Annotated in this window: 49 protein-coding genes (2 of these 49 running past the window's edge); 19 read left to right on the forward strand and 30 right to left on the reverse strand. The window is 54.5% G+C overall.

All coding sequences use genetic code 11. The features are described 5' to 3' along the window. Positions 1 to 1174 carry the 5' portion of a hypothetical protein gene (locus tag AC6I8V_RS23940; RefSeq protein ID WP_497846886.1) on the reverse strand. It extends 146 nt beyond the left edge of the window, so 1174 of the gene's 1320 nt are visible here — the first part of the coding sequence; it begins with the start codon at positions 1172 to 1174; its stop codon lies beyond the left edge, outside the window. Between the two features lie 362 nt (positions 1175 to 1536). Between AC6I8V_RS23940 and AC6I8V_RS23945 the strand changes: the two genes are divergently transcribed. Next, a complete protein-coding gene (locus AC6I8V_RS23945) occupies positions 1537 to 1950 on the forward strand; it encodes a DoxX family protein (RefSeq protein ID WP_497846887.1) in 414 nt (137 codons plus the stop codon). Between the two features lie 205 nt (positions 1951 to 2155). Next, positions 2156 to 3598: a hypothetical protein gene (locus AC6I8V_RS23950; protein WP_497846888.1), complete on the forward strand. Its 1443-nt coding sequence runs from the start codon at positions 2156 to 2158 to the stop codon at positions 3596 to 3598. Positions 3599 to 3614: 16 nt separating this feature from the next. On the opposite strand, the gene pckA is transcribed toward AC6I8V_RS23950, so the two are convergent. Then, positions 3615 to 5234, reverse strand: a complete 1620-nt coding sequence (gene pckA, locus AC6I8V_RS23955; RefSeq protein ID WP_497846889.1) for a phosphoenolpyruvate carboxykinase (ATP) — start codon at positions 5232 to 5234, stop codon at positions 3615 to 3617. Positions 5235 to 5456: 222 nt separating this feature from the next. Here pckA and AC6I8V_RS23960 point away from each other — a divergent pair, with 222 nt between their 5' ends. The 3 genes from AC6I8V_RS23960 (at position 5457) to AC6I8V_RS23970 (ending at position 8185) form a co-directional block, all read left to right on the forward strand. Beyond that, complete coding sequence (locus tag AC6I8V_RS23960; protein WP_497846890.1) at positions 5457 to 6350, forward strand: LysR substrate-binding domain-containing protein; 894 nt, start codon at positions 5457 to 5459, stop codon at positions 6348 to 6350. A 289-nt stretch (positions 6351 to 6639) separates the two neighbouring features. Further along, on the forward strand, positions 6640 to 6852 hold the full coding sequence (locus AC6I8V_RS23965) for a hypothetical protein (RefSeq protein WP_497846891.1): 213 nt from the start codon (positions 6640 to 6642) through the stop codon (positions 6850 to 6852). 223 nt (positions 6853 to 7075) lie between these two features. Further along, positions 7076 to 8185, forward strand: coding sequence for an SDR family oxidoreductase (locus AC6I8V_RS23970; RefSeq protein ID WP_497846892.1), 1110 nt, complete (start codon positions 7076 to 7078; stop codon positions 8183 to 8185). Between the two features lie 42 nt (positions 8186 to 8227). Here AC6I8V_RS23970 and AC6I8V_RS23975 read toward each other — a convergent pair whose 3' ends face one another. Beyond that, positions 8228 to 10417: a TonB-dependent siderophore receptor gene (locus AC6I8V_RS23975; RefSeq protein WP_497846893.1), complete on the reverse strand. Its 2190-nt coding sequence runs from the start codon at positions 10415 to 10417 to the stop codon at positions 8228 to 8230. A gap of 241 nt (positions 10418 to 10658) precedes the next feature. On the opposite strand from AC6I8V_RS23975, the gene AC6I8V_RS23980 reads away from it, so the two are divergent. Then, entirely contained in the window at positions 10659 to 11552 is an 894-nt protein-coding gene (locus tag AC6I8V_RS23980) for a siderophore-interacting protein (protein WP_497846894.1), read from the forward strand. A gap of 46 nt (positions 11553 to 11598) precedes the next feature. Here the strand turns inward: AC6I8V_RS23980 and AC6I8V_RS23985 are convergent, their stop codons facing one another. The 5 genes from AC6I8V_RS23985 to AC6I8V_RS24005 form a co-directional block, all read right to left on the reverse strand. Further along, positions 11599 to 12156 carry an RNA polymerase sigma factor gene (locus tag AC6I8V_RS23985; RefSeq protein WP_497846895.1) on the reverse strand — a complete coding sequence of 186 codons (558 nt, stop codon included), beginning with the start codon at positions 12154 to 12156 and terminating at the stop codon, positions 11599 to 11601. Next, positions 12156 to 12596 carry a hypothetical protein gene (locus AC6I8V_RS23990; protein WP_497846896.1) on the reverse strand — a complete coding sequence of 147 codons (441 nt, stop codon included), beginning with the start codon at positions 12594 to 12596 and terminating at the stop codon, positions 12156 to 12158. The genes AC6I8V_RS23985 and AC6I8V_RS23990 overlap by 1 nt, the downstream gene beginning before the upstream one ends. 127 nt (positions 12597 to 12723) lie before the next feature. Further along, positions 12724 to 13566, reverse strand: a complete 843-nt coding sequence (locus tag AC6I8V_RS23995; RefSeq protein WP_497846897.1) for a PRD domain-containing protein — start codon at positions 13564 to 13566, stop codon at positions 12724 to 12726. A gap of 26 nt (positions 13567 to 13592) precedes the next feature. Continuing rightward, entirely contained in the window at positions 13593 to 15059 is a 1467-nt protein-coding gene (locus tag AC6I8V_RS24000; RefSeq protein ID WP_497846898.1) for a glycoside hydrolase family 1 protein, read from the reverse strand. Next, positions 15056 to 16861, reverse strand: a complete 1806-nt coding sequence (locus AC6I8V_RS24005; RefSeq protein WP_497846899.1) for a glucose PTS transporter subunit IIA — start codon at positions 16859 to 16861, stop codon at positions 15056 to 15058. The genes AC6I8V_RS24000 and AC6I8V_RS24005 overlap by 4 nt, the downstream gene beginning before the upstream one ends. Before the next feature lie 441 nt (positions 16862 to 17302). On the opposite strand from AC6I8V_RS24005, the gene AC6I8V_RS24010 reads away from it, so the two are divergent. Then, on the forward strand, positions 17303 to 17512 hold the full coding sequence (locus AC6I8V_RS24010; RefSeq protein WP_497846900.1) for a CsbD family protein: 210 nt from the start codon (positions 17303 to 17305) through the stop codon (positions 17510 to 17512). 150 nt (positions 17513 to 17662) lie between these two features. On the opposite strand, the gene AC6I8V_RS24015 is transcribed toward AC6I8V_RS24010, so the two are convergent. From AC6I8V_RS24015 to AC6I8V_RS24050, 8 genes are all read right to left on the reverse strand, one after another. Beyond that, positions 17663 to 17830, reverse strand: coding sequence for a con-10 family general stress protein (locus AC6I8V_RS24015; RefSeq protein WP_497846901.1), 168 nt, complete (start codon positions 17828 to 17830; stop codon positions 17663 to 17665). Positions 17831 to 18157: 327 nt separating this feature from the next. After that, entirely contained in the window at positions 18158 to 19375 is a 1218-nt protein-coding gene (locus tag AC6I8V_RS24020) for a cupin domain-containing protein (protein WP_497846902.1), read from the reverse strand. Positions 19376 to 19678: 303 nt separating this feature from the next. After that, positions 19679 to 20362, reverse strand: coding sequence for a transporter substrate-binding domain-containing protein (locus AC6I8V_RS24025; RefSeq protein ID WP_497846903.1), 684 nt, complete (start codon positions 20360 to 20362; stop codon positions 19679 to 19681). A 68-nt stretch (positions 20363 to 20430) separates the two neighbouring features. Next, positions 20431 to 21333, reverse strand: coding sequence for a ParB/Srx family N-terminal domain-containing protein (locus AC6I8V_RS24030; protein ID WP_497846904.1), 903 nt, complete (start codon positions 21331 to 21333; stop codon positions 20431 to 20433). Between the two features lie 129 nt (positions 21334 to 21462). Then, positions 21463 to 22272, reverse strand: a complete 810-nt coding sequence (locus AC6I8V_RS24035; protein ID WP_497846905.1) for an SDR family oxidoreductase — start codon at positions 22270 to 22272, stop codon at positions 21463 to 21465. Continuing rightward, positions 22272 to 23183 carry a myo-inosose-2 dehydratase gene (gene iolE / locus AC6I8V_RS24040; protein ID WP_497846906.1) on the reverse strand — a complete coding sequence of 304 codons (912 nt, stop codon included), beginning with the start codon at positions 23181 to 23183 and terminating at the stop codon, positions 22272 to 22274. The genes AC6I8V_RS24035 and iolE overlap by 1 nt, the downstream gene beginning before the upstream one ends. Before the next feature lie 14 nt (positions 23184 to 23197). Next, positions 23198 to 25042, reverse strand: coding sequence for a 3D-(3,5/4)-trihydroxycyclohexane-1,2-dione acylhydrolase (decyclizing) (gene iolD, locus AC6I8V_RS24045; RefSeq protein ID WP_497846907.1), 1845 nt, complete (start codon positions 25040 to 25042; stop codon positions 23198 to 23200). Positions 25043 to 25193: 151 nt separating this feature from the next. Beyond that, the gene (locus AC6I8V_RS24050) at positions 25194 to 26129 is read right to left on the reverse strand and encodes a MurR/RpiR family transcriptional regulator (protein WP_497846908.1); all 936 of its coding nucleotides are present in this window, start codon (positions 26127 to 26129) and stop codon (positions 25194 to 25196) included. Positions 26130 to 26513: 384 nt separating this feature from the next. Here AC6I8V_RS24050 and AC6I8V_RS24055 point away from each other — a divergent pair, with 384 nt between their 5' ends. The 5 genes from AC6I8V_RS24055 (at position 26514) to AC6I8V_RS24075 (ending at position 32194) form a co-directional block, all read left to right on the forward strand. Further along, positions 26514 to 27947 (forward strand): NAD-dependent succinate-semialdehyde dehydrogenase, encoded by a 1434-nt coding sequence (locus tag AC6I8V_RS24055; RefSeq protein ID WP_497846909.1) that lies wholly within the window; start codon positions 26514 to 26516, stop codon positions 27945 to 27947. 9 nt (positions 27948 to 27956) lie between these two features. Continuing rightward, positions 27957 to 28775, forward strand: a complete 819-nt coding sequence (locus tag AC6I8V_RS24060; protein WP_497846910.1) for an HpcH/HpaI aldolase family protein — start codon at positions 27957 to 27959, stop codon at positions 28773 to 28775. Continuing rightward, positions 28726 to 29769: a hydroxyacid dehydrogenase gene (locus AC6I8V_RS24065; protein ID WP_497846911.1), complete on the forward strand. Its 1044-nt coding sequence runs from the start codon at positions 28726 to 28728 to the stop codon at positions 29767 to 29769. Before AC6I8V_RS24060 ends, AC6I8V_RS24065 begins: the two co-directional genes overlap by 50 nt. A gap of 31 nt (positions 29770 to 29800) precedes the next feature. Next, positions 29801 to 30796: an inositol 2-dehydrogenase gene (gene iolG, locus AC6I8V_RS24070; RefSeq protein ID WP_497846912.1), complete on the forward strand. Its 996-nt coding sequence runs from the start codon at positions 29801 to 29803 to the stop codon at positions 30794 to 30796. Between the two features lie 279 nt (positions 30797 to 31075). Continuing rightward, complete coding sequence (locus AC6I8V_RS24075; RefSeq protein WP_497846913.1) at positions 31076 to 32194, forward strand: phytanoyl-CoA dioxygenase family protein; 1119 nt, start codon at positions 31076 to 31078, stop codon at positions 32192 to 32194. Positions 32195 to 32297: 103 nt separating this feature from the next. On the opposite strand, the gene AC6I8V_RS24080 is transcribed toward AC6I8V_RS24075, so the two are convergent. Further along, a complete protein-coding gene (locus tag AC6I8V_RS24080) occupies positions 32298 to 32792 on the reverse strand; it encodes a cupin domain-containing protein (RefSeq protein ID WP_497846914.1) in 495 nt (164 codons plus the stop codon). Positions 32793 to 32898: 106 nt separating this feature from the next. Here AC6I8V_RS24080 and AC6I8V_RS24085 point away from each other — a divergent pair, with 106 nt between their 5' ends. The 3 genes from AC6I8V_RS24085 to AC6I8V_RS24095 all read left to right on the forward strand — a co-directional run bounded on the left by AC6I8V_RS24085 (position 32899) and on the right by AC6I8V_RS24095 (position 35413). Continuing rightward, entirely contained in the window at positions 32899 to 33852 is a 954-nt protein-coding gene (locus tag AC6I8V_RS24085) for a LysR family transcriptional regulator (protein WP_497846915.1), read from the forward strand. A 90-nt stretch (positions 33853 to 33942) separates the two neighbouring features. Further along, on the forward strand, positions 33943 to 34854 hold the full coding sequence (locus tag AC6I8V_RS24090) for an NAD-dependent epimerase/dehydratase family protein (protein ID WP_497846916.1): 912 nt from the start codon (positions 33943 to 33945) through the stop codon (positions 34852 to 34854). A gap of 10 nt (positions 34855 to 34864) precedes the next feature. After that, the gene (locus tag AC6I8V_RS24095) at positions 34865 to 35413 is read left to right on the forward strand and encodes an NADPH-dependent FMN reductase (protein WP_497846917.1); all 549 of its coding nucleotides are present in this window, start codon (positions 34865 to 34867) and stop codon (positions 35411 to 35413) included. A 71-nt stretch (positions 35414 to 35484) separates the two neighbouring features. Here the strand turns inward: AC6I8V_RS24095 and AC6I8V_RS24100 are convergent, their stop codons facing one another. The 3 genes from AC6I8V_RS24100 to AC6I8V_RS24110 form a co-directional block, all read right to left on the reverse strand. Next, positions 35485 to 37857, reverse strand: a complete 2373-nt coding sequence (locus AC6I8V_RS24100) for a membrane-bound PQQ-dependent dehydrogenase, glucose/quinate/shikimate family (protein ID WP_497846918.1) — start codon at positions 37855 to 37857, stop codon at positions 35485 to 35487. A 628-nt stretch (positions 37858 to 38485) separates the two neighbouring features. Beyond that, positions 38486 to 39448: a ribokinase gene (locus tag AC6I8V_RS24105; RefSeq protein WP_497846919.1), complete on the reverse strand. Its 963-nt coding sequence runs from the start codon at positions 39446 to 39448 to the stop codon at positions 38486 to 38488. An 11-nt stretch (positions 39449 to 39459) separates the two neighbouring features. Further along, positions 39460 to 40341 (reverse strand): SIS domain-containing protein, encoded by an 882-nt coding sequence (locus AC6I8V_RS24110; protein WP_497846920.1) that lies wholly within the window; start codon positions 40339 to 40341, stop codon positions 39460 to 39462. A 230-nt stretch (positions 40342 to 40571) separates the two neighbouring features. On the opposite strand from AC6I8V_RS24110, the gene AC6I8V_RS24115 reads away from it, so the two are divergent. The 3 genes from AC6I8V_RS24115 (at position 40572) to AC6I8V_RS24125 (ending at position 44035) form a co-directional block, all read left to right on the forward strand. Continuing rightward, a complete protein-coding gene (locus AC6I8V_RS24115; protein ID WP_497846921.1) occupies positions 40572 to 41525 on the forward strand; it encodes a sugar phosphate isomerase/epimerase family protein in 954 nt (317 codons plus the stop codon). Between the two features lie 59 nt (positions 41526 to 41584). Then, positions 41585 to 42847 carry an MFS transporter gene (locus AC6I8V_RS24120; RefSeq protein ID WP_497846922.1) on the forward strand — a complete coding sequence of 421 codons (1263 nt, stop codon included), beginning with the start codon at positions 41585 to 41587 and terminating at the stop codon, positions 42845 to 42847. A 165-nt stretch (positions 42848 to 43012) separates the two neighbouring features. Then, the gene (locus AC6I8V_RS24125; RefSeq protein WP_497846923.1) at positions 43013 to 44035 is read left to right on the forward strand and encodes a LacI family DNA-binding transcriptional regulator; all 1023 of its coding nucleotides are present in this window, start codon (positions 43013 to 43015) and stop codon (positions 44033 to 44035) included. On the opposite strand, the gene AC6I8V_RS24130 is transcribed toward AC6I8V_RS24125, so the two are convergent. From AC6I8V_RS24130 to AC6I8V_RS24140, 3 genes are read right to left on the reverse strand one after another with little or no spacing between them, the layout of a single operon-like run. After that, entirely contained in the window at positions 44016 to 44903 is an 888-nt protein-coding gene (locus tag AC6I8V_RS24130; protein WP_497846924.1) for an NAD(P)-dependent oxidoreductase, read from the reverse strand. The genes AC6I8V_RS24125 and AC6I8V_RS24130 overlap by 20 nt on opposite strands. A 54-nt stretch (positions 44904 to 44957) precedes the next feature. Continuing rightward, positions 44958 to 46313, reverse strand: a complete 1356-nt coding sequence (locus AC6I8V_RS24135) for an NAD(P)H-dependent oxidoreductase (RefSeq protein ID WP_497846925.1) — start codon at positions 46311 to 46313, stop codon at positions 44958 to 44960. A gap of 37 nt (positions 46314 to 46350) precedes the next feature. After that, positions 46351 to 47709, reverse strand: coding sequence for an MFS transporter (locus AC6I8V_RS24140; RefSeq protein WP_497846926.1), 1359 nt, complete (start codon positions 47707 to 47709; stop codon positions 46351 to 46353). 532 nt (positions 47710 to 48241) lie between these two features. Between AC6I8V_RS24140 and AC6I8V_RS24145 the strand changes: the two genes are divergently transcribed. Beyond that, on the forward strand, positions 48242 to 49078 hold the full coding sequence (locus AC6I8V_RS24145) for a phosphatase PAP2 family protein (protein ID WP_497846927.1): 837 nt from the start codon (positions 48242 to 48244) through the stop codon (positions 49076 to 49078). A gap of 52 nt (positions 49079 to 49130) precedes the next feature. Here the strand turns inward: AC6I8V_RS24145 and AC6I8V_RS24150 are convergent, their stop codons facing one another. The 7 genes from AC6I8V_RS24150 to AC6I8V_RS24180 all read right to left on the reverse strand — a co-directional run. Next, the gene (locus AC6I8V_RS24150) at positions 49131 to 49427 is read right to left on the reverse strand and encodes a hypothetical protein (protein WP_497846928.1); all 297 of its coding nucleotides are present in this window, start codon (positions 49425 to 49427) and stop codon (positions 49131 to 49133) included. A gap of 85 nt (positions 49428 to 49512) precedes the next feature. After that, positions 49513 to 50928 carry a heavy metal sensor histidine kinase gene (locus tag AC6I8V_RS24155; protein WP_497846929.1) on the reverse strand — a complete coding sequence of 472 codons (1416 nt, stop codon included), beginning with the start codon at positions 50926 to 50928 and terminating at the stop codon, positions 49513 to 49515. Next, the gene (locus AC6I8V_RS24160; protein ID WP_497846930.1) at positions 50912 to 51616 is read right to left on the reverse strand and encodes a heavy metal response regulator transcription factor; all 705 of its coding nucleotides are present in this window, start codon (positions 51614 to 51616) and stop codon (positions 50912 to 50914) included. The genes AC6I8V_RS24155 and AC6I8V_RS24160 overlap by 17 nt, the downstream gene beginning before the upstream one ends. After that, a complete protein-coding gene (locus AC6I8V_RS24165) occupies positions 51613 to 54696 on the reverse strand; it encodes an efflux RND transporter permease subunit (protein ID WP_497846931.1) in 3084 nt (1027 codons plus the stop codon). The genes AC6I8V_RS24160 and AC6I8V_RS24165 overlap by 4 nt, the downstream gene beginning before the upstream one ends. Further along, positions 54696 to 55829, reverse strand: coding sequence for an efflux RND transporter periplasmic adaptor subunit (locus tag AC6I8V_RS24170; protein ID WP_497846932.1), 1134 nt, complete (start codon positions 55827 to 55829; stop codon positions 54696 to 54698). Before AC6I8V_RS24170 ends, AC6I8V_RS24165 begins: the two co-directional genes overlap by 1 nt. A gap of 141 nt (positions 55830 to 55970) precedes the next feature. Further along, positions 55971 to 56882, reverse strand: a complete 912-nt coding sequence (locus AC6I8V_RS24175) for a MurR/RpiR family transcriptional regulator (RefSeq protein WP_497846933.1) — start codon at positions 56880 to 56882, stop codon at positions 55971 to 55973. Positions 56883 to 56911: 29 nt separating this feature from the next. After that, positions 56912 to 57671: the 3' portion of a PstS family phosphate ABC transporter substrate-binding protein gene (locus tag AC6I8V_RS24180; RefSeq protein WP_497846934.1), read on the reverse strand. Its footprint extends 155 nt past the window's final position; the window shows 760 of its 915 coding nt (coding positions 156-915); its start codon lies beyond the right edge, outside the window; its stop codon occupies positions 56912 to 56914.

The raw sequence follows: 57671 nt of genomic DNA on the forward strand, positions 1-57671 counted from the left end.
GATATGCAGAGAATTCTTTGCAGGCCCGATACAGCATACTGTGTCGGGCATCGACGCCCACCTGCCACAGGCAATACATCAGTTCGGCCCAGTTTTTGAGGCCCAGCCCGTTGGTGTCTTTCAGAAAATCCAGCACCATTTTGCCGGTGATGAGTTTTTTCGGGATGAAAGCGGGTTGCAGTGCGCGGACTTTTGGCTTGCGCGGACGTCGTATCCTGGGCGTGGCGGCGGTGGATTTACGAGGCTTGCGGATCAGCCTGAGCTGCTGATAAGCGGCTATAAATCTGTCCCATTCCGCTTTAAACAGCGTCAGTCGCTCCTCTGAAACCTGGGTTCTGGCGACGCAGAGCGCGTGGGTGACCTCGTTAAAGTCGGGCTTGATATTCGCCTTCCACAGCGCCTTAACCAGCTCGAATGCGGATACCTCTTTTTCATCCAAACTGAACATCTGATTCTTGCTGAGCTGCGTTCCCAGCCACATCGTCATGGACTGTTCCCCGCGAGCCGCGTTTTTCATGACGCTATCAACCCAATGGGTCATCGCCGCTGGCGGGGTTGCTCTGCTGCTGGTCACGGCGCGATTCACCAGCTTATCACTGCAACCAGGCTGGCCATCGCTAAGTAACAGGTAATACAGCGCCAGCTGTTTGATGGGGAGATGATCGGTATTTTCCAGCAGCGTCATCAGTTTTTGCCAGTTTGATGTGTTGCCCGTTTTAATTGTCGGCCAGCTCTGCGCAAACCACTCCCTCACTGAAGACGGGAAGTCCTGACTAAAACTCCTCAGGGCTTCATACAATTCGCTGGCGGAAAGGGGTAATTGCGCCAGTTTCAGCGTGATTTCGCGTAATTTGGCATTCTCCAGTCCCAGATCTTTTATATCCGGGTCCAGCAAGGTCAGGTACACCCGATTGATCAGGTCTTTCTCCCCATCATGCTTTTCCCAGCAGCTTTTAATTCGCCGCAGATGATCTTCGATAGTCGGCGGTCGCGCGGCTGGGACATTCAGCTGAGGGGCATTGGCTTCGGTTAAAAGCGAACTGAGCAACGGCAGGTCTGGCGTATTGGTGATCAGGTTGATGGTGGAAATCAGTCTGGGGGTTCCGCCTTCATCAGCATATACGTTGACCGTGATCGACGGAGCAGGGGCGGACGAAACGGGTGTTGGCAACATAGACATTCCATTGTGTTATGGGTGGATAAGCACGTCGGGCCGCGAATAGTTGCTGAGGATTATATTCCCGCATCGTAATCAAAAGCGTTGGGCAGCGCGCAGTTTTGCTCTCCCTGCATGTTGTTCGCCAATGCCCGGAGGGTGGTGATGAGTTTTATCATGATGTTCAGAAAACACCCGCCTGATTGTCAACTAAAATGATAAACTCAAATGCAATTATATGAATTGAATGGCATATTGGTTTACAGGTAATCTTTACCCATCGCAGGACGAGCTGGGAATTAACAATCAGCTTAATTAATAAAAACTGTGTATTACCTAAACTAGAAATCGACTCATATTTATTTTTAAGGAAAACTGAAATGCGTTACTTTTCACTCGATAAATATCGTGACAGCGTGATTCTTATTGCCCGCGTGGCGCTGATGGTGCTTTTTATTATTTTCGGCTGGCAGAAACTCACGGCTTTCAGTTATACCGCCGGCTATATGCAGAGCCTGGGGCTGCCGTTACCCTCCGTTGCCGCGGCCATTGCTGTCATTGCTGAGTTTGGTTTTGGTCTGCTGATCGCGTTGGGCTTTTTTACCCGTCCGCTCGCCATTCTGATGGCCGTCTATACCCTGGTGACCTCTTTTATTGGTCACCCGTACTGGCACATGACGGGCATGGATCAATATGCCAACATGATTAACTTCTATAAAAACATCAGCATTATCGGCGGGATGCTGCTGCTGGCGCTGACCGGTCCGGGCCGCTTCTCCCTTGATCGTCGCTAAATCCCCGCGGCACTGAACCCGAATATTGAGCCGCTGTCTTTGTGAGATAGCGGCTATATTTGTCAGGACTTCGACACCTATCGGAATCCTTATGCTAAGCCTCAGAGTCAATGCCTCTTATTCCTCACAGCGAGCAACCCAGTCAGCCAGCGATGCGGCACATCCCCTAACGCCGAACATTATTTATATCCGCCAGAACCGGGAGATGCCTTTATCATCGCCTGAAACCGGCCCGGTCGATCACCGGCTGGAAACGCTGTATGCGTTGATTGCGGCGCACCGGTCTGCGTACGGTTATCAACGGGTTGATGTGGGCCAGCTGGAAACGCTGTTCTCACACGTCGATAAATCCCTGCTGCTCAACACCGGCTGGCCGCAACTGCTGCAAATTATGCGTGGGCAAGGCCTGAACGTATTTTTTCCTGCCGTCGCCGCCGCGCTACCCACCGTGCTGGTGGACGTCTCCTCCGAGGTAAAGGAAACCGTTAAGACGACCTGGAAAGTGATCTGCGCGCAACTGCCTGGCCGCGGACGCGATCAGCGGCTGACGGTGCTGGTCGTGAGATTAGGACAGCTCACTCCGGTGCAGATAAGGTGCGGTTTGCTGGAGGCGGAACCGCCTGAGGATGTGCCAGCGAAAAAACTGGATGGCTTACGAACCCACATTTTTGATGGGTCAGACCATGATGTGAAGGCAAACTGTTTTAAACATTACCAGCCGCTGGTGGCGGGTATGCCGCGCACGGTTGATCAGGTGATTGCGATAAATTGCCTGAGCGGGTTTTATTGCTGGACGGAAATCGAACTGACCCATGCCGTGAAAAAAGCCTACACGCTGGTAAAGAAAGCCAGCGAAGGGCAGGAAGTCACGAAAGAGACGGTACGCCAGGGCCATGTGGCCGCCAATAAGGTTATCGAAGATTGGTTACATCAATGGTTTTATGAAAACATCATCAGCGATGCGCCAGCGGAAATTAAAGCCGACTGGCTAACGGAAAAACTCATCCGGTCAGGTATACCGGCCGCGTTGACGCCGTTAAAATTATGGCTGCTTCTTTATTACGCAAATCACCTGCTGAGTAAGTCGGCGATTAATCATGTTTTCAGGCTGGCGACATTCGCACCCGACGCGCTACGCAGGACGCGCATCCTGAATTGCTGGCATCAGGCGCGGCGGGAAATTGAGGCGGAACGGGAGGTAAAACCGGATCTCTATATCGGCGAGGAGATGCTGGTATTGAAACTGATGCCCCGTCTGAGAAATTACCCTGAATTTGTTACCCGGCCAGCGAATTTACCGGAGTTACAGCACTATCTGAAGGATTTTGGCGCGCATTATTACGCGTTGATGCCTGCTTTAGCGGCAGCGGCGTTCAGCGATGAACAGTTAAGCGATCACAAGGAGTACATCAGGCAGAGATGGGACAGCATCGACCGCAGCCAGCACTTGTCATTAACCAGTGCCCTGACATCATTGCTGAGCCAGTGGGGTGATCTGAACACCATTCCGCCCTCGAAGGTGTTGCGGCTGCTGTTTGAAAACAAGGTGTATGTTTCCTGCCAGATGATCAATGACGCCCGCCAGAAAGTGGCCGCGAAACGTAAGCATACGCCGGAAGATAACCCCGCCAGCAGCGCCAGGCTGTGACGGGGAGAGTTCAGGATCAGTCGACAGACGGTCCCGCCAGCGCAATGCGCGCCCCTTCCGGAGTCTCGGCATACTGGCTGAAGTTGGCGACAAACAGGCGGCCAAGTTTGGCAGCTTCTTCCTGCCATTTATCTTCTGAACCCCAGCCGTTGCGCGGGTCAAGCTTGCTGACATCCACCTCCGGCACCTGATCCGGGATCAGCAGCCCGAACACCGGCAGCGTGGTGTCACCCAGCACAATGGTGTCATCCAGGATAGCGCGGATGATGTTACGGGTGTCGCGCAGCGAAAGGCGTTCGCCCGCACCATTCCAGCCGGTGTTGACCAGCCAGGCTTCGGCCCCTGTCTCCGCCATCTTCTCCGCCAGCACTTCAGCGTATTGTGTCGGATGCAGCATCAGAAACGCCGCGCCATAACAGGCAGAGAAGGTCGGGGTAGGACGCGTGATGCCGCGCTCTGTCCCGGCCAGTTTCGAGGTGAAGCCGGAGAGGAAGTGATACTTCATCTGATCGGTGGTCAGACGCGCCACCGGCGGTAACACGCCGAAACCGTCTGCCGCGAGGAAAATCACCTTCGACGGATTCCCGGCTCGCGAGACCGGTTTAACAATGTTCTCAATATGCGACAGCGGATAGGAAACGCGGGTGTTCTCGGTTTTACGTCCGTCGGCATAATCCACCGAACCATCCGCTTTCACTACCACGTTTTCCAGCAGCGCATCGCGACGGATAGCGCGATAAATTTCAGGCTCGGCGCTTTCGCTCAGATTGATGGTCTTGGCGTAGCAACCCCCTTCAAAGTTAAACACGCCCTGATGATCCCAGCCGTGTTCATCATCACCGATCAGTTCGCGTTGAGGGTCGGTGGAGAGGGTGGTTTTACCGGTGCCGGAGAGACCAAAGAACAGCGCCACATCGCCCGCTGCGCCACGGTTGGCCGAGCAGTGCATTGAGGCAATGCCGCGCAGCGGCAGAAGGTAGTTCATCACGGAGAACAGGCCTTTCTTCATCTCGCCGCCGTACCAGGTTCCGCCGATCAGCTGCATTTTTTCAGAAAGGTTAAAGGCCACGAAATTCTCAGAATTCAGCCCCTGCGCCTGCCAGTTTTTGTTGGTGCATTTTGAGCCATTCATCACGATAAAATCAGGATCAAAGGTGGCCAGTTCTTCTGCCAGCGGCGGGATAAACATGTTTTTCACGAAGTGGGCCTGCCAGGCCACCTCGGTGATAAAACGGACGGCCAGCCGCGAGTCCGGGCTGGCTCCGCACCAGGCATCGATGATGTACAGCTTCTTGCCGGAGAGCTGGTTCGATACCAGCTGGCGCAGTTCAGACCACACCGCCTGAGACAGCGGTTTGTTGTCGTTGCGCCCGGTACCCGCGTCAGACCACCACACGCTGTCTTTTGTCAGTTCATCGCGGACAATATATTTGTCTTTAGGTGAGCGTCCGGTGAATTCACCGGTATCTACTGCCACCGCACCGGATGCGGTCATGATGCCGCGCTCAAAGCCGCTCAGTTCTGATGACGTTTCATCGGCGATGAGCTGGTCATAATCTGGGTTATAAATCACTTCAGGAATATCGGAGATTCCTAAATCTGACAGGGCTTTTTTAATTAACTCTGAGCTGGACATGTGATGTGATACCTGACTGATTGCTGGCTAAATTATTGGCTGCACAACGCGGCGGCCGGTTATTAAATTTGATAGTTAACTGAGGTGTTAAAGAGTTTGCAGACTTCAGTTAAACAACTGTTTGGATACTAGCACCAACGATCAGATGCATGGATTGCATAATTTCTATATGCCATGCTAAATTTGCATAGCATCCCTTCTGCTTTTGTGAGATTCCGCACAGTGGTCAGTAATCTTGAAGTGAAATGGTTTTATGACGTCATTGCCCTGGAAGAGACCAGGAGCTTCACCTTAGCGGCTGAAAAACGGAACATTTCTCAGTCTTCTTTCAGCCGCCGCATTCAGTCGCTGGAATCCGCCGTCGGGTTCGCCATCTTTGATCGCAGCGTGAATCCCTTACAGCTCACCCGGCAGGGAAAAAGTTTTGTCGGCTATGCGCGTAATATGCTGGACGATATGGATTACCAGCTGAATCGAATAAAGGGGCTGGATAATTTCCGCCAGAGTATCAAATTTGATGCCGCTCCCTCGTTGTCCGTGCTGCTGCTGCCCAGCCTGATTGCCGGTTATTCCGACAGCGCGGAGAGGATCCATTATGTTGAATCGATTAACGTGGATGAGGCGGTTTATAATCTGAAAGAGGGGAAAAGTGATTTTATTCTGACTTTTTACAATGAAGAATTAATGAATTATCCCTTTATCCACCACAAGATATTTGACTCCTTTTTGCATCTGGTCACTCCCTGCGATGCCCAGGGGGAACCGCTGTTTAGCCTGAACGGCGGGGTACTGCCGCTAATGAGATATGCCAATGACAGCTATATGGGCCGTCATGTTAATCAGGTGATCGATAAAATGCCTGAGCACACTTTTACGCTCAGCTTCGTATCATCGATGAGCGAATTACTTAAGCGTATGATCGTTAACGGCAATGGGGTGGGCTGGCTGCCGCAATATTCAATCCAGCGCGAGCTGAGAGAAGGAAAACTGGCGATTATGGATGCGTCGGTGTCGTTGCCGGTCGCCGCGTATGTTTACCGTTCCGGCGCCAGGCTAAACCTCGCCGCTGAGCGCTTTTGGCAGCATATTAAATCACAAACGATCAGGCTGGATTAGCTGCCGGGTTAACCCGCTTCGCTTCGTTACGCGCCACCCAATTAAGGCTGGGCCTCGTGGTTTAAGGGTTTGGCCTATTCTGCGAATTAACCCGCTTCGATTCACATATTTTAACCGCGCCCTTTTTGTAGATTGAGGGGAGATTCGGTATCTGGCTCTATTTATCGGACTTTGCTTTTAAGACGATGCTGAATCGCCCGCTGGTGGTAGTTCGGCATCGCTCTTTTCTCCGGCTACCGCATTCAGTGGGTGAAAATTCATCAAAAATCCTTATATACAGGTGCGTTAAATGAAAACAGTTGAATTTGACCCAAAATCTAACCCGGCAGGTGTCGCTAAGGCGATTCATGGCGTTATGCAGGCTGAAGGCTGGAGTATGCATGAAAGCCAGGCCGCTATGCAGGCGAAAAAGGTTAAACATGTGGAAGAGGTAATGGCAGAAAAACTTAAAAAAGTTATTGAAGGTGCGGCGGCGAATGACGTTAGAATTGTTGATGAATAACGAGTGATTAATCCTGCCCCTATATTTAATTAATAAGGGGCAGGTACTAAGAAGCGACGCGTTTTAAAGAAAAAAGTTCCCCCCGTCATTAAGAAAAACCTGCCTGTTCGTCTCTGCCCGATTAAAGAATTATTTATTTAAGTTCCATTTAATCTTACTGGAATAATCTGAGGTCCTGAAATAACCAGAGCCACCTTTTCTAAACCATTTTTAAATGAATCTCATGCAAAATATCTTAATCACTGGCGCAACCGGATTTCTGGGCGGCGCAGTTACGGCTAATCTGTTAAAGAAACGTGAAATAAACGGCCTGCTGCTGCTTGTCAGAGGGGAAACGCCGGAAGATGGCCTGGCAAGAGTCAAAACCAATCTGACGAAGTTCGGGGTTGAGCAATATCTGCTCGACGCCCTGACCACGCAACACATTCTTCCTGGCGATCTGGCTGCCCCGGAAAAATTTATTGATGACCCAAGGCTGAATGACATCACCCATGTGCTGAACTGTGCTGCCGTGGCATCCTTTGGCAACAATCCCTACATCTGGAAAGTTAACGTTGAAGGAACGTTCCGCTTTGCCAGCCGGATGAGCCAGGTGAAAGGCCTCCGGCGTTTTGTTCATGTCGGCACGGCGATGTCCTGCGCGCCGCAGGCCAACAGCCTGGTGACGGAAAGTGAGTTGCTGACGGCACGTCATCAGCACATTGTTGAGTACACCTGGAGCAAAGCCACCATTGAAAGAATGATGACCGAGTCCTTACCCCATCTGCCGCTGGTTATCGCGCGTCCTTCCATCGTGGTGGGACATTCCCGCTTCGGCTGTGAACCGTCGCCCAGCATCTTTTGGGTGTTTCGCATGGCGCTGGTGCTGGGTAAATTTATGTGCGAACTGGATGATCGCATCGATGTGGTGCCGGTGGATTACTGCGCCGATGCGCTCGAATTGCTGCTGACTGCGGATAAAGTCGATAAAGATGTGTTTCATATTTCGGCAGGTATCAATAGCAGCGTGACTTTTGCAGAAATCGACATTGCGATGGCTAAAGCATCGGGTAATTTACCCGTCGCGGATGCGTATCAGAAGGTTAACTATAAAGAGCTGAGCGCATGTAAGAAAAGTTTTGCTTCTTTATTCGGCCCCTGCAACGAACGTATTATGTTACGGGCAATGAACCTTTACGGTCATTTTTCACAACTGAACGTGGTTTTCAGCAATGAAAAATTATTAGGACTGGGGATGCCGCAATCCTCAAAATTCACTGATTATCTGCATCACTGTGTCGCGTCTACACAGAATTTAACTATCGCCGAATTAATGGAAGTCGATTTTAAATAATGAAAAATGCCCGTCAGAGATGACGGGCATTTGCGCGTTTTATCAGAACAGCACCGAATAATTCAGGCCAAAGGTCCGGCCGCGACCTTTATAGGTATATAACGCAGCATCGCCATACGTTGGGCTGTACAGCCCTGGCGCACGCTGTCCCCAGACGGTGGTGTAATCCTTATCCAGCAGGTTTTCCACGCTGAAACTGAGTTTTCCTACCGGCAGATCATAGCTGCCCAGCAGGTCAACCGTGTTGTAACCCTCGATCTTCTTACCATCCGCATCAGAAACGTCGAAGGTCTGGGTGCTTTGTACCCGAAGGCTCCAGTCACCCGGCGTCCAGTTGAGCCAGGCGCTGACTTTTGATGGGCTGGCGCTGTCGATAGTCAGCTTCTCCCAGCGCCCATCCACGCGGGTTTCTGATTTGATCAGGTTCAGGTTTGCGCCGGTGCTCCACGCGCTGTCGGTAAAGAAATAATCAACCTGACCTTCCACGCCATAGATACGTCGTTTGTCGTCTTCAAGGTTGATGGTCATATCGGTTTTATTGATGCTGATGGTTTTGTCGGAGAGCGAATAGTAGGCCGCCACCTGGGTGCGCAGATTATCGCCGGTGTAACGCCAGCCGAGTTCGTACGCATCAACCTTGATGCCCTCCAGCTTCGAGTCGTTGACGTTAACGCTGTTGACCAGGTTGTAGTGACCGTTAGCCAGCTGGTAAGTACCGGAGCCGTAATATTTCGCCAGGTCCGGGATCTCGAAGCCCTGGGAAAAGTTAAACCACAGCTGCTGACGTTCGGTCAGATGTCCCAGGATACCTGCATTGAATAGCAGGTTGTTGTAATCGGTGCTGCCGCCAGGCACCGCATCAGCGGAGGTGGCCCGACCGGTAGCGATCGCCTGTTGCTGCGCGTAGCCAACAAAATCATCCACCTTATTTTTGGTGTACTGATAACGCACCCCACCGCTCAGGGTGATGGCTGCAATGTCGTAGCTGGTTTGCAGGAAGGGCGCGAGGTTGGTGATGCTGTAACCGGGATAGCGGCCGACATTGTAGGCGTTATCCAGCCTCATTCCGCCGCTCTGCGCCGCTGTGGTCAGATCGAAAAACTGCTGATTGGCGTCAAAGGTTTCGTGTTCGGCATCCACGCCATAGGTCAGGGTCAGGGCCTCCAGCGGCGTGCTGTTCAGGGTCAGCTTGCCGCCATAGAAATCGGTTTTCTGCTGTGACGCGCCAATGCTGGTGACCTGGCCGCCGCTTAGGGTCGGGAAGGGGTAGAACGTCAGACTTTCATCACGATAGAAAATCTGGGCTACCAGATCCTGACCGAGGAAATCAGTGTTGGAGTATTGCAGGTTGACCAGATGACGTTCGGTGCCGGGCAGCCGGTCAGAGTCCAGATTGCTGGCGTTGTAAGCGTTGCCTGAGCCGGTGACTGCCGAGAAATTGTTCCCCAGATAGAGGCCGTGTTTGCCATCCGATTCGCTTTTGAAATATTGCGTGGTCAGTTGCAGCTGCTGATGATCGTCGATGTTCAGCGTACCGGTGCCCATCACATCCAGACGGTCGGAATATTGCAGGCCGGTCTGGGTATTATCGATGATCACCTCATCACCCTTGCCATCGTACCAGCCGCCGTAGCGTTGGTAAGCCACCGACAAACGGCCAGCGGCTTTATCGTTACCGCCGCTGACTGCGGCACCGATGTTTTCATCATGATCGTTATGGCTGTTAAAGCCGCTTTTCACCCCGGTTTGTAACTCCACCTGGGTATCCGGCTGGCCTTTTTTGGTCACGATATTGATCAGGCCGCCGGTACTGCCTCCGCCATAGAGTGCGGTGGCGCCGGAAATCACCTCAATGCGTTCAATGTTGAAGGGATCGATAGAGTCCAGCTGGCGGCTGTCGCTGCGCGACGAGTTAAGCCGGACACCATCCACCATCACCATCATGGAACGGCCTCGCATATTCATGCCGTAGTTGGTACGGCCCTGGCTGCTGACGTCCATGCCGGGGATCAGCTGCGCCAGCACTTCTTTTAACTCTTTACCGCCGCGCACCTGCTGTTCTATCTCGGCCTGTTCGATGATCCAGCTGGTTTGCGCCATTTGCGCAACGCTGCGATGGCTGCGGCTGGCGGAGACCACCATCTGGTCTTCCTGGGGATCTTCCGCCCAGGCGGTGGAGGAGAGCATGGCAAGCAGACAAGGTTTTACTACCCAAAGGTAACGCTGTTTCATTGTTATTTTTTCCTGATGAAAAATTCAGAACGGCATAGATTGAGCGATGGGGCGAGGGTCAGTTTTTCAGGGGCCAGAGCAGGGAATGCATAAGAAAATCTCACAGAGAAGGTGATAATGATTATCGTTATGATAAGTATCTCATTTACATTATCAATCATTTTTGTAATATTTTCACATATTCAGGATCAATTAAGCGTCATAGTCTTAACGAAATCCTTACGCTATGCAGGGCGAAATCATGTCATCAGTTCAGAGCTATCGTTTATTTAATGTCGTGCTGGCGCGGAAGACCGTGCTGTCGCCCTCTCTGCTCAGCTGCGTATTTCGCGGTGAAGAAATCAGACAGATGAAACTGGACGCGCCGGATCAGCGCATCAAAATTCTCCTGCCTGCGCCGAACGGCACGCTTCCGTCGCTGGTCGCTGACGATCACTGGTGGGAGCAAATCAAAAGCCTGCCTGAAGAGAAACGGCCACTTCTGCGGACTTACACGCTGCGACGCGTCGATGCCGACGCCGCCGAAATGGAGGTGGAATTTGTCATGCACGGTACCGCAGGGCCAGCGTCGGCCTGGGCGCTGAGCGCGCAAAGCGGCGATGCGCTGCAAATCGTGGCGCCTAACCGGCAGCATCCGGGCGATAGCGGTGGCTATGAATGGAAGCCCGCGACACAGGTGGAGCAGGCGCTGATCATTGCGGATGAAACGGCGTTACCGGCGGTGAAAGGCATTCTGGCCGCTCTGGCCATGCGCACCAGCCCGCCTCAGTTGCAGGTTTTTCTCGAGGTGCCGCAGCAGGGCGACTGCATCGATCTGGATCACTATCGCTTCGCCAAAATCTATTGGCTGCCGCGTGACAGGGTTGGCGCGGGTTATGGTGAGGCGCTGTTGCAGGCGGTGAGACAGCACGTCCGGCTGCCGGATTATGCGCTTACCGCCTGTCAGCAGGTGCAGGAAGAAGCCGATGGCGAACTGCTATGGGATGAAGCCAGCGGCAGGGATAATCGCTTTTATGGTTGGGTCGCCGCAGAATCAACGGCGGTCAAACATCTGCGGCGTTTTCTGGTCGGTGAGCGCAACCTGTCGCGTGACGTCATCAGTTTTATGGCCTACTGGTGTCACGGACGTTGCTGACAGCAACCTGATTTAAAACTGATTTCAGATCATCAAAAGCCTGATGTTAGCCGGTAAGCTCATCGTAGAGGTTGCGCAGCCGGCTGCGCAGATAGAGCACCGCTTTATGTTTGCGGGATAGCAGGGTTTGCACGCTAACCCCGCTTTCTTCTGCCAGTTCTTTATAGCTGTAGCCTTGCAGCTCGGTTTTATCGAATACCTCGCGTTGTGCGGGCGGCAGCTCGGCGAGAGCGGCGTCCAGCTCCTCCCAGATCATCGCTTTCAGGTACTCGTCCTCCGGCGTCTGCGGCTGGCCAAACAACGTTTCCGCCAGCTCATCTTCCGGGTTTGGCTCCTCATCGTCGCTGGTGAACCAGCCTGACAGGGGCAGTTCGCGGCTTTTACGCGACTGGTCGATCATTTCATTGCGCGCCGCGCGGAACAGCCAGGCGACCACATTCTCCACCGGTTGTTCTACCGTCATCAGCCGATAGGTGACTTCCTGCAGGATATCCTCTGCATCATCACGCACGGGTACGCGGCGGCTGATAAAGGATCGCAGCCGTGATCGACAGGCGTTGATGGCGGATATCAGCAGAGAATCTCCTGCCGCTGTGGATTTCATCAGCGTGACTCAGCGTCCGGGGTTTCAGGCGTGCTGTTCTGCGTGTCGCCCGGCTGACCCCGGCGTCCGCGGCGACCACCGCAGTGCCCGCGAAAATCGCGGCGACCAAAACGTTCACGGCGCTGCTGAATAAACTCTTCCCGCTGTTCCGGGGTCATCTGCATCCAGCGTTCGTGCATACGACGACGCCCGCGCGCCAGGCCAAACATGCCGGAGCGGAAACCCAGCCCGCCAAACAAAATACGGCACAGAACCAGCAGCCCCAGCGCCTGCCAGAAGCCGATGCTTTTTACGCCAGCGATCGCCGGGAGCAACGCATTCCACAGCGACATGACCAGCAGGCCAAGTAATACAAACACCCCCACACCCAATATTATCGGTTTCGCCATCCGGTGACGGCCAAACCGGTTTCCACGATCATGCATAGCAAAATTTCTCATTGTCTTACCTCTTATCACATTAGCGGATTACCGCGGTTGATGAGGTAGACGAACCAGCGTCGGAAATATTGCTAAAAATTTGAGATTTTTTTCAGAGTGCCATGAGCAGGTCATGCAAGTGATTGTATCAGCTGGATTTTAACCGGCTGATATGAATGCTCAGCCAGGTCAGTTCTTCTTTCGGCAACAGCAGTTGATACTTCTCAAAAATAAAATCACGGATTGACCAGGCCACCGCCATCGCTGCCGGATGGAACTTAAGCAGCTCCTGGTAAAAATCGTCCCCGGTCTCCTCGCTGATTTTTCCGGCCAGGATGCGTTCGGCAAAATAGCGCAGGTGGGTAATAAAGCGATTGAAGTTTATCGACTGCATATCGATATCGATCCGCAGCCGGTAGCGCGTAATATCGACAATCCGATTCACCAGCTGCACGCATTGATGCGCGTGATTTTGATCGCCGTTTTCATTGGCCACGCCTGACGCGTTAATCAGATGAAAGGCAATATGCACCGCCTCATCATCACCGAGATCGACGCTAAAGCGCTGTTCAGCCATGGCTTTGGCCTGCTGTCCCAGCGCGTACTCCTGTTGATAGTAACGCTGGACTTCCCAGCTGAGCTTGTTGGCGATGGTCTGCCCGTTACGCGCGCGATCGACCGCAAACCACAGATGTTCCGCCAGGGTAAAGAACAGCATGGTATGCAGCGTTTTTTCATACTGCGTCTGCGCCAGCGCGATAATGTCGTGGGTGAGGTCAAAATAAGCGACAGGTATGGTGTTGGTAAGGGAAAAATAATGGGGCGATTTCAGATGATCGACAGGGATAAATATCTGCTCAACGCCCGAGGCGGTGACGTCTGACCCGGGTTTGGCGCCAAAGCCGATCCCTTTGCCAAACAAAATCATCTCCTGCTGGTCATTTTCGACCAGCAACATGCTGTTATTAAGCGACTTCTTCACCTTTAACAAAACCGTACCTGCCACATTGGTTGCGATCAGCTCAAATCGTTGCCATTGCTGGCAATCACTTTTTGGTACCACCAGAACGAGTCTTTTCGCAGTCGTGACAACGTTCCATTGCCTTCGTCATCCTGATCGACATAGATGAATCCGTAGCGCTTCGACATCTGCGATGTCCCGGCGCTGATGATATCGATGGTGCCCCAGCTGGTGTAACCCAGCAGGTCGACGCCTTCCTGCACCGCCGCGCGCATCTGTTCAAAATGGGCGCGGAAGTAATCAATACGGTAGCTATCGTGGATCTTGCCGTCGACCACTTCGTCTTTGCTGCCCAACCCGTTTTCAACGATAAACAGCGGCTTACGATAGCGATCGTATAATTCCAGCAGGGAGATTTTAAGACCAACCGGGTCAATCTGCCATCCCCAGTCTGAAGAGGGCAGATAAGGATTTTTTACCCCCAGCACCGTATTCCCCGGCGTGCGTTCTGCATCGGGCTGGGTGGATTCGGTCAGCGACATGTAATAACTGAAGGAGACAAAATCGACGGTGTGCTGACGCAGAATGTCCGCATCGCCCGGCAACATCTCCGGTGCAACCTGGCGTGACTGCAAATCGCGCCAGATCAGCGCGGGATAGCTGCCGAAAACCTGCACATCCGCGTAGAAGTAGTTTTCCAGATTCTTTTTCAGCGTCGCTTCGACATCGTCCGGGTGGCAGGTGCGTGGATAGGTGGTGAGCCTGGTCAGCATACATCCCACCTGGCTGCCGGGGATTTTGTTGTGGCAATCGCGGGTCACTTGTGCGGAGGCGACAAACTGATGATGCAGCGCCTGGTAGATATCTTTCTGCACCTGTCCGGGGGCGCACTTCTCTTCGCGGATACCGGCAGTGGTAAAAGGATGGCGATGGATGCTGTCGATTTCATTGAATGTCAGCCAGTAGCGCACCAGCGTTTTGTAGCGATCAAAGCAGACGTTGCTGAAGCGCACAAAAGCCGCCAACACGTTGCGGTGAACCCAGCCGTTGTAGCGTTCGCTCAGTTTTAGCGGCATCTCGTAATGTGACAGTGTCACCAGGGGTTCGATGTTTAACCGGCGCATTTCACTGAACAGATCATGATAAAAAGCCAGCCCGGCCTCGTTCGGCACGCTGTCTTCGCCATCGGGGAAGATGCGCGACCAGGCGATGGATACGCGCAGCACCCGGATGCCCATCTCTGCAAACAGCGCTAAATCTTCTTTGTAGCGATGATAAAAATCGATGCCCCGGCGTTTGGGATAGCGCGCACTGTTGGCGCCCTGCAACGCATCGGCGATGTTTTCATCGCTCATCGCCATATGCGCGCTGTAATCCTTCAGGTCCAGATTGGGCTTCCAGCTGACCGCATCGGCCACAGACGGGCCTTTGCCGTCCACATTCCAGGCTCCCTCAGCCTGATTGGCCGCAATGGCGGCACCCCAGAGAAAATTATCCGGGAAGGGGGATTTGCTCTCCGTCATACAGACTCCTTTAGCGTCATAATGGGGGAAGGTGTGGTAAATGGAACGGGTGAATTGATGGGAGTCAGGGCAAAGCGCTCGCTGTTGGTGATGACCATCACCACCACCGGATCGAAGCCCGCAGCGGTGATGGCGGCGAGGTCAAACTCCACCAGCACGTCACCGGCTTTAACCGTTTGATTTTCTTTCACCAGCGGGGTGAAACCTTTGCCGTTCAGCCTGATGGTATCGATGCCAATATGCAGGATGACTTCCGCCCCCTGAGTGGTCAGCAGGCTGACCGCATGGCCGCTGGCAAACAGGGTGCTGATTACGCCGTCAGCGGGGGCAAACAGCTGACCTTTCTCCGGGATCACCGCCAGCCCAGCACCCATAATGCCCAGTGAAAACACCTCATCGTTGACGTCCTGTAGCGCAATCATCTGGCCCAGTGCCGGGCTGACAAACTGCGCCTCCGCCACCGGCTTTTTTTCCTGCCAGAACAGCAGCGTGGCGACATAGGCGATGATAAAAGCCAGCGCGGCACCCAGCAGCGCATAGAGGATGTTCCAGGGATTATCGGGCGCGATAAACATCGAGATGCTGGCCAGACCCGGTCCCACCAGTGCAAATGCCTGCACGCCCATCCAGCCGATAAAGCCTCCGCCAATCACGCTGGCGGCGATCACGCTGTAAAGCGCGGTTTTGTTTAACAACGTGACGCCATACAGCGCCGGTTCGGTGATCCCGCACAGCGCGGAGATCCCCGCCGACAGCGCCGTCGAGCGCAGCGTTTTATCTCTGCTTTTGGTCGCCACCGCCAGACAAGAGCCAGCCTGCGCGATGTTGTGCGCCAGCGAGGCCGGGAGATAGAGCAGCTCACGCGAGAACTGGCCCATAGAGGCGACGGTATACGGGATCATCGCCTTGTGCATCCCGGCGGCGATCATAAAAGGTAATACGCCCGCCAGTAAGCCGGAGGCGACGAAGCCGAGTTTGCTGTACAGCCACAGGATGACGGTGGCAATCGCCGATCCCAGTTCATAGCCCAGCGGACCCAGCACCAGCAGCGTCAGCGGAACGGTCACCAGCAGTGACAGCATCGGTGAGAGGAAAATGCGCACCGCTGAGGGGGAATAGCGATTGAACAGACGCTCGGCCTGGGCGTAAAGCAGCACGCACAGAATGGCGGGGAACACCTGCGAAGCGTAGGCGACATTCTTCAGGTCGAGATGCATAAAGGTGATGCCATCCGATAACCCTTTGGTCATCGCCGGCAACACCATCACCGCGACCGCCGAAACGGCCACCAGCACATTGACTTTGAGTTTGGTCGCCGTGGTGATCGCGACGAGGATCGGCAGAAAATAGAGCGGAGCGGAACCGATATTGTCCAGCACCCGCCAGGTGTCGCTGGCGCGGTTTAACCAGCCGAGTAAGTCCAGCAGGATCAACAGCGATTTTAAGACGCCACCGCCAGCAATGGCAGGCACCAGGGGCTGGAAAACGCTGATCACGAAGTCCACCAGCACTGCCCATTTGCTGGCGTGACCCGCAGCTGGGGCAGTGACGGCATCGGTTCCTGCCACCAGGCTGTGCAGCGCCTGATACACCCCGATGACATCTTTGCCGATGATCACCTGGCATTGCACATTGATGCGCACACCGAGAACCTCAGGCATGGCTTCCAGCGCTGCCTTGTCAACCCGCGTGTTGTCACGCAGCGTCAGGCGCAATCGGGTAGAGCAATGCTCCACATGGTCAATGTTTCCCGCTCCGCCAACGAGGGAAACGATCTTTGCCGCCGTCTGGTGAAAATCCATGGTCAGCCCTCTTTTTTTCCAAAAAAAAAGACCTGAAGCGCTCTTCTGAAAGAAGGTCGCTTCAGGTCTTGCCTGGTTGATCCAGTAACACGCCTGTGGACATTTCTAGCGTTGATGGCGATGGGAAGTCAAAACAAAACGTATGGCCTGATGACAGGATGTGATTTGGATTGCAAAACCGGGTTGCGATCGGCGGCATATCGCAGTTCACGGCTGCGGAATGCGCAAAAAGCGGCGCGGGAATATCAACGCCAGCATTGGCAAAAGAAATAGATTGAAATAACGACACTTATATTTTAATGGCTGCCAAATTAAGTCCCGTGTCACAGAATGATGACGTCAGCCGCTTTTCTCTGGCACAAAACACCCTCCGGCCTAAAATTATAAGGTCAGACATGGAGTTTGTTTTTTATTTTTCCCTCTCATTAAAGGAGCTTAGCTATGAATGAAGATCGAATCAGTGGGAACTGGAAGCAGTTTAAAGGAAAAGTAAAGGAAAAGTGGGGGCAGCTGACTAATGATGACCTTGATGTTGTTGAAGGTAAACGTGAGCAGTTAATTGGCCGCATTCAGGAACGGTATGGATACAAAAAAGATCAGGCTGAAAAGGAAATAAAAGAATGGGAAGACAGCAATAAATATCGCTGGTGACGAGCGGGGCAGTGGCGTAAGCAGCTGCCCTCACTTTATTGCTATGGGCATGATGCCATGATTGATCGGGGATGTAATTTTCAGGAGCTGTCCCTGCTCCCGTTTTCATCAATGAGCCGGTGGCTTCATCCCTGCACCGGCGGGCCTGGATCAGGAGCCGCGATGGCTACTCTGACCGCCTTTTTTCCCTGCATCTGAGGCTTTTTGACGATCGTCTTTGAAATTACCGCCGCTGTGCTGACCGCCTTTTTTACCTGCATCAGATGCTTTGTTTTTATCATCCGCGAAATTATCTGAACCGCTTCTATGCTGAGTCATAATACTTCCTCTTATGAGTAGTAAAAAACATGACATTAAAATTTGTCATGTGCGTACTGCATAGATAAGCCTAATTGATAAATGCATCTTTGCAAGGCGGGGTGACTATTTAAATGCCGTTTGCTTCTCTAATTTATTGAGTGAAAAGCTATATTTTCTTTATGTGGTTTTTAACTATCTTTTTAAATTTTTCATCCCTTTTTAATTATTTATCCGGAGGATTTTTTATTGTTTCTGAAAGCTATTGTATATAACGGATTTTATGACGAAACGGTAAGAATGTTCTCAGGTTTGTAAAAAAATGGCCGGATCACCGGCCAGCGGGAATTATTTGATAACCGGATTTTTTTGCAGGGAAAGGGCATTAAAAAATGCATCATCGAGCTGCAAATGTTGTTTCACCAGCTCACGAGGCGTACTGGCCAGCCACTGATTAAGTGAGATATCAGCGTAATAATCGCTTTTAAACAGTTCAAGGAAACGCAGCGGTTTATCCCCGGTGTTTTCAATGTAATGTCCCATCGCGAATGGGACATACCCCACATCCCCGGCGCGATAATCAAAGGTTCGCGCCTGGCCTGACGACGCAAAAACCCCCATCCGGCCTTCGCCCTCCAGGTAGTATTGCCATTCATCATTATTGGGATGCCAGTGCAGTTCGCGTAAGCCCCCTGGTTCGATTTCCACCAGCGCGGCGGCAATGGTTTTTGATGCGGGGAAGTTCGATGAATCGGTAATGCGCACCGTGCCGCCCGGCGCTTTGATCGGGTCCTGCGCCAACATGCGGTGAGTAAACACCGTTTTCGATTTTGCCGCGCCTGCGGTGGCCGCAGAAGCCAGACTGCCCGGCACGGTACCGGCAAAGATGTATTCATCGGCAGGTGAGGGCAGGTGGGAAAATGTCGAGACCGGCAGGTTAAAATTCTTTGCCAGGATCTCCGGAGGGATATGTTTAAACCAGTCGGATAACAGAAAGGTACTGTCTTCATCAAAACTGCCGTCGTCAAAGGCCAGTAAAAATTCGCAACCATCCGGCCCCAGCCCCTGAATCGAATGCGGGATGCCGGGCGGGAAATACCACAAATCACCGACGCCGATATCATCGACAAACCAGCCGCTGTGCACATCGAAGGCCGTCACGCGCGCCTTACCATAGGTCATATAGGCCCACTCAGCCTCCTTATGCCAGTGCAGTTCCCTGATGCCGCCTGCATTCAGACGCATATCAACGCCCGCGATGGTGGTGGAAATACCCAGCTCACGTTGGGTGACCTGCCGGGTCCAGCCGCCGCTACCCTTGCGCACATGGGCATCGCTGAAAGAAAAACGCAGGTTAGGCAGCGTGCCGCTATCGGTCGCCGGAGGATTAACAATGTCGGGGTTTTCCGCTTCGCGGGTCGGATCGTGCGGTCCGGGATCTCTGCCTCCGCCTGAACTGGCCGGGTGGGTTTGAATGTTGTCATGGGCATGAACCTGACCCGCCGCCAGCGCCACGGTGCCACCGGCAGCGAATGCCATAAAGCTTCTTCTGGATAATTTGTTCATAAAAGATATTCCTTAATCCCTATATGATTCTGGCAGGGCATCGCCAGCAGAATATCTATAAACGCCTTTTAAAATTCCTTTTCCGGCAGATGTAAAAAATCGTTGCGTGTAAATAATTCTCATTATCTTACAAGGCATTATTGCCTTATCGGTCGGATGTGCTGACTGTGACGGAGTCGCGAAAAAAGCGACTAAAAGCAGCACAAAAAAACCATGCTTACGCTGAGCAATTAATTAGCTTTGTTAATTAATTGTAACAATTGTGGGTGGGTTGTTAGTGAGGATGCCGTGGGGTTATCGGCGTCATGTCGGCATATGTTCGCGGATAAGGGCATCTATCTCTCCGCTCAGCTTTAACTGGCTTACCAGCGCGGCCACACGCGGGTAATAACGCTCATCCGCTGCTGCCACGCACACCGCCTGATTGATTTGGGTGAAGTTATCCGCTAACACCCGATAACCTGGCGTGCGGGATGCGGCGTTTTCCAGCGGTTGACGAATGCCCGCCACCATATCGCCTTCACCGGCTAAAAATGCCTCGATCGCGGCCTGAGAGGAGCTTAAGCGATGGAGACGGGCGTGGGCGGTGTTGCGTGTCAGCCAGAGATCGTAGGCGGCACCGCTGCCGACATTGATCACCACGCCCGGCGCATCGGCCTGCGCCACCGAGGTAAACCCGGCGTCGGCATGAACCATCATGGTGCCCTGAATGGTGATATAGCTTTCCGTAAAGCGCAGCGTATTTTCCCGCAGCGGGTCCTGCGCCAGAAAGGCGATATCCCAGACGCCGCTCCCGGCGGCGCTGACTACGCTGCCTGCGGTGGGATAGGTGATAAATTGCGCCGTCGCCCCCAGTTCCGCCGCGATGCGGCGCGCTAACGCCACTGAAATGCCGCCGGGTTCTCCCGACGGGCTGGTGCCGGCAAGCACCGGATTGCCGAGGTTGATGGCAAAACGTACGGTGGTGGGGTGATGCGTCTCTGACATGGCCTGCTCCTGGGAAATCAACCGTGATCGTCAGCTACTATCTTAGATCAATGGCGTTGATACGAAGGTTAATCGGCAAACGCCCAGCGTAACTTCCCACCGGAAGAGACCAGCTTGTGCATTGCTTTGCTGTTGACCTGCTGTAACGCCCCCATGGCTTGCGCCGTAACCGGCCCGGCATCGGTGTTCGCAATGACGGTGTCCGGCGGGATCGTCGTCATCTTCTCCGCCGCCGCCGCGACGGCGCGGGCATAGCCACGGCTGCTGGTCAGATCAAATCCTGACAGCGGCAGCTGTTTTGCCAGCCATTCTCCCCAGTAGAACTCAAGAAACGGCAGCGCGTTGCTGCGCTTAACGTATCCCACCTTGTTGGCGAAATAGACCAGCGAACGGTATTCATCGTTCTGCATCGCATGGCGACCCAGCTGCGTGGGCAGGGCTGCGGGTTGCAGCTGTCCGCTGGCCGAATCCAGCCACACCTGATGGCGGGCCTTCAGGGTATCCCAGAAGGCCGACATCGTTTTCAGCTGGCGGTAGTCATCGGTAATACGCACCGGAACCTGAGTATTAAGCCCGCCGATGTCGGCAAAGTTGCTAAAGGTGTGATGTCCATCGGTCAGATAAAGGGCGTTATCCGGGGCGATTACCACCGTTTTCATCGCATCCGGATCGCTGCCCGGCGCCGCTTTGCAGGTGAAACTGCGACGATCGCTGAGACGGGATTGCGCATCAAATGTCTTCACGCCTCGCTGACCGGCACTGGCGCAAAAGTCATTGAACAGTTTCTTTGGTTCATGCTGATAGCGGTGAAGTTTGTAGTCCAGCTCACGATAGCCAATGGCGGACTGGGTAGGGTGTAGCTGCGAGAGTTCGACATTGATGATCTCACCCGCTGTGATCGCTGCGGGCAGGGCCGCCGTCGCGTGGCCAGCTGACAGCAACAGGCCCAGCAATATGACGGTGTTTCTCATGGTTTTCCTTACGCGCTGCGATAATCTGGCGAAGGTAGCAATATGACTAATTTTGCAGGGAATGTAATCCCTGGCGCGGCGGATATTTTATTCAGCCTGCTGACGCAGGCTGAATAAGCAAGGTCGTGATTATAGCGGGCTGGCGGGCGCTGCCGTCTGGTCGTAGCCTCCCCACACCGACTGGTCGAAATTAATCACCGAGCCGGTCATCAGACCTGACTCTTCGCTGGCTAAGAACGACACGGCACGCGCGACTTCTTCCGGCTGGATCAGGCGGCCAAAGGGTTGTTCTGCCGCCGCTTTTTCCAGCCAGCTCTCTTCCGCATCGTGATAGGTTTTCATAATGCGGTCTTCGCCTTCGGAGGCCATCCAGCCAATATTCAGCGCATTGACGCGAATACGGTTACGCAGCAGCGCATAGGCGGTGTTGCGTGTCAGGGTGGCAAGCGCACCTTTCGAGGAACAGTAGGCAGAGATAAAGGGTTGCCCGGCCAGTCCCGACATTGAGCAGATATTCACGATCGCGCCTTCAATTTTCTCGCGCCGCATGATTTTGATGGCATCCTGCATCAGGAAAAAGGGACCGCGAACATTGGTGGCAAACATTTGATCAAAGCGTTCGGGAGTGGTATCGAGAATCGTCCCGCGATCCGTCATCGCTCCGGCATTGACTAACACATCTACCCGGCCAAAGAGTTCGTCGGCGGTGGCAACCACCTTGCGGCAATCGTCCACCGAGGAGAGATCCGCGCGCACAAAAACCACTCTGGTTTGCCCTTCGGCATTCAGCTGCGCGGCTTTATCGTTGCCTTTCGCTTCATTTCTGCCGCAGATAACCACGCCTGCGGCCCCCTGCTGGACAAATTGTCGGGCGATAGCGGCACCTAATCCCTGGGTTCCACCGGTGACAATCGCGACTTTGTTATTTAATTGGTTCATTACAACGTTTCTCCAGTGAGCGTGTATCCGGCTGCGTCAAGCGCCTTGCGCAGCGTGCCATTACCAATACGTGCATATTGCAGCGGTGGGGCGGTGGCGGGGTCCTGCTCCGCTTCAACCACAAACCATCCCTGATACCCGATGTCAGCCAGTTTATTGATGATGGCGGTGAAATCGATGTGGCCATCGCCGGGAACGGTATAGATCCCTTTCAGCACCGCATCGGGAAAGCTGTCCTGCTGCCAGTCGAGCGCCGCCAGCACCTCTTTTCGAACATCTTTAGTGTGGACATGGATGATGCGGCTGCCATGTTTCGCCAGGATAGTCAGCGGATCGACACCGGCAAACACCAGATGGCCGGTATCAAACAACAGGCCGACATCGTCGCTGGTGGCGGCCATTAACCGATCGATATCCTGTTCATCTTCAATGGCGGTGCCCATATGGTGGTGAAACGCCAGCGGTACGCCATATTCGCGGCAGAACGCAGCGAATTGCGATAATTTCTCGCCATATTGCTGGATTTGTTCATCGGTCAGGCGGCGGCGTCTGCTCAGCGGCACAGTCTGTTTATTCTGGATAGTGCCCGCGGTTTCTCCATATACCAGGCAGGCGGCGCCACAGTCGTGGAACAGCTGCAATTGCGGCAGGACCTGCTGGATTTCGTCCGCCACGGTGTTGTCCAGCAGGGTGCCGGAGTACCAGCCCGAGACCAGATCCAGCCTAAATTCGCGCAGGAGAGGCTGGAGTTCTGCGCTATGTTTCGGGAACTTCCCGCCGGTTTCCACCCCCTGGAAACCCGCCAGATGGCTCTCCTCCAGGCAGGTGGTCAGCGGCGTATCCCCGCCCAGTTGCGGCAGATCGTCGTTGGACCAGGCAATGGGTGCGATGCCTAATTTCGCATACAACATGTTCTGTCTCCTTGTCAGATACCGGTACGTTGTTTCTTACGGCCAGCCACATGTGCAGCCCTGGCCTGATTGACACTCTCCCTGGCGCTGACTTCCGGCACACCGACATCCCACCACGCATCGCCTGGCGTCCAGGTATGGGGGTGCGTCGCGATAGCGATCACCGTGGTGCGATCGTTGCCTTTGGCCCATGTAATTGCCTCGGCCAGCTCATCCAGCGTGGTGACTTTACGCGCCAGCGCGCCCATCGATTGCGCGTTAGCAACAAAATCGACATGGAACGGCTCCTGTACCCGGCAATCCTTCAGCAGGTTGTTGAACGACGCGCCGCCTTTGGCATTTTGCAGGCGGTTAATCACCGCATAGCCGCCGTTGTCGCACACCAGCAGAATGAATTTGTGGCCGGACAGCACGCTGGAATAGATATCTGAATTCATCATCATGTAGGTGCCATCACCAATCATGACAAACACATCCTGGTGCTTAGCGGCCATCGCCACGCCCCAGCCCGCCGAGAGTTCATAACCCATGCAGGAAAAGCCGAATTCACAATCGAAGGTGCCGGGATTTTTCACCCGCCAGCCTTTGACCAGCTCACCAGGCAGACCTCCCGCCGCGCTGATGATGTAATCCTCGGGGGCGGCCAGCGCGTTCACCACGCCAATCACCTGCGCGTATGAGGGATCGTCCTGTGAGGGGGTGCGCTCCTGCTGCCCGGCAATCAGGGCATTCCATCCGGCGAAGGCGGTGCGGCCGCGCTCCAGCCAGGCAGGATCGGCCTGCCAGCCGGTCAGGGCGTCATTCAGCTCCTCAATCCCCTCGCGCGCATCGCACACCAGCGGAATCGACATATGTTTATGGGCATCGAAGCGCGCCGCGTTCAGGGCAATAAATTGGGCATGGTGATCAAACACCGTCCAGGACCCGGTAACGAAATCCATTAAACGTGTGCCGATCGCCACCACCACGTCGGCATTGGCGGCCAGCTCATTGGCGGAGGTTGAACCGAGAATGCCGACGGGTCCCATATGCATTGGGTGATGATGGGTGAAGGTGCCTTTACCGGCGATGGTCTCCACCACCGGGATACCGTGTTCCGTGGCGAATTTCTCCAGCGCGGCCTCCGCCTGTGAGTAGCGCACGCCGCCCCCGGCGATAATTAACGGGCGTTTAGCCTGCTTCAGTCGCTCAACCGCCTGGCTTAGCAGCAGGCGATCCGGGCGCGGGCGCGGCATCTGGTGGAGACGCGGGGCAAAGAAGGCTTCCGGATAATCACAGGCCATCTCCTGCACATCCTGGCAGACACCAATAAAGGCCGGTCCGCACTCGCCGGGATCGAGCATTGTGGCGACCGCCTGCGGCAGAGAAGAGAGAATTTGTTCCGGGTAAGTGATGCGATCCCAGTAGCGGGAGACGGCTTTGAAGGCATCATTAACCGTCTGCGTTGGATCGTTAAAATGCTCAACCTGTTGCATCACCGGGTCGGGAACGCGGCGGGCGAAGCTATCGCCACAAAGCATTAATACCGGCAGACGACTGGTATGCGCCACGCCGGCGGCAGTCAGCAGGTTGGTGGTGCCTGGGCCAATCGAGGCCGTCACCACCATAATCTGGCGGCGTACCATCGCTTTGGCAAACCCCACGGCGGCAAACGCCATCGATTGTTCGTTCTGACCACGCCAGGTGGGCAGCACATCCTGTACCGCTTCCAGCGCTTCCCCGAGACAGGTCACGTTGCCGTGTCCAAAAATGCCATAGACGCCGGGGAAAAGCGGAACCCGCTCACCATCAACTTCCGTGAACTGGTTACTCAGATAGCGAACAATTGCCTGAGCGGTGGTGCAACGAATCGTAGCCATAATTTCACTCACTCTCCTGGATGCCCGATGGCTGCATCATGGTTGATTTAACAAATTAAATTGCTTCATTTAATTTCTGGCAATAAATGTTGCAATTTTAAGCCGCGTTATCCCTTCCCGTTATCCGGGCAGGGAGGATGCCAGCGGGTTATCAGGCCCGGCTGCGTTTGCGCCCGGTCTCTTCGCGCTTTTCCCGCTCAGTCAGGCTCTCGATGGTGGGTTGCGCCTGTTCCGGCTGCAACACCGCGGCCAGCGCCATGGCGATGCTTTGCGCCAGGCAGACCGGTGCCGCCAGCGATCGCGAAAAGCTGTACTCCTCTTCCGGCACGGTAAACAGCACGCGGGCATTTTTCGCCAGCGGTGATAACGGCCCGTCGGTGATGGCGATCACGGGCAGACCCCGGGCGAACACCTCGTCGGAAATCGAGATGACTTCTTTGGCGTAATGGCGGAAAGAGATGGCGAACAGCACATCATTCTGCCGCATGTTTTTTGCCATCTGCGGCGCCAGTCCGCCTGAGGCGTCCAGCAACACCACCCGCCGGTTGAGCATGGTCAGCAGGTAGCGCAGCAGCAAAGCGATCGGCTCCGAACGCAGCTGACCCATGATGTAGACGGTGTCGGCATCCTTCAGTAACCGGGCCGCCTGGTCGAGGTCCGCCTCCGTCACGTTGTGCAGCAGCTCCTGTAAGGTGGCGATATCGCGGATCACCAGATTCTGCAAAAAGCCGAGGCTGCCGCGCTCATCATTCTTTTTCAGGTCATGCTCTAACGCATTCAACCGTTCGTTATAGCCCGGCGCGGCGGTGGCTAAGCGCGACTGGAAAACGCTTTGCATCTGCTTAAAGCCGCTGTAGCCAAAGGCCTGCGCAAAACGCACCAGCACCGACGGGTGCAGCCCGCATTTGGCTGCCACTGCGTTAATCGATTCAAGCGCCACCGTGTTCGGATTCTGCGTGATATAGCGGGCCGCCTGCTTATGCCGTTCGGACAGCTGCGGATAACGCGCTGTAATGTCATTCACCACCTGCTCATAACTGGCATGAGGCAGTGGCGTGGTGGCCTGCATCTTCTCTACCTTTCCCATTCATACTCCTCAGCAGGCATCAGCGACCTGGCGATCGGCAATAAAAATTGCAACTCAGGTCTTAATGCAATTATTTCTAACTGATTCGCCTGTCGCTGTGAAAATTTCTTCGCCTGATTTGTGATTCCACTCGAAAAAATTACTTAAATTTTTACCACGTTGTCACCACGCATGAAAACAACGTCAATTTAACATCATGAAAATACTGGTGAATTTTCACATCTATTCTACCGGGATTGCAATCCTGAACGCTATTGCAATTTTTGTTGCTGTGATTCTACTATTGCAAACATCAGTGCTGCGAGGGCGTTTTTGTTGCAATTCAGCCACGCCTTGTGCAGCCGCAAGCAGCCCCTGAAGACGATGCCGGAGGAAAGACGAACCATGTACGACAACTTTGGACAGTTCATTAATGGTCAGTGGTGCAAAGGGAGCGGTCAGGAACCGATCAGGGTGATGGACCCGGGCAATGGCCAGGCGTTGGGAACCATTCCTGCCGCGTCGTCTTCAGACACGCTCGCCGCCTTGCAGGCGGCTGAAAACGCGCTACCCGGCTGGAAAGCGACGCAGGGATGGGCGCGTGCCGACCTGTTGCAGGCCGTGGCGCGGGAAATGGTGGCCGTCGCCAGTGCCGCCGCCGTGATGATTTCACAGGAGAGCGGCAAACCGCTGGCGCAGGCAAAACGCGAATGGGAACTGTCGGTGGATCAGTTCGTCTGGCACGCCGAAGAAGCGCGCCGTATTTATGGCCGCATTGTTGAAAGCCGCGTACCCGGCGGTCGTTGTGAAGTGACGCATGAGCCGGTCGGCGTGGTGGCCGCCTTCACCGCCTGGAATTTCCCGGTGGTGCTGGTGGCGCGCAAAGTCGCTCCCGCGCTGGCGGCCGGTTGCACCCTGGTGTTGCGTCCCTCCAGCGAAGTGCCTGGCTCGGCGATGATCATCTTTGACTGTCTGCGTAAAGCGGGCCTGCCGCAGGGCGTTGCCAACCTGGTGGTCGGCCCGGCCAGTGACACATACCAACCGCTGATAAGTTCGCCGGTAGTAAAAAAAGTCTCGCTGACCGGTTCAACCCAGCTGGGTCAGCAGATGATCCGGGATTCGGCCGCCACCATCAAACGCCTGAGCATGGAACTGGGCGGGAATGCGCCGGTGATTGTCTTCCCGGATGCGGATGTGGAAAAAGCGCTCGATCTGTCGGTCGCCACCAAGTTTGCCAACTGCGGTCAGGTTTGCGTCACCGGCGATCGTTTCTACGTGCATGAAAGCCTGTACGACGCCTTTGTGGCGGGATTTGCCCGCCGTGCCAGCAAGCTCAAAGTGGGCTATGGGCAGGAGAGCGACACCACGATGGGGCCGCTGATCAATCCGCGCAGGCTACAGGCCATTGAAGAGATCGTTGCCGACGCGCGCCGCAAAGGGGCCAGGGTGGTGACCGGCGGGGAGCGCGTGGAACTTAACGGCGGATACTTCTACGCCCCAACGGTGATTGCCGATGTGCCGGATGATGCCTTAGCCATCGCCGAAGAGAATTTCGGCCCCATCGCCGCCATCACCTCCTTCAGCGATAGCGAGGATCTGTGGGCGCGGGTAAATAACTCTGGCTTCGCGCTGTCGGCCTATGCCTTCACCCAGGACCCGGCACGTATCCGCGAAACCGTTGCGCGTCTGGAGGCGGGCATGGTGGGGATTAACAGCTACGCGCTGGCGGCGGCAGAGGTGCCGTTCGGCGGCATCAAAGCCAGTGGTATGGGGCGTGAAGGCGGTGCCGAAGGGATTCACGACTATATGAACGTCAAACTCGCGCAGATCGTGCTGTAAGGAGCCGGGATGAAACTGAACAATATCAAAGCGTGCTGGCAGCAAGGCCAGACGGTGTTAAATGGCTGGCTCAGTATCGCCAGTTCCTTCACGGCGGAAATCATGGCGCAGCAGGGTTATGACGCGCTGACCATCGACCTGCAACACGGTTTTGTTGGCTATGAAGAAGCCAAACCTATGTTGCAGGCGATGCGTGCCAGCGGCGTGGCGCCAATGGTCAGGGTGCCGTGGCTGGAGCCGGGCATCATTATGAAAGCGCTGGATGCCGGGGCATGGGGCATTATCTGCCCGATGGTCAATACGGCCGAACAGGCACAGGCGCTGGTCTCCTGCGTGCGCTATCCGCCGCTTGGCAGCCGCAGTTTTGGCCCGACCCGGGTCTCGATTGCCGCCGGTCAGGATTATGGTCAGTTCGCCGATGAACAGGTGGTGTGCTTTGCCATGATTGAAACCGCTGAGGCAGTGGCGAATATCGAAGCCATCGTGGCGACGCCCGGACTGGATGGCATCTATATCGGCCCGGCGGATTTGACCCTCGGGCTGACCGGCCGCAAATACCGCACCGGCTTCGATCGCGATGAACCGGAAATCGTCGAGGCTATCCGGCACATTCTGGCGGTTGCGCATCGCGCCGGGAAAAAAGCCGGGCTGCACAACGGCACGGCTGCTTATGCGGCACAGGCCGCCGCCTGGGGCTTTGATCTGGTGACGGTCGCCAACGATGTGCAGCTGTTGCGTTCCGCCGCCGCCGCCAGCATTCAGCAATTCCGTGAATTGAATGGTACGTCAGCGCGTGCCGCCCGCCACACCCAGTCAGGGGGGTATTGATATGCCGCGCGTACTGGTTGCCGGAAAAATTCATCAAGCCGGACTGGCGGTGTTACGCCAGGCGCCGGGGCTGACGCTGGAGCTGGTCTCCGAGGTCAGCGTCGAAAGCTATGCGCCTTATCTGGCTGAGGCTGACGCCTTACTTATCCGTACTCAGCCGCTGACAGCCAAAGAGATCGCCAGCGCACCGCAACTGAAAATTGTCTCGCGCCACGGTGTGGGATACGACTCGGTGGATGTGCAGGCGCTGAGCGACCGCAGCATTCCGCTCACCATCGTGGGTGACGTGAATTCGCTGTCGGTCGCGGAGCATACATTGTCGCTGCTGCTGGCGCTGGCGAAGCGCATCTGCTATTTCGACAGCGGCATTCGCGACGGTCTGTGGAATCGACGTAACAGTTTTTCTGCGGTGGAGATCGCCCACCGCTCGCTGTTTATCCTTGGTTTTGGCCGCATTGGTCGCGAGGTGGCGCGTCTGGCCGCCAGCTTCCGCATGAACGTGATGGCCTACGATCCCTATCTGCCGGATGAGGTATTTGCCGCACACGGCGTGCAGCGGGTGGCAGACCTGCATAGCGGATTAAAAACCGCTGATGCCGTCACCGTCCATCTGCCGCTGAGCGGCGAAAAGCCGTTAATCGGGCGCGCTGAACTGGCGATGATGAAGAAGGGCGCGCTGCTGATTAACACCGCGCGTGGCGGCATCATTGATGAAACGGCGCTGGCGCAGGCGCTACAGCAGGAACACCTCGGTGGTGCCGGGCTGGATGTCCTGCAAGAAGAACCGGCCAATGCGCTTTCGCCATTAATGGCGCAGCGCGATCGGCTGATCCTCACGCCCCACAGCGCGGGCCTGACGGAAGAGGCGGCGATGCGTATGTCGGTGGCGGCCGCGACCAATATTGTTAATTACTTCAACGGGCAGCTCGATAGCAACCTGGTGGTCAATCAGCAGGTTCTCGCCCTGCATGACCTGATGAGTCAGCTTCCTTAAACACATAACTTACCTCGTACCGGAGTTTCTCATGATTAGAGTTGCTGTCCTTGGGGCTGGTCGTATCGGTCACGTCCATGCGGCGAACATCGCGCGTAACAATGATGCCATCCTGGCGGCGGTTGCCGACCCGGTGCTCGCCAGTGCCCAGGCGCTGACGGCCAGCTGGGGCGGGACAGCGCTGGCCGATCCGCTCGACGCCATCGCCAACCCGGATATCGATGCGGTGGTGATCGGCACGCCTACCCATACCCATGTTGAACTGATGCTGGCTGCGGCCAAAGCCGGTAAAGCGGTGTTGTGTGAAAAGCCGGTAGATCTGGATATCCGCAAAGCCTATGACGCGGAACAGGCACTCGGCACCCATAACCAGAAAGTGATGCTTGGCTTCAACCGCCGTTTCGATCCTGGCTTTGATGAGATTTACCGCCGCATCCGCCGTGGCGATATTGGTGAACTGCATCAGGTCATCATCACCAGCCGTGACCCTGGCCTGGCCCCGCTGGGCTACCTGAAAACGTCGGGCGGTATCTTCCGTGACATGGTGATCCACGATTTTGATTTGGCGCGCTGGATCCTCGGCGAAGAACCCGTTGAGGTGTTTGCCGTCGGCAGCCGCCTGTTCGAGCCGTCACTGGAAGCGCTGGGCGACTACGACACCGTGATGGTGCAGATGCGCACCGCCTCTGGCAAACAATGCCAAATCAACTGTAGCCGTCAGGCGATTTACGGTTACGACCAGCGCATGGAGGTGTTCGGCTCGGGCGGCATGTTGCTGAACGACAACCAGCGCGAAACCAGCGTGCGTCACTACGGCGCGCAGGACACCGAGGTGCGCGGGCCGCTGCTTAACTTCTTTATGCAGCGCTACACCGATGCCTATCGTCTGGAGATGGATGCCTTTATCCGCGGCATCAAACAGGGCACGCCGCTGCCGACCTCGGTGCGGGATGGTTGCCTGGCGCTGCGACTGGCGGACGCCGCGCAGCTGTCGGCTGATACCCATGCGGTTGTCACGCTGGATTAACAGGGGATAGGGGGAAATCGCACGCCATGGCGTGGAAAGCCGCAGCCTCTGGCGTTTGTTGATGCGATGGTGGATAGCCATGACCAGCACACATCATGGATTACACCTAAATACCGTTGACTGAGCGCAGCGTTTTGTGAGGTTTTTATGAGGTGTTTATGATGTTTTGTTAACTCAATGTTATTGCTAATTTGGTGAGGTGACGGCCTTGTCGTGTGACGTGCGCGCGGAAGCAGGGCAACTAACCGCCGCTTAAACCAATTAGCATTTGAGGTCAAAATGACATCAGAATATTTTGTGCATGAAGACGACGTGTCTGTTTCCGATTGCAAAACCTTTTGCCAGCAAAGCGTCAATGCCGAAGAGTACCCACTGGCCAGTGAAGTCATTTCAGATGTGCTGATCTATGACAGGGATGTCATTGATGATGCGGTGATAACGGATAAGCGCCGGGTACTGAGTGAACTGCACAAAGCATTTTCCTGTGGTCCCGGCGTCATGGTGGTGCGTGGGTTATATCCGGATGCCGGGCTGATTGATCGCGCATCACAGGTGTTTGACGTCATTCTGCGCGAGGAGGCGGGGGCGAAGAACCCGTTCGATCATTTTTCCCGCGCCGGGAATAACGGCCGCATCCTGCATGCCCTGCAAAAGCTGGCGGAGGCGGATCCGGCGCTGTTCACCGACTACTATGCCAATACCACGCTCGGTCTGATCTGCCATGCCTGGCTTGGCCCGTCCTGGCGTATGGCGTCACAAATCAATCAGGTCCGTCCCGGTGCCGCCATACAGCAACCTGATCATCCGGGATTTCAGCCAGGCGCTTTCGCGGCCGAGTTTCCCATCCCGATACAAATCCTGTCGCAATATTTGACGTTGCAGGGCGCCATCGCGCATACGGATATGCCGCTGGAAAGCGGCCCGACGCGTCTGCTGCCGTGGTCGCACCAATATGAGCTGGGCTACATTGCGTATCGCCGCCCGGAATTTGTCGCCTGGTTTAACGATAACGCGGTGCAGATCCCGTTACGTAAGGGTGACGGGCTGTTCTTTAATCCGGCGTTATTCCATGCCTCAGGGAATAACATCACGGCAGATCAGGTACCTACAGCCAATCTGCTGCAAATCTCGTCGGCATTTGGTGTGCCGATGGAAGAGGTTAACCATGAACGTATCCTCCAGCGCATCTACCCATTGCTGTTGGAGAAAAACCTGCCAGCCGAAGCATTAACCGCCGTGATCAGGGTGGCCGCGCGGGGATTTGCCTTTCCCACCCATCCGGACACCGATGCGCCCGTGAACCAGCAGCAGTTAGTGCGCGAAGCTCTGGCGCAAAACTGCCCGGCTGAAGTGTTTAACCGGCAGCTGGCGGAACAGCACGCCCGGCGGCAGGCGTAAAATCTGAGACAAAAAAAGGCCGGAATATCCGGCCTTAAATTTCTTTTATTTAAAATGGCGGGGAAAAAGTTATTTTAAAATCCTGATAGCGGGCAGAGAAATATTATTTTCCGGGAGCGTCTTTGGCATTAACATATGTCGTGCCACTTGGTCCGTAGCGGGTAATGGCAATTGTCACCGGCTCATCACGGGTTTCACCAAAATGATTCGCAAACGCTGGCTCAGTATAAATCCCACCGGGAGGAAGCATTTTAAGTTTCGCTTCATCAAACTTATCGCCAAAGCCAACATACCAATGGCCGGATACCACGGTTGCAAAACCATTGTCCGGGTGGCTTAACGCCTGAATTCTTTTGTGGGGAGCGATATGTAATAACACCGTGTAAAGATTGGCTTTGGTCGGATCGCCATAGAGCACTTTCGCGTATTCCCCTTTGATCTGCGCGACACCCGTTGTGTTAGAGGCTGCGTTCGTGACCGTCACTTCCTGTGGCGTCGCGGTCATAATCGCCATTTTATCCTGTGCCAGCGCCGCCATTGATGCCGATGCCAGAATAACAAATATCGCGACTTTAAACTGATGTTTTACTCTTTTCATATTCATACCTGTTGATTGCGTGCAGATGAAATGCCTCGGCGTTTACTCATTTATTAATGAAGTACTGCGGGCGGAATAAAACTATTATCTGCGCAATGCTTATATTATGATACGCGGTAATTTCATAAGAAGTTATTCTGGAATTCAGAACGAGATGATTCGGGCAACGGTCGAGCAACTTTTAATATTTGTGACATTGGCAGAACATGGCAGCCTTGCCGGGGCTGCCAGAGCGCTGCATAAAGCGCCATCTGCGGTGACGTTTTCCATGCAGTCCCTTGAGGATTTACTCGGCGTTACCCTTATTGACAGAAGTGGATATCGCGCCGTTCTCAGTGAAGAAGGAAAAGAACTCCTCCCGCGCGCACAACGTCTGCTGAGCGATCTGGATATCTGGCATCTTAAAGCGCGTTCGCTTTCGGCAGGGCTGGAAAATGAGATATCCCTGTGCATCGACGCCTTATTTCCGCTCGAAGGTATTGATCGCGCCCTGCAACGTTTTGCCGAACGCTATCCCCACGTAAGCCTGCATATCCGTGTCGTAACCAGCGCCAAAGCAGAGAAAATGGTTATCTCGGGAGAGGCGGCTTTCGGACTCCTTATCGACTTTAATCCTGCCGCAGAAGATGTCCTTATCCTCCCGTTAATGCCGATAAAACTGGTTGCCGTCTGCGCCAGACATCATCCTCTGGCAGCGATTCCGGGTCCGTTGAGTGCTGATGATGTGCGTGATTATCGGCAGGTGGTGTTGAGTGATGGTGAAAAAGAGTTCGACGACTGGGGGCGCCGGGGAGTGGCTTCTCTGGATTTGTGGCATGTGACGAATCTGCACGCGAAACACAACATTCTGGTGGCCGGGCTGGGATGGGGAAGTCTGCCAGCACATATGGCAGAAACCGATCTGGAAAACGGTTCACTTCATCGCCTTGAGTTAGCGGAGTGGGGGATTCGCTCAGGATTGCCAGAATTACCCGCTACCCTGGTCCGACGTAAAGATCGTATCCCAGGCCCTGCCACGCAGTATCTGCTGGATGAAATCGCCAGTTTGCGTAAAACCTGACGATTCTGCCTGGAAGCACGTTTTGTCTATTACTCCCTTCCCGCCGATCTCTACTGTTTTTGTCATGTGCATGAGGAGATAAGAAAAACTATGCGGGACAATAAACACGTACTGGTCACCGGCATTTCCGGGTATATCGGCGGCAGCGTTGCGCTGGCTCTCCGGGATGCGGGTTATCAGGTATCGGGCACGTATCGAAAACCGGAAGATGAAATCCGTATCCGCGCCGCAGGAATGTCTCCCGTGCGTTGCGATCTCCAGGATAACGATAAAACCCCGCTCCGGGCAGCCATCAATGCGTGCGATATCGTGGTTCACGCAGCAGAATGCGACGACATATCTGTCGCCTCATTGCTGATAAGAGAGCTGCGCGGCACCGGTAAAACGCTGATCTATACCTCCGGTGCGGGATATCTGGCGAATCATCGTCAGCGTGTTTCTCCCGGGCGGATCACCCATGAAGACTTTCCCTGCCGGGCGGGTGGGGTGTTTCCCGATCGGATACGAATCAACAATGCGATTCTGCGTGCGGCAGCCTCGGGCGTTCGCAGCATGGTGATGGTTCCGGCCATGGTGTATGGCAAAGGGCGGTTTATCAATGCGGAAAGCAAACAGCTTCCGGCGCTGGAACGGGCAGCGCGCGAGTTGAATCACGGCGTCTATATCGGAGACGGCGAGCACTGCTGGAGCCACGTTCACATTGATGATCTGGTATCGCTTTACCTGCTGGCACTCAGACGCGCCAAAAGTGGATCACTGTTTTATGTTGAAAACGGCATTGCCTCTTTCCGCCAGATTGGGGAGGCAGTGCACCAGCGATTGCAGTTTAGCGGCAGCGCGACATCGTTGACGCCGCAGGCGGCGACAGAACGCTGGGGCGAGATGATGGCGATGACGGGACTCAGTTCCGATTGCCGTATCAGCGCCGACAAAGCCCGCCAGATGCTGGGCTGGAATCCCCGACACTACGACATCAGCGCCTGGATTGCCGAGGCGCCTTAAGGAATTCACCATGGAAAAGAAACTGCACTTTGTCACCTTAACCGGCAGCCTGCGTCGGGGTTCGTTTAACGCGGCTATTGCGCACACGCTGCCGGAACTGGCGCCCGAACAGGTGACCATTTCCCACCTTGGATCGCCAGGCGATTTTCCCCATTACAATGCGGATGTACAGGCGGAGGGCTTTCCACAGGCCGTGGTAGCGATGGCGGCTGAAATTCAGCAGGCGGATGGCGTCATTATCGTCACGCCGGAATATAACTATTCGGTACCGGGCGTGTTGAAAAATGCGCTGGACTGGCTGTCCAGATACTCGCCACAGCCGCTGGCCGGGAAACCGGTGCTGATCCAGAGCGCCTCTCCGGGAGCGATGGGCGGTGCGCGCGCGCAGTACCATCTGCGTCAGATTCTGGTGTTCTTTGATGCCAGGGTGATGAACAAGCCCGAAGCGATGGTGGGACAGGTTACGGATAAAGTGGTTTACGGTGTGCTGAGCGATGAGGCAACGCGCACTTTCCTCACCGGCCAGCTGGCCGCCTTCGCCCGCTTCTGCCGGGACTAAAACCTGCCAGCATTGTCTCTGGCAGGGAGAAGAATCAGGGCGTTTAACCCGCCCTGATTTACCGCTGTTGTTTATGGCAGCGCGTAGGCGATAACGTCATCACCACGATTGTCGTTCGTGCCGGTACGCGTTGCACCCCCCGCAACCACCACCACATACTGCTTGCCATTTTCGCCGATGTAGGTCATCGGTGCGCCTTGTCCGCCAACAGGCAGACGGCCGCGCCACAGTTCCTTACCGGTGTTGTTATCCAGGGCGCGGACATAGTAATCCAGAGAACCGTGGAAGAAGGTCAGACCGCCTTTGGTGACCAACGGGCCGCCCATGGTTGGCATCCCCAGCGGGATATCCAGGCCAGGCGCAACGCCGTGGATCGGCGCATCCTTGATGGTGCCCATCGGCACCTGCCAGCGGGTTTTGCCACTCGCCAGGTCGATTGCCGTCATGGAACCAAATGGCGGTTTAAAGCAAGGCACGCCCAGTGGTGACATAAACATCGAACGCTCCACGCCCCACGGTGTACCCAGCTGTTCAGAGTATTCACCTTCGGTGCTCGGCTTCATGCCAATACGCGCGGCATCTTCACGTTTGATGAATTTACCCCATTGCGCCATACGAATATCGTTGACGATCAGCGTACCGGTCGAGACGTCGATCGCGCCGCCGCCCCAGTTAAATCCACCGTAGTAACCCGGATAAATCAGCGTCCGCTTTTGGTCAGACAGCGGGGTGAACTCGCCTTCCCAGCGCATCTGTTTGAACTGCACGCGGCAGTAGAGCTGGTCGAAAATCGAGGCGCCCCACATATCTGATTCTTTCAGGGCGGCAGTTCCCACGGAGATCGCGGAGTAAGGCTGGGTTTCTGCAACCCGCATCCCTGGCATCGCATCGGTGGATACCCGGCGATATTCCACCGGCAGCACAGGTTTACCGTTACGACGGTCCAGCACAAATATCTGGCCGCGCTTGGTCATCTGGATCAGAACAGGCGTAATGCTGCCGTCTTTGCCCGGCATATCGTAGAGAATCGGCTGCGATGACACGTCATAGTCAAACTGATCCTGGTTCGCGGTACGGAAATGCCAGACCTCTTTACCGGTTTTCAGCTCAACCGCGACTACCGCATCGTTGTACTCATCAGAGTAGGGATGACGGTTGCCGGACCAGAAATCAGGCGTCTGGTTGCCAGTCGGGAAATAGGCAATACCCAGTTTTGCATCGTAGGCCGCGGTGCCCCAGAAGTTCGGCGTTTCAATCGGATAGATTTCGCCTGCCGGCAGCGGCGTACTGTCTTTCGCACCGCGAGAGGCATCCCAGGCCCATAACAGCTTGCCGCTGCGCGTGTCAAAGCCACGTACCACACCGGACGCTTCACCGGTGGTCAGGTTATCGTTCAGCTTACCGCCAACCATAATCACGCCATCGGCAACCAGCGGCGCAGAGGTGAGGTAGTAAGAACCATGCGCCGTCGGCCCAAGACCGTTCAGCAGGTTAACAAACCCGTTAGCGCCGAAGCCCGTATCCAGCTTGCCGGTTTCCGCATCCAGCGAGAAGATGCGCCCATCAACGGTGGTGCTGATAATGCGTTTGTTGCCGGCGATGGCTGGCGTCGTGCCGTCCTGCGGCGCGTCGCTTAGCTCGGTGTAGGCAACGCCACGGCAACGTTTCCAGCTCTTATTGCCCGCGGTCTCTTCAATCTGCGGATCAAAGCGCCATTTCTCTTTACCGCTCACCGGATCAAGCGCAATCACCTTGTTCAGCGGAGTGCACAGATACATGGTATCGCCGACTTTTAACGGCGTAACCTGATATTCAGCGCCGTTAACCGCCAGGTCGCCGGTGTGGTAAGTCCAGGCGACCTGCAAATCTTTCACGTTGGTCGTGTTGATCTGATTAAACTGCGCGAAGCGCTGTCCGCCGGTATTACGTCCCCATGCCGTCCAGTCGTTGCCGCTTTCATCGGCCGCTTTGGCATCCAGTACCGGCAGCGGCTCATTGCTGGCCTCAACCTCGGGATGTGCGCGGAACATGTTGGCAAATATCGCGATGATGCCGATAGCGAGTACCGCAGAGACGACACCGGCTAATTTGCAGGTGATCACCGGGGTTTGATCTGCTTTACGCAGCGCAGAGGAGCAAAGCGTCACCAGAAGTGCGACCACCAGGAAGGTCACGGTACGCGGTACCAGTTGCCAGAAATCGGTGCCAACTTCGCTGAACGCCCAGATCAGGCTGACCACCAGCAGTGCCCAGGAGACATACAGCGTCCAGCTGCGGCGGCGCATCAGACCAAATCCGCTGGCGGCCATCGCCAGGCCAGCAGGCAGATAGAACCAGGAACCCCCCAGAGCGATCAGCCAGGCACCCCCTGCCGCCAGGGCCAGGCCCAGTAGCAGCAGCGCGGCACCGATAAGGATAACCACAATTTTTTTAACGTTATTCATGATGAGATATTTTCCATATATTGAAAAACTCCTTTTCAGGAAGATAATTTGCAACGACGACTGCTCAGCACAATTAGATTTATTTATAATTATCTGTTTATTCGTGCTTTTTTCTTCGTACCTTCCCCTCCATGCTGGTTATTCCCACGGTCTGTCGCCTGAACGACAGGCGCACTTCGCCACAATCCACCACTTATGTTGTGGACTTGGGATGATCTTGTTGAATAGTTTAAAAAATGATTATTCAATGTTTGTTTTTTGTGAGCTGGGTCAAATGTTACATAAGTTTGCAACCGTTGGCAAAGGTTGTTGAAGCGTTTCATGGCGTGTCATAGCGCGGCGTCTGGTCGCCATTAAATCCATGATAAAGATGGGTATTTGATCGGACGGCTGCGGAGTGCTGCAAAAATATACCAAAGGTTTGCCAGGGTTCTGGCCGATGGCAAAACCCGCATGATGTAACAACAGTTCTTATGCTGATGGGGCCGTTTTACCAACGCAAAAAAACAGCGCCTGCCAGCGCTGTTTTTCAGTTACGCCATTTCGTCTGTTTGTCACTCACGTAAGAGCCACCGTGCCTTTCAGGGGTTTCAACGGCGTTTTCCCAGGGTACAGCGTAGTCAGTCGGTCAGTTCTGATGCGTGCTGGTGTCGTACTGTGCTTCGCGCGTGCGCATTTGATTGACCTCCAGCGCATGAGCGACATCGGGCAGCATCGGGAAGGAGCTTTGGCCGCCATATTTCTGGATGGAGCACGAGCTGATTTCCGCGGCAAAAGGGATGGCCTGGGTTAACGGGATCCCATTAACAATGCAGTAAGCGATGCCGCCAATGAACGAGTCACCTGCGCCGGTGGTATCCACCACGTCCGGGCAAAATACGGCGGGATAATGCGTTGCCGTTCCGTTCGCACCCAGCACCGCGCCTTTCTCTCCCAGGGTGATGATGACCTGGCCTGCAACCTGATCCTGTAGGGCGGTGGCGCATTTCAGCGCTTCTTCAACACAGGTCACCGGCTGCGCGTGCATAAAGGTGGCTTCTGTCTCGTTGATGACCAGACAGTCAATCAGTTTCAGGGTGTCTGCCGGGATGGTCCGGGCCGGCGCATTGTTCACCAGGATATGGCAGCCATGCTGACGTGCTTTGCCGACGGCAAATTCAACAATCTGCGGCGGAATTTCTGACTGGAAAATAACCAGCGGAGCACCCGCAAATAAGGCATCGGTAATATCTTCTTCCGTAATGCGGTAATTCGCGCCCTTAATAATGGTGCTGCAATAATCACCAGATTCCAGAATCTGCACGATGCCGATACCGGAAGATTTCCCGCGCGGAATAATATGCTCAACAGCAACCTGGTTTTCGGCCAGCGATTTAATCAATTCTGTGCCGTACAGATCTTCCCCTACACATCCTACCATCGCCACGTTAAGCCCAAGCTTAGCGCACTGGACCGCCTGATTTGCCCCTTTGCCGCCAGGCATCATAAGCAATTCATTGCCGGTAAAGGTCTCCCCTAACTCAGGCAGACGATCCTGTTGGATCAGAATGTCATAGTTGAGACTGCCGATGACCACAACATCATTTTTCATATCTCAAATCCTTAACTGGCTGTTCGTTTAGCAGCAACAGCGTTTCTGGTGTTCAATAAACTGCTTTGGCTTTGCTCACTGGTTTTGCTGGCAATAATGGTGAAAATCGCATCAAGAATATTCAGATGAACAATACGGGTTGTTGCATTTTCTCCGGTAATAGGATTGTTTTTGACGGAGGAAATGATGGCATGTCGGGCGATATGGCTTAACGGGCTGTTAGGATAATTGGTCAGGCAGATTGTGTCGGCCCCTTTCTCATTGGCGGCGGAGACCATATTAATGATATCGGTGGTCTGACCCGAATGTGAAATGACCAGCAGAATATCGCCCGGCTGCATGAGCGATGCAGACATTAATTGTTTATGGCTGTCGCTGAAAATATAGGAGAAGATACCAATCTTAAGGAGCTTATGGTTAAAATCGTCACATACCGAACCTGAACCACCACAACCGGCAATGATAATTTTGGCGTCTTCTTTTCGGTTGATAAATAATGACGCAACGGTTTTTATCACTGAACTATCGATGGCCTGTAAACTTTCCTGCAATGCCAGGATGGAGTTAAAAAAGGTGCTTTCAATCACTTTATTGGTGAAAAGCTCACTGTCAGGAATAACCGGAATCTCAATAATCTCATCCGGATTGGCGTCCGTCTTGCCAATACTCATTTTTAAATCGTGAAAACCGGTGAAGCCGAGTTTTTTTGAGACTTTAGTAATACTGGCCACGCTGACATTAAGATAACTGGCGATGTCAGAAATATTCATGGTTGCCAGCGTATCCGGATTGTCATCGATAAATCTGGCAATAGCCCGCTCTTTTTTTCCCAGCTCCGGCGCCAGTGTCCGGGCGAGTAAAAAAATCTCATGACCTTGTAAGCGGTTGTGCATGCTCAATTCTCCTGCTCATATCGTAAAAGCGTAGCATGGTCATGGAGGAGAAAAATGTTAACTCCGTCACAGCTTAAAAGACATTTTACTGAGCCATTTTACTCGCAGTAAAATGAAAGTGGCGTTAAGGTTGCCTTCCATTTTACTTTGAGTAATATTTTCCAAATGGCATTTACCCTGGCAACCGGCTGCATTATAAAGCATCCATGTTTGACAATAAGGTAAATGCCATGAAGTTTTCGTCTCGTATTAACTCCTTTCGTTCACGCGCTGAGTTATTTACTCCGCAAAATAATATGGATACGTGTGATCTTATTACGCGTATGGGGACCGTAGAAGGGCTGACGCATATCGAGCTTAATTATCCTGAGCATTTTATCAATCAGGATAAGCAGGCGATTAAGCAGTGCATTGAAAATAATGGCCTCAAAGTTGGCGGTATCGCACTCCGCTACAATAAAGACTTTATTGATGGTGAATTCACCAATCCTAATGAAGCACTGCGTAAAAAAGCCATTCAGCAAACGCTGGAAGCGGCAGAATTATGCAAGTTTCTCGGCGGTAATACCGTTACCCTGTGGTTTGGTTACGATGGCTACGACTATCCTTTCCAGCAGGACTATTTCAGAGCCTACGAATTGCTGGTCAATGCATTACAGCAGGTCACTGGCGCTCACCCGGATATGCAGTTCAGCTTTGAATATAAGCCTTATGAACCGCGTACCTTCTCCTTTATTGGTGATGTGTCATCCACGCTGATGCTGATTGATGACGTGGGCGCAGATAATCTGGGTATCACCCTGGATTTCTGCCATATGATCATGAAAAAGGAAAACCCGGCCTTTTCATTATTCCAGTCGGCACGTAAAAATCGCCTGATCGGTTTCCATCTGAACGACGGCTATGGTCATTTCGATGATGGCTTAATGCTCGGTTCCGTTCACCTGATGCAGACGCTGGAATATATCTATTATGCAAAACGCGTGAAGTTTGATGGTCTTATTTATTTTGACACCTTCCCAAGCCGTGAAGATCCGGTCGCGGAATGTGCCCAGAATATTAAGATGTACAAAGCGCTGGCAGGATTCATTGATACTGTGGGCATTGAAGAAATGGATACTATCATCCGTAGTCAGGACGCGCTTAAGGTCCAGTCTATGCTGCTACAGATGATTAAATACTAAAAATAAATTCATTTTACCTCTTATCTGCAGCCAGTCAGTGCCCAACACTGGAGGGAATTATGTTTGAAAAATTAGGACTGCCAAAGAATTTGATTTGGGGCTACATCGGTCTGACTATATTTATGATCGGTGATGGCGTTGAACAGGCATGGATAACAATATGGTTAGTTGATAAAGGACTATCTGTCGCTCAGGCCTCCCTGCTGATTACCGCCTATGGTGTGACGGTGACACTGGCAGCCTGGGTCACCGGGGTGCTGGTACAGACGCTGGGGCCACGTAAGGTCATGCTTTATGGACTGTTTGCCTTTGTCATAGGCAGCATAGGGTTTATTTGGGTGGGGCTGAGGACCATGCATATGGCCTGGATGCTGCCGTTTTACGCTATCAGAGGTATCGGCTATCCGCTTTTTGCCTACTCTTTCCTTGTCTGGATCAACTACAGCACGCCGTTAGCGCGGCGCTCAACCGCTGTTGGCTGGTTCTGGTTTACTTTCTCGCTGGGCCTCAGTGTCATTGGACCCTATTTTTCGTCCCTCGCGTTACCGGTTTTAGGCGAGATCCATGTGCTGTGGACCGGTATGGTGTTTGTGGTGATTGGCGCAGTGCTGGGTATCTGGGTTAACCGCGATAAGGTCCCCGCCTCTGAAATCCATCCTTTCAGTGCGGCTGAACTGATCAAGGGGATCACCATTTTACAACGCCCGGTGATTGCCATGGGCCTGGTGGTCAAATCGATCAATGGCGTGGCGCAGTATGGTCTGGCGACGTTCCTGCCGCTGTATCTGATCAGTTTTGGCTACAGCAAAACCGAGTGGTTGCAGATGTGGTCAGCGGTGTTCGTGGTCGCCATCTTTGCCAACCTGTTCTTTGGTTTCTTCGGTGATAAGTTTGGCTGGCGCAACACCATCATGTGGGTGGGCGGCGTGAGCTACGCGGTTGTACTGGTGCTGGTCTGGCTGGTGCCGCAGATGCTGGGCCACAACTTCTACGTTATGGCGTTCGTACTCTGCCTTTGCGGTATTACCATGGCGGGTTACGTCCCGCTGTCTGCGCTGTTCCCGATGCTGGCTCCGGACAGTAAAGGTGCGGCGATGTCGGTACTCAATCTGGGTGCGGGTTTAGGCGCCTTCATTGCACCGGCGATTACCGCCGTGTTCTATTCGTCACTCGGTGCCGGAGGCGTGTTGGGTATCTATGCCGGCCTGTATATCCTGAGTGCCATTCTGACGCCGTTCCTGAAAACCCCGGATGAGATGAACTCACAACCGGAAATGAAGGGCGGTACACCGTCGATTTCGGGTCATTCCGGTCATCATTAATCATCGGCGCAGAACAGCGTCTTAAACCCTAAGGGCAGCGTCGCTGCCCTTTTTTGATCCTCTCATACCCGCGCTGGCGTATCCCATTCCTGGCGTAAGTCAGTTTATCTTCTGCCCTGATTAACCTAACATTAAATTCGCGATTCTGACGATGTGGGGCCGGGTGTGGCATTGACTGATAAAAAGAAAAGTACCATTAAAGAGGTTGCTGCTTTAGCAAAGGTTTCGATCGGTGTGGTATCGCGGGTGCTGAATCCGGGTACGGGGTCTGTTTCTGAACGGACCCGTCAGCGGGTGCGTGACGCTATCCAGACATTGAACTACACGCCGCAGAGCGCCGCGCGTGAGCTAAAAACCAGTCTGAACAACACCATTGGCTTAGTGGTCGCGGATATCGCCAATGAGTTCTTCTCGGAAATCGCCGATCTTATTGTGCGTCGCGCGCGCGAAATGGCGATGAATGTCATCCTGGTGACGACCCAGGAGGATCCCAACCTTGAGCGTGAAAGCCTCCGCATGTTAATGCAGAAGCGGGTGAAAGCCATTATCGCCACGCCCACCAGCGCTAACAGCGATATGTGGCAATCCATCGCGGAGATGGGGATCGCGATTGTCTTTATCGATCGCTATCTTGAGGACGTCTCTCAGGCCAATGTGATTGGCTTCAACAATCAGCAATCCGCTTTTGAGGCCACCCGCTGGCTGGCTGAGCAGGGCCATCAGCGCATTGGCTGGATAAGCGGACCGCTCAACACCTCAACGTCTTTACAGCGACTGGCAGGCTATAAACAGGGGCTGGCGGAGAATGGCCTCGCGTGGGATAGCCGCTATAGCGCGATTAAAAACTTCCGCGATCCCCAGGCCAGCCAGGCTCTTGATGACCTGCTGGCGTTAGCGGCACCGCCTACGGCCATTATCATTGGCAATACCTCGATTGCCCCCGTCATTATGGCGCGTATCCGAGAGTTGAAAATTGCGGTGCCCGCGACCTTATCGTTGATCGTCTATCACGACAGCCACTGGAGCCGGTTGCTTAGCCCGTCCATCAGCGTGATTAAGCATCCGCTGGAGGCGCTGGCGGAACAGGCTTTGCTGAGTCTCTCCGGGGAGATCAGGGCGCATTGCGAACTGACCAGCACCCTGATAAAGCGCGAAAGCGTGGCAACCGTTAAACCGCCAAACCGTTGAGGCGCTGGATCTGCCGGATAATGGCGCAGTGATCTAACTCGCCGTCACCGGCTTCAATCATTTGCGTAAACAACTGGTTCACGGCTGCCGTGAGCGGCAAGTGCAGGCCCAGCTGCTCCGCCAGAGCGACCGCGCTGCGGGTATCTTTTAATTGCCATTTTGCCGGGCCGCGTGGCTGGAAGTCCTGCGTCACCATACGTTCCCCCTGTTGCCGGAGCAGAGGGGAGTCGGCAAACCCACCCAATAGCGCCTCCCGTACCTTCACCGGATCGGCGCCGCCGCGTTCAGCCAGCGTGAAGGCTTCGGATAATAAACTGAGCGTACCGGCAACGATGATCTGATTAGCCAGTTTGGCGAGCTGCCCGGCGCCCACTTCTCCCACGCGCGTCACTTTTCCCAGCTGAGAAAGCAGCGGATGTAACCGTTCAATAAGTTGCGCATTGCCGCCAGCCATCAATGACAGCGTGCCCTTTTCGGCCCCGGTGGTGCCACCGGAGACGGGCATATCAAGGTACTCCGCCTGCGCATTGTTCACTTTGCGCTGCTGCTCAACCACGATCCCCGGCGATAAGGTGCTCATCATAATGATGATGGTTTCCGCTGCGATGGCCTGGCGCGTTGCCGGGTTATTAAAGATCACCTCATCGCAGGCGTGGGCGTCACCCAGCAGGCAGATCACCACGTTGCTATCTGCCATCAGCTGCGCGGGGGAGTCGGCCAGTCTGACGCCAAAATTCTGTAAGGTATCCGCCTTAGCGGGTGAACGATTCCATACCGAAACCGGATAACCCGCCGCGGCCAAACGACGTGCGACCGGGTATCCCATCTTTCCCGTGCCCAGCAAACCGATTCTGTACTGCAAAGCCATGACATCCTCCTGAGACGCCCGCTGCGGCGGAGGCAACAGCGGGCAGCGTGTTATCTATAATCCAGCCAGACTCACCATCTGCTTACGTAATTCAACGATATCCAGATTGTTGTCAAACGCCACATCCGAGAAGCGCACCGCTTTATCTTTAGCGACATCTTTCACCAGACGGACATGGTGAGCCAGCCCCATTGGCAGCAGATCCTGCGACACGCTGATACTGGCCGGTAAGGCATTCGCCCAGACAGTAAACCCGCCTTCGCCATCCAGCATTTCACCGGCCTTCAGATCGCGTTTCGCGGTAGCGACCGCATCGCCGCGGAAGCTCAGCGCGGAACCGGTGGCTTCGCCACGCAGCACGGCCGAGAGGATACTGATGCTGGTTTCCAGGCCGATAAGGTGGAAAGGGCGCCACATCGAGGCATACCAACCGGTCGGATCGGTCAATAATCCATATTGTTTAAAACAGGCGCGACTGTATTCATCGCGGGCTTTAAAGGTGACAAACACACCGTAGCGAATGTTGTTCAGCACCTCTCGGCCGTCTGGCTCCTGACTGGCGGCAATATCCACCAGGCCGCTGCGACTCAGCCGTCCGCCATCCGCTTCCGGTGAGAAGACGCGGGCAAGGTCATGCACGCCAGCGGGCGGGAAAGCCAGTCCGTTATCCGGGCAATCCAGCCCGGTGGCATTAGCCACCGCCGCCATCTCAATCGCTGCTTTGGTGCCATCGGTAAAGGAGTTATACATTTTAGGATTAAAATCCCCGGTAGCGACTTCCTCTTCCGTCCAGCCAAAAAAGCTCCACACGGTTTCCGGCGTGGAGTAGCGATAACGTGGTTCGAAGTTCATGCCTTTCCCGGCCGCGACGATTTCAAAGCCGCAGGCTCTGGCCCAGTCAACCAACTCACAAATAATGGCGGGCTGGTCACCATACGCCATGCTGTAAATCACACCGTTTTGCCGGGCGCGTTCCGCAATCAGCGGGCCGCAGAGGACATCGGCCTCAACGTTGACCATCACCACATGCTTGCCATGTTCGACGGCATGGAGGGCATGGCGCGTCCCTGCCAGCGGGTGGCCGGTGGCTTCGACAATACAGTCGATCTGTTCGCAGCGGAAAAGGTGTTCTGCATCCTGGATGACGCAGGTGGAACCATCACGCAAGGCCGTTTCAATCGTGGCCGCCTGATACTGCGCTTCCGGCCAGCCCACACGCGCCAGCGCCGCTTTTGCCTTGGTGACGTCCAGATCGGCAACCGCCACGACCTGTAGCCCCTGAAGATGTCGCAACTGCGCCAGTACCATCGAACCGAATTTACCGGCGCCAATGATGCCGACCCGAACGGGTTGGGCAGTGCCTGATTTAACGGCACAGGCACGCTCAGCTAACAATGCTGCTAAGTTCATTTCGTACTCCTTGATGGGGGTTTAAAAAAGGATGTGATTAACGCCAGCCAGCGACCTGACGACGACTTTTACTCAGGAGATAAATTAATAACGGTGAAAAGAGCACCAGGATGGCCAACAGATAGAGGCCGTTTTGCGATTTGCCGGTGAGTGAGATGGTTAACCCCACCAGGAAGGGGCCGAAAAATCCCCCGATATTGCCGATGGAGTTGATCAGCGCCAGACCGCCCGCCGACCCCTGACTGGTCAGGAAAGAGGCCGGAAGGGTGTAGAAGGTCGGGACACAGGCCAGCATACCCACGGTGGAAAGTGTTAAACCGATCATCGAGACCACGGGAGAATCACTGATGGCCGCGACCACAAATCCCAGTGAGAACACCAGCGAGGGCAGAATAAAATGCCAGGTACGTTCGTTACTTTTATCCGAATGGTTTGACCACCAGCACATGACAATCGCACCCGCGATATAAGGAATGGTGCCTAACAGGCCAACGACGGTGTCAGAATAGTTAAACCGTTTAATAAATTGCGGCATCCAGAAACCGAGACCGGTGAGGCCGATAACGGTGAAGAAGTAAGCCAGACCTAATATCCACACCCGGCGATCTTTAAACATGCTTTTCAAACTGGAATGGCCAACCGTCAAGGTGGCACGCTGTTCCTTTTCCATCAGGTCCTGATAGGCCTGCCGTTCATCGGCGTTCAGCCAGCTGGCTTTTGCTGGTTTATCAGTCAGATACAGGAACACCACCACGGAGAGGATCACCGGCGGGAACCCTTCAATTAAGAACAACCATTGCCAGCTTTCCAGTCCCGCGACATGGTGGAAATTATCCAGAATAAAGCCTGACAGGGGGTTGGCAATAATTGCCGCCAGCGGCACACCTAAATAGTAAATCGAGAAAACTTTGGCCAGCTCTTTTTTGGGGAACCAGGTTGTAAGATAAAAAACAATACCCGGTGCTAAGCCCGCTTCCGCCACACCCAATAAAAACCGCAGAATGCTGAGGCTTACCACACCCTGAGCAAACGCCATGGCCATGGAGATCACTCCCCAGGTAATCATTATTCTGGCTAACCAGAAGCGTGCGCCGAAACGCTCCAGCAGCACATTGCTGGGGATTTCAAACAGAATATAACCAAAGGAAAATATACCGACCGCAAAACCAAAATGCTCCGGCGATAAGCCCAGAGACTGATTCATGGTCAGCGCTGCCATACCAATATTGGAACGGTCAATAAATGCCATCAGATACATCATTAATATTAATGGCATCAGCCGTGTTTTGGCTTTTTTAATGGCTCCGCTTGCCACTGACGAGATTTCTGCGGCAGGAGGCTCGGGTCTTAAGCCGATACCTGCGAGAGAATCATTGAACTCTTCTACATGTTTCATGATCTATCCCAGTGTTTTATAAACCATGGAAATATCACGGAAAATTCTTTGATACCGCGACGCATTGCAAAAAGTAAAACGTTTTACTTTTGATCGAGTTTTACGTTCGCCTCGTCATCAGTCAAGGGAGGAAACGGAGAAAGTTAAAAATTTGTGACGGAGCTAACGTGCAGGCAGGGATATTAACGCAACATTCCATTTTGCATAAATTCACGCAAAAACTTTCGGGATAAAACAGCCGCGATAATACCGCCAGGATAAACAATGGAATATAGCCAGCCGGGAAGGTAGCTGCGGCGGCGTCGCACGGGTGGTCTTGCGCAGACACGACTTATCATCACTGCGCAGAGGATTAATATCCCTGCATTCCAGCATTAATTGAGACGTCCGGATTTGGACAAACTTATTGCCTGTTTTAAGCAAAACTTAAGTTTTCTTCGTCATCATGGTGATCCCATTTTGATGAGGAGAGCGGCCATGGCAGACACAATCCCGGCGTCGGGCGATTTCCAGCGTTTCAAATGGGGAAAACATGACTGCTAATCGGATGGCTTTTCTTTCCGGCCGCCATCTCATCGATATGCTAAATACCGTTCCTTTTTATTCTTTCATTCAGAGAAAAGCGTTCATGAAATACGGAAGAACACCACTATTTTCTGTAGTGATGTGTATTGTGATATTGGCGAGTATTCCGCTCTATGCCTGGTCTGTTAACTGGGCGTGGGATGCAACTCACCAGTCGTCATTATTATGGCTTTTCTATCTCTTTACTGAGACGGTGAGCAAACCGTTCGGTTATCTGACATCGGCTATTTTTCTCGCTGTGCTGGGTTGGGTGGCCGGGGTGAGAAAAAATGAGTGGATTAAATTTTCTTTATTTCTGTTATTGCCCGTTATTGTTGGGCAGCTTGCCGTCAGTGAAATAAAACAGATCTCGCTTGAACCGCGTCCCTACGTTGTCTGGCTCAGTAAGAGCGATAAAGAGGTTGATCAGAAGTTTTATCAGGTTGATACCGCGGAACGGCAAAATATGCTGCACCGTAACCTGGATAGCAACGCCATTATTCCGTCGTGGCAAAAGCAGTACTGGCTGGGGGACACGGCGCCTTCTTTTCCCTCCGGGCACACGGTTTTCGCCGCCACCTGGGCGTTAATGGCGGTGACGCTTCTTTTAGCGCAGGGGCGGTTGCTGCTGGCGGGGATTATGCTTATCTGGGCTGCCGGCGTGCTTGCCAGCCGTCTTTTGCTTGGAATGCACTGGCCGGGTGATCTGGTGATTTCCCTGATGATCGCCTTTTATCTGAGCCTGCCAACCCTGTTCTTTTTCTCACGGCGGCGCGTCGCGGAAATAAAAAGGCGGGCTGATTAAACGGAGTGGTGAATAAAGCCTGCCAGCTAATCGGGCAGGCTTTTTTTATTGTTTAGGGTTTTTGTTGATAATAAACCGGTGAGGAAACGGAGGGGTCATTTAACGGTTGATATTTCCCGGCGCTATTTAGCGCCTCAGTCTGCTCCTCTGTCGATCTGTTTATTTTGTTTTCCTTCAGGTCGAATGGATAATTTTCGTACGTCTTTGACGGATTAGGATGCCAGCTTGCCGGCGTGAGCAGCCATGTATTGGCGGTGCGTGCCACACCGTTATCAGCGTGGGCCTCAAACTGGGTTATGACGAGGAGTGAAAAAGCGGCCAACAGGAGGGGGAACAGTTTCTGTTTCATAGCGGTCACCTCATGGTTAAATATAACTGTCGTTTTGACAGAGATATTGTCGCATTCCGTCGGTGACCCGGCTGGCACAGCGAGATTACAATTTTGTCAGCGTATGCCGCGCGAAGGGAATCGACAGCGTAAACAGACTGCCTTTGCCCGGTACGCTGACGACGGTGACTTTACCGCCATGCAACTCGGCAATCGTTTTTACAATCGCCAGCCCAAGCCCGGTATTTTCCGCACTGCTGCGGGCGGCATCCGCGCGATAAAAGCGCTCAAACAAATGGGGTAAATGCTCAGCTTCAATCCCTTCACCATCATCAGCCACGCTGAAGTGCATCATATTCTCTTCCTGACGGGCGCTGAGCGTGATATGCCCGCCAGGCGGCGTGTAATGGATGGCATTGGCCAGCAGGTTAGAGAGCGCGCGCTGAAAATGCAGCGGGTCGGCGGCAAAACGGTACGCGCCTTCCTGCCTCAGGGTAATGTTTTTCTCCTCCGCCAGAATGTCATAAAACCCGATCAGGCGGCGAAATTCACTCTCACTGTCGAGTATCTCAATCTTCAGCGGTTCGCGGCTGTTATCGGCGCGCGCCAGAAAGAGCATTGATGAGATCATGCGTGACAGACGTTCGCCTTCTTCAACCACCACCCCCAGCGTTTCCCGGTATTCAGACGGACTGCGTTGCTGGCTGAGCGTTACGCTGGCAGCCGAAATCAGGTTATTAATCGGCGCGCGCAGCTCATGCGCGAGATCGGATGAGAAGCGCGTCAGCTGGGCGAATGAGGCTTCCAGCCGCGTCAGCATGGTGTCGAAGGCAGACGCCAGGGCAACCAGTTCCGAAGGCCAGCGTTCCACAGCCAGACGGGTGTGCAGCTCCTCCACGTTTATCCGTTCAATCTGTTGACTCATCACCCGTAATGGGCGCAATCCGCGCCGGGACAGCCAGTAACCGCAACCCGCAAATATCAGTATCGCCAGTGCCGCTGCTAGCTGCATTCGCGCCCAGTAGTTTTCAATGATTTCATTGTTGCGCGACACGTTAAGGGCCGCCTGTACGATCCAGGGCTGTTTGCCCTGGAGGGTAAAGGTGGTGGCGGTAATCAGAAATTTTTCATGGGTTTCGCCATCGCGCAGGCGCCAGCTGGAATAGTTAAAGGTGGCGGTGGGGGCGGGATAATCTTTTTCCGGGACGCGCATGTTTTTCGACTGTGACCAGACTTTCCCGTCCGGGCTGATAATGCGCAGTGAGAGGCGATCCTGCTCGGCAATAAATTCGAATAACTCATTTTGCCACTGCTCCTGCGGACCCTGGCGTTCACTGATGGTAGTGGCGATCTCCTGCTGAAATTGCAGTGTGTTATGCAATTCATCGACATCTTTGGTGTTCAGCTGATCGCGCAATGTCTGATACAGCAGGACTGACACGCTGTACAGCACCACAGCCATAGCAACAGAAAAAAACAGCGTCAGGCGGACGGTGATCGGCACATTACGGGGTATCAGCATTCTCTTTTTCTTCCAGTACGTAACCGGCTCCCCGGATGGTATGCAGCAGTTTTACCTGATAATTATCGTCAATTTTATTCCGTAACCGGCGAATAGCGACGTCGATGACGTTGGTCTCCGGGTCGAAGTTCATATCCCACACCTGCTCGGCGATCACCGTGCGCGACAGCACTTCGCCGCTGCGCCGCATCAGTAAGCTCAGCAGCAAAAACTCTTTCTGCGTCAGATCGATGCGATTGCCGTCCCGGCTCACTTTATGTTTAACAAAGTCCAGCGCCAGGCCGCCGATTTGCAGCAGCGACTCTTCACTGGCGGCGGCGCTGGCGGCTGTCTGGCGCCGCAAAATGACTCTGGCCCGAGCCAGCAACTCGCTAAAGGAAAAGGGTTTGATAAGGTAATCTTCGGCGCCTAACTCCAGACCCCTGACACGATCCTCAACGTCATCGCGCGCCGTCAGAAACATCACCGGGGTTTTCCGCTCAGCCTGACGCGCCATCTCCAGCAGTTTCCAGCCGTTAATTCCCGGTAGCATGACGTCGAGAATAGCCAGATCATAGTCGTGAGTGAGCAGCAGATGCAGGCCATCAACCCCATTGGCGGCCACATCAACGACAAAATCATTCTCCCGCAATCCCTTCGCGATATAGTCCGCCGCGGTGGTTTGGTCTTCTACCAGCAATAGTCTCATGATTCCTCCACGGCGTGGGTCAGGGTGTCCAGTCGGCTACTGGTGCGGTCAAACAGCAGATACAGCACCGGGGTGATAAACAGGGTAATAAACTGCGAGAACACCAGCCCGCCAACCACCGCCACCCCCATCGGCTGCCTGAGTTCGGCGCCTGCGCCCCAGCCGCAGGCAATGGGTAAGGCGCCCATGATGGCACATAACGTGGTCATCATAATCGGGCGAAAACGTTGCAGACTGGCCTGAACAATCGCCTCATGGGCACTCATCCCCTGTTCGCGCTGCGCCGACAACGCAAAATCTATCATCATAATGGCATTCTTTTTCACGATGCCGATCAGCAGCAGAATGCCAATCATAGCGATAAAGGTCAGATCCAGCCCCATCAGCCTCAGGGCCAGCAATGCGCCGACGGCAGCGGAGGGCAGGCCCAGCAGAATGGTAATCGGGTGGATCCAGCTTTCATACAGCATCCCGAGAATCACATAAATCACCGCCAGCGCCAGTACGATCAGCCAGATCTGGCTCGACTGCGACTGCTGAAACAGCGCCGCCTGCCCGGCATAGGTGCCAAACACCGATGGCGGCAGATTGATCGTCTGTTCCGCCTGCTGAATGGCTTGGGTGGCGTCGGACAGCGACTTCCCAGGGGCCAGATCAAAGGAGATGGTGATGGCCGGGAGCTGTCCCTGATGGTTCACCGCCGTCACCCCCTGGGTGCGGCTGATATGGGTAAAGGTGGAGATGGGCAGTAAGGTGTTTGACGCCGAGCGCACGTAAATCTGCGACAGGTCGCTCTCGTTCTGGCGGAAAGGCTGCTGCACCTCCATGATCACTTCATAGCTGTCTTCGGGGGCATAGATGGTGGATGCCTGCAACGTACCGAAGGCGGCATAAAGATTGTTGCGGATTTGGTCAACGTCCACCCCCAGCAGTGACGCTTTGTTACGATCGATGGTCAGCTCCGCCTGCAAACCATTCAGTTGCGCATCGCTGTTTACCCCGACGAACACGCCACTCTTCCTCATTTCATCCATCAGCTGATTGGTATAGTCATTCAGGCTAAGCCCGCCGCTGCTGTTAACCGATTGCAGGGTATATTGATAGCTGCTTTTGGCGCTTCTGCCGCCGACCCTGAAATTTTGCACCGGACTGAAATAGACGGTGATACCCGGAAGATAGTGCGTTTCTGCCCGCATCTGCGTCAGCACCTGCGACATCGCAGGACGCTGCGTCTGGTCCTGTAGCGTCAGATTCAGCTGGGTGGTGTCGTGGTCCACTTTGGTGACAATGGTGGCGACAGCGCTGTCTTTCAGCAGCGTGGCCGCCAGCTGGTAAGCCACCGCTTTTCGCGCATCAAAAGACATATCCTGGGGCGTATCAATATTGGCGGTGACCTGACCAATATCTTCCTGCGGGAAAAAGCCTTTCGGTGCTGTGGTATAGAGATAGCCGGTCATCACCACCGTTGCCAGCGCCACCGCCAGGGTGATGGCCTGATGGTCGATGGCCCAGCGCAATGCCCGTCCGTAGCGCTGGCGTAATGCCTCAAAGCAACGTTCAAACATGCGGCTCCAGGCGGGTTCCTGCTGCTGATGCTGAGGATCGTGGCGGATAAGCATCGGCACCAGCAGCGGAATGATGGTCAGCGAGGCGGCGGCGGAGACCAGGATCGCCAGTGAGACCACCCAGGCAAACTCATGGAACAGCAACCCCATGGTGCCGGGCATAAAGAAAATCGGGATAAATACCGCCACCAGCGACAGCGAAATTGAGATGACGGTGAATCCCACCTCTTTCACCCCTTTTAACGCGGCCTGTTTGGGTGATACGCCTTGCTCGATGTAGCGCATGATGTTTTCCAGCACCACAATGGCATCATCCACCACCAGGCCAACCGCGATGGTCAGTCCCATTAATGAAATATTGTCGAGGCTAAGGCCAAAGGCGTACATCAGTGCGAACGAACCCAGTAACGAGATCGGCACGCTGAGCGCCGGGATCGCCGTTGCGCGAACGTGGCGTAAAAACAGCAGGATCACCAGAATCACCAGCGCGATGGTCAGCAGCAGGGTGATATTGACGTCGTGGATGGCATTGCGGACGGAAACAGAACGGTCGTTCAGCAGCTGCATATGCACTGACGACGGCATCTGCTGCTGTAATTTTGGCATCAGCAGCTTGATCGCATCCAGCGTCGCCACCAGGTTCGCACCGGGCTGACGGCTGATGCTGAGAACGATCGCCGCATGATTGTTGACCGCGCTGTGGCTGAGGGTGTTTTCGATACTGTCCTGCACGCTGGCAACATCAGATAAGCGTACCGGTTGCCCGTTACGGGTCGCAATCACCACCTGTTTGAAATCATCGGCGTTTTTCAGGTCGCCGCTGGTCTGCAACATCATCATCTGCCGCCTGCCGTCCAGTTCACCGACCGGTGAATTATCATTGGCGGCCTTCAGCGCGGTCTGCAACTCCTCCAGCGTCATATTGGTGGCGGCCAGTTTGGCCGGGTCTACTTCAATGCGCACGGCATAACGTTTCTGGCCGATAACATCCACCTCCGCGACGCCCGGCAGCATCGACAGCGCGGGAGAGATCAGATCATCGGAGAAGCGGTTGAGATCCGACAGCGTCATTGATGGTGAATCAAGGCTGATCTGGGCGATAGGCGCATCCGCCGGATTCACTTTTTTAAAGGTCGGCGGCGTTGTCATCTGCGTGGGCAGTTTTTTCAGCGTCTGATACAGCGCGGACTGCACATCCACCGAGGCCGAGTCGATATTTACCGTGGGATCGAACTCCAGCACGATGGTCGTGGCACCTTCGAGGCTGGTGGAGGTCATGGTCGCGACACCGGGGATGGTGGAGAGGTTTTTTTCCAGCGGGGTGGCGACCGAAGAGGCCATGGTTTGCGGACTGGCGCCCGACAGAGAAGCGTTAACCTTGATGGTTGGCGTATCGAATGTCGGCAGTGCGGCAACCGGTAAATTTTTCCAGCAGATAAAGCCCGCGACCATCACGGCCAGCCAGAGCAGCAGTACCGCAATCGGCCGTTGTAAACAGAGTTCGGAGAGTTTCATCAGTGAGCGACCGCCGCATCCAGGTTAGTGGCGATCTGCACCGGCATACCCGGCCGCAGATTATTCGCTCCTTCGTTGATCACCTGCGTGCCCTGGCTGATGCCGCTCACCACGGCCAGCTGCTGCTGGACCCGCAGCAGGTCGACGGGCTTAATCGCCGCCTGATTCCGCTGATCGATCACATAAACAAAATGCCCGTCAGGGCCATTCTGCACCGCCTGTGGCGGCAGCACGACGGCATCGGGCGTGACGCCCGCACTCACCTGAACCGACTGATACAGGCCGGGCCAGAGCAGCATCTTCGCGTTGCTGAAACGCGCTTTTAAGGTGATGGTGCCGCTGTCGGTGCTGACGCTGTTATCGATGAAGTCGAGCGTGCCGCTGACGGTGACGCCGCTGGCGTTTTCCACCGCCACTTTCACCTCGCCCTGCGATTGCGCGCTCAGCACCGATTTAAGGTCTTGCTCCGGTAAGGTGAAGGACACGCCGATGGGATCAAACTGGATAACCGAGACCAGAGGCAGCGTGCCCCCCGGCTGCACCAGGCTGCCGGGATGCACATTGAGCGTGCCGGTTTTGCCACTCACCGGCGCGGTGATGCGGGTGTAAGCGAGGTTAACGCTGGCGGTCTGCACATCTTCCTGCGCCGCTTTCAGCTGCGCCTGGTACTGCTGGACATTACTTAACAGCGTGTCCCAGTCAGACAGCGAGATATAGTTTTTGGCTTTGAGGGCGCGTGAGCGTTCCAGGTCACGCTGCGCTTTAACCAGCAATGCCTGCGATTCACCCGCCGCTGCGACGGCATGGTTATAGGCTGCGCGCTGGCTGGCATCATCGAGGGTAAACAGCAGTTGCCCGCTTTTAACAAAATCCCCTTCACGAAATGCCACGCTTTTCACCGTGCCCGTCACCTGCGGCTGGATATCAACCTGGTTGAGCGGCACCACATGTCCCTGGGTCGTCAGGATGATCGGCAGCGGTTTAACGCTGGCGGTGATCATGCTGACCAGTGAGGGAGCCGCCGGAGATTTAGCCGCTGCCTGGGCGATCTGTTTCGGCCAGAAGTACCAGGCGCAGCAGCAAACCACGAAACCTGAAATTGCCAGTACTGCGCCTTTGCGTTGAAAAACCATCGTTGCCTCAGCGATATGCCACTATTTGCTGGCAGTGTAGCGGAGGGCAGGGAACAAAAAGGGGAGGAGAAAAATGACAAATTTGTCATCTCCCGTTTTTGACCGGGAGGATGACGTTAGCCTGCGGTGCAGCGGTGAGTATTAATCCGCGTCCTGGCGCTTTTTTCGCGGGCGATTGATGGCGGTGTTCAGTTCATGAAGCCGGTTTACCGTTTTAATCGGCACCGCAGGATTGATGGCTGCCAGCGCTAACACTAAAACTTCAAGGCAGATCATCGGCGTACCGTGTACCGGAATTCTCTCTTCCGCTGCGCTGCGCGGAATGAAGATGGTGCAGTCGGCGTAGTGTGAAAACAGCGTATTGCGGGAACCGGTCAGCAGTATCACATGGATACCAAAGCGACGCGCCTCCTCCAGCACGGTGGTGCCCTCACGGTGAGGGCTGCGCTGCGCCATCATAATCAGCACATCACCGGCTCGCATATGTACCAGCTGTTCGCTCAGGGCCGAGCCGGTTCTGTTCATCACATAAGCCGGTTTGCCGTATCGGTTGAATAAACGGCTGACATATTCTGCCAGCAGGGCGGAGGCACCAATGCCAAAGATTGCGATACGCTCGGCACCGTCCAGTAAACCGGTCGCATGGGTAATGGACGCACGATTCTCCTCTTCACACAGCAGGTCACAGGTCATGCGATAGCTCTCAACCACAAACTCAAGGCTGGCATTGGTATCTGGCGAAAGCTCATGCACCGTGGAGGCGATGCGGGCAGAGGTACTGAGGGTTTTACCTAAGATGCGGCTGAGCGCGTTTTTGAGATCGCGCAATCCGCTGAAGCCCAGTGCCTGTATGGTCCGAATCACCGTGGCATCGGAGGTGTCAGTGAGTTGGGCTATCTCCATCGCGGTTTTCTCCATCAGGGCAGCGCGGTGATAGCAAATATACTCAGCGACGATAAGTTGTTGTGGTGTGAGATGATCCCGCCGCGCCTCAAAGCGTTCGGTAACAATATCCTGATATTTACGTTTTGCCGCAGGGCGGGAGTTTTTCACGGGAGTTCCAACGTCAGTCGTAATGAATTTTATAGCAGCGCTAAACGCGCTCTCTGGCTTTCAAGCATCGGTTCTGCGAGCGGAATATAGCCTTCAGCGCTGTGAGTTTGCGCGCTGATCGTCGCCTGGCCTGCGGGAGAAAGCGTGAAACTAAGCCACTCCTTCAGCAGCGGATCAAGTTTACTGCCGGGTGGCAGATCAACATACAACGAAACATAGCTGGATAAAGGATACAGGCCGTTACGGACGTTCTCCACAGTCGGCAGAACGTAGTCTGATGAATTATCCTGCGCTAAAGCCACGATTTTAGTCTCCGCCTGGTATGCCGCAGCGTTAAACCAGCCGACCGAACCCATCCCAAAGGGATCGTTTGCCACGGCCGCCAGCACGGATTGGCGGTCGGGTAAGGGTTCATAGTGGGGCGGATAAGGGCGTCCCGCCAGATGGAGATCCCGGAATGCCGTGGCGTACTTACCATCATCGCGCAGCCCATAGATGTGGATACGGCGATTGCTGAACTCTCCCGCCAGACCCAGCTGCGACCACAGGCGAATCTCTCCTGCGCGGTTTCCGCGTGCGAAAATGGCCTGAACCTGCTGCATGGAAAGTCCCTGTAGCGGATTGCGCTGATGAATGTAGAGCGCGGGCGGACTTTTCGCTGCTGCGCGTGGCCCATGACCGGTGTAGCCCACATGAATTGCCGTTGGCAGGTAGCCTTTCACCTGGGTAAAGGCCTCCAGTTCATACTGCCAGGGTGCGCGCGAGATAGGCGCAACCCAGCTTGCGTTG

The sequence above is a fragment of the Pantoea sp. X-Soil-TKNS-1207 genome (genome assembly GCF_059730485.1).

Excerpts from the sequence above, each read along its gene's own strand:
- AC6I8V_RS23945 (WP_497846887.1), top strand. The coding sequence starts at position 1,537 with ATGCGTTACTTTTCACTCGATAAATATCGTGACAGCGTGATTCTTATT.
- AC6I8V_RS23950 (WP_497846888.1), top strand. The coding sequence starts at position 2,156 with ATGCCTTTATCATCGCCTGAAACCGGCCCGGTCGATCACCGGCTGGAA.
- pckA (WP_497846889.1), bottom strand. The coding sequence starts at position 5,234 with ATGTCCAGCTCAGAGTTAATTAAAAAAGCCCTGTCAGATTTAGGAATC.
- AC6I8V_RS23965 (WP_497846891.1), top strand. The coding sequence starts at position 6,640 with ATGAAAACAGTTGAATTTGACCCAAAATCTAACCCGGCAGGTGTCGCT.
- AC6I8V_RS23970 (WP_497846892.1), top strand. The coding sequence starts at position 7,076 with ATGCAAAATATCTTAATCACTGGCGCAACCGGATTTCTGGGCGGCGCA.
- AC6I8V_RS23975 (WP_497846893.1), bottom strand. The coding sequence starts at position 10,417 with ATGAAACAGCGTTACCTTTGGGTAGTAAAACCTTGTCTGCTTGCCATG.
- AC6I8V_RS23980 (WP_497846894.1), top strand. The coding sequence starts at position 10,659 with ATGTCATCAGTTCAGAGCTATCGTTTATTTAATGTCGTGCTGGCGCGG.
- AC6I8V_RS23985 (WP_497846895.1), bottom strand. The coding sequence starts at position 12,156 with ATGAAATCCACAGCGGCAGGAGATTCTCTGCTGATATCCGCCATCAAC.
- AC6I8V_RS23990 (WP_497846896.1), bottom strand. The coding sequence starts at position 12,596 with ATGAGAAATTTTGCTATGCATGATCGTGGAAACCGGTTTGGCCGTCAC.
- AC6I8V_RS24000 (WP_497846898.1), bottom strand. The coding sequence starts at position 15,059 with ATGACGGAGAGCAAATCCCCCTTCCCGGATAATTTTCTCTGGGGTGCC.
- AC6I8V_RS24005 (WP_497846899.1), bottom strand. The coding sequence starts at position 16,861 with ATGGATTTTCACCAGACGGCGGCAAAGATCGTTTCCCTCGTTGGCGGA.
- AC6I8V_RS24010 (WP_497846900.1), top strand. The coding sequence starts at position 17,303 with ATGAATGAAGATCGAATCAGTGGGAACTGGAAGCAGTTTAAAGGAAAA.
- AC6I8V_RS24015 (WP_497846901.1), bottom strand. The coding sequence starts at position 17,830 with ATGACTCAGCATAGAAGCGGTTCAGATAATTTCGCGGATGATAAAAAC.
- AC6I8V_RS24020 (WP_497846902.1), bottom strand. The coding sequence starts at position 19,375 with ATGAACAAATTATCCAGAAGAAGCTTTATGGCATTCGCTGCCGGTGGC.
- AC6I8V_RS24025 (WP_497846903.1), bottom strand. The coding sequence starts at position 20,362 with ATGTCAGAGACGCATCACCCCACCACCGTACGTTTTGCCATCAACCTC.
- AC6I8V_RS24030 (WP_497846904.1), bottom strand. The coding sequence starts at position 21,333 with ATGAGAAACACCGTCATATTGCTGGGCCTGTTGCTGTCAGCTGGCCAC.
- AC6I8V_RS24035 (WP_497846905.1), bottom strand. The coding sequence starts at position 22,272 with ATGAACCAATTAAATAACAAAGTCGCGATTGTCACCGGTGGAACCCAG.
- iolE (WP_497846906.1), bottom strand. The coding sequence starts at position 23,183 with ATGTTGTATGCGAAATTAGGCATCGCACCCATTGCCTGGTCCAACGAC.
- iolD (WP_497846907.1), bottom strand. The coding sequence starts at position 25,042 with ATGGCTACGATTCGTTGCACCACCGCTCAGGCAATTGTTCGCTATCTG.
- AC6I8V_RS24050 (WP_497846908.1), bottom strand. The coding sequence starts at position 26,129 with ATGGGAAAGGTAGAGAAGATGCAGGCCACCACGCCACTGCCTCATGCC.
- AC6I8V_RS24055 (WP_497846909.1), top strand. The coding sequence starts at position 26,514 with ATGTACGACAACTTTGGACAGTTCATTAATGGTCAGTGGTGCAAAGGG.
- AC6I8V_RS24060 (WP_497846910.1), top strand. The coding sequence starts at position 27,957 with ATGAAACTGAACAATATCAAAGCGTGCTGGCAGCAAGGCCAGACGGTG.
- AC6I8V_RS24065 (WP_497846911.1), top strand. The coding sequence starts at position 28,726 with ATGGTACGTCAGCGCGTGCCGCCCGCCACACCCAGTCAGGGGGGTATT.
- iolG (WP_497846912.1), top strand. The coding sequence starts at position 29,801 with ATGATTAGAGTTGCTGTCCTTGGGGCTGGTCGTATCGGTCACGTCCAT.
- AC6I8V_RS24075 (WP_497846913.1), top strand. The coding sequence starts at position 31,076 with ATGACATCAGAATATTTTGTGCATGAAGACGACGTGTCTGTTTCCGAT.
- AC6I8V_RS24080 (WP_497846914.1), bottom strand. The coding sequence starts at position 32,792 with ATGAAAAGAGTAAAACATCAGTTTAAAGTCGCGATATTTGTTATTCTG.
- AC6I8V_RS24085 (WP_497846915.1), top strand. The coding sequence starts at position 32,899 with ATGATACGCGGTAATTTCATAAGAAGTTATTCTGGAATTCAGAACGAG.
- AC6I8V_RS24090 (WP_497846916.1), top strand. The coding sequence starts at position 33,943 with ATGCGGGACAATAAACACGTACTGGTCACCGGCATTTCCGGGTATATC.
- AC6I8V_RS24095 (WP_497846917.1), top strand. The coding sequence starts at position 34,865 with ATGGAAAAGAAACTGCACTTTGTCACCTTAACCGGCAGCCTGCGTCGG.
- AC6I8V_RS24100 (WP_497846918.1), bottom strand. The coding sequence starts at position 37,857 with ATGAATAACGTTAAAAAAATTGTGGTTATCCTTATCGGTGCCGCGCTG.
- AC6I8V_RS24105 (WP_497846919.1), bottom strand. The coding sequence starts at position 39,448 with ATGAAAAATGATGTTGTGGTCATCGGCAGTCTCAACTATGACATTCTG.
- AC6I8V_RS24110 (WP_497846920.1), bottom strand. The coding sequence starts at position 40,341 with ATGCACAACCGCTTACAAGGTCATGAGATTTTTTTACTCGCCCGGACA.
- AC6I8V_RS24115 (WP_497846921.1), top strand. The coding sequence starts at position 40,572 with ATGAAGTTTTCGTCTCGTATTAACTCCTTTCGTTCACGCGCTGAGTTA.
- AC6I8V_RS24120 (WP_497846922.1), top strand. The coding sequence starts at position 41,585 with ATGTTTGAAAAATTAGGACTGCCAAAGAATTTGATTTGGGGCTACATC.
- AC6I8V_RS24130 (WP_497846924.1), bottom strand. The coding sequence starts at position 44,903 with ATGGCTTTGCAGTACAGAATCGGTTTGCTGGGCACGGGAAAGATGGGA.
- AC6I8V_RS24135 (WP_497846925.1), bottom strand. The coding sequence starts at position 46,313 with ATGAACTTAGCAGCATTGTTAGCTGAGCGTGCCTGTGCCGTTAAATCA.
- AC6I8V_RS24140 (WP_497846926.1), bottom strand. The coding sequence starts at position 47,709 with ATGAAACATGTAGAAGAGTTCAATGATTCTCTCGCAGGTATCGGCTTA.
- AC6I8V_RS24145 (WP_497846927.1), top strand. The coding sequence starts at position 48,242 with ATGACTGCTAATCGGATGGCTTTTCTTTCCGGCCGCCATCTCATCGAT.
- AC6I8V_RS24150 (WP_497846928.1), bottom strand. The coding sequence starts at position 49,427 with ATGAAACAGAAACTGTTCCCCCTCCTGTTGGCCGCTTTTTCACTCCTC.
- AC6I8V_RS24155 (WP_497846929.1), bottom strand. The coding sequence starts at position 50,928 with ATGCTGATACCCCGTAATGTGCCGATCACCGTCCGCCTGACGCTGTTT.
- AC6I8V_RS24160 (WP_497846930.1), bottom strand. The coding sequence starts at position 51,616 with ATGAGACTATTGCTGGTAGAAGACCAAACCACCGCGGCGGACTATATC.
- AC6I8V_RS24165 (WP_497846931.1), bottom strand. The coding sequence starts at position 54,696 with ATGAAACTCTCCGAACTCTGTTTACAACGGCCGATTGCGGTACTGCTG.
- AC6I8V_RS24170 (WP_497846932.1), bottom strand. The coding sequence starts at position 55,829 with ATGGTTTTTCAACGCAAAGGCGCAGTACTGGCAATTTCAGGTTTCGTG.